Origin of the sequence: Mesorhizobium sp. M2A.F.Ca.ET.043.05.1.1, from assembly GCF_003952445.1 — a bacterium.
Lineage (GTDB): Bacteria > Pseudomonadota > Alphaproteobacteria > Rhizobiales > Rhizobiaceae > Mesorhizobium.
The window spans coordinates 114759-171837 of sequence record NZ_CP034446.1 but is presented as its reverse complement, the minus strand read 5'-3'; the positions used below and the strand labels follow the sequence as shown (position 1 = coordinate 171837).

Below are 57079 nucleotides of genomic sequence, written 5' to 3'. Positions count from 1 at the left end.
GTGCCGAGCCGCGACTGCCGTGCTTCCTCGTAGATCGCCGTGGTGGTGGCCACGCATTCCTGCCAGTTGCCGGCCGGGTGGATGTTCACCTCGATGACGCCGGGATCCGGCGCCACGCGGATGACGTTGAGGCGCGGATCGTGCGGCGGGGCGTAGCCTTCGATATGGACCGGCAGGCCGATGGCCTTGGCCGCGTTCTCCGCCGCCGCCACCAGTTCGAGATAGTCCTCCAACGCCTCGACCGGCGGCATGAACACGCAGAGCCGGCCGTCGCGCGGCTCGACGGTGAGCGCGGTGCGCACCGCGCCGCCGATCTCGGTCAGTTGCTGCTCGACGCGGTCCTGCTGCGCGCTCGCAGCGGTGAAAGACACGGTCTGCTGGCGGCGTGCCATTTCGTCCGCGCCTTCCAGTTCAGCTGGCGACGGCTGGGGCAAGATGGCCTCGCGCGCCGGCAGCGCGCCGCGCGGCACGGAGGGATCGACCGGCACGATATAAGGGAACTGCGCCGGCGGCACATAAGGCAGTGTGCCCAGCGGCAGGCGATAGCCGACCGGGGAATCGCCCGGCACCAGGAACAGGCGGCCGCGCCTTGTCTTCCATTTCTCCGAGCGCCAGCGCTGCCCGGCAGCCTGGCTGTTCCAGCGCTGCACCGGCAGCACATAGCCCGATGGCTTGGTCAACCCGCGCTCGAAAACGCGCGCCATGCGGCTGCGCTCTTCCGGGTCTTCCAGCTTCGAATTGGACGGATCGACATTATCCGGCAGCTTGCCTTCCTTGAGCAGCCATTCGGCCGGATCCTCATAGGCCTCGCTGACCATCGCCTTGTCGATGCCGAGCTCGCCGGCGATCGCCGTGAGCAGGCTTTCGGCCTGTTCGGGACCGATCGCGGCATTACCATTCTCGCGCGCGATCAGCGACGGGTCGCGCCACACCGGCTCGCCATCGGTGCGCCAGTAGAGCGAGAAGGTCCAGCGCGGCAGGCTTTCGCCCGGATACCACTTGCCCTGGCCATAATGCAGAAAACCGCCAGGAGCGAAGCGTTCGCGCAGCCGGCGAATGAGCTGGTCCGCCTTGTCGCGCTTGGTCGGACCGACGGCGGCCGTGTTCCATTCGGCGGACTCGAAATCGTCGATCGACACGAAGGTCGGCTCGCCGCCCATGGTGAGCCGCACATCGCCGTCTCTCAGTGCCGCGTCGACCTTTTCGCCCAGCGAATCGAGCGCCTCCCAGCTTTCATCCGAGAACGGCTTGGTGATGCGCGGATGCTCGGCGATGCGGTCGACCCGCATGTCGAAACCGAAATCGACATTGGCGAAGCTCGCCATGCCGGAGATGGGTGCTGCATTGCGATAATGCGGCGTCGCCGCCAGCGGCACATGGCTCTCGCCGGTGAGCAGGCCGGAAGTGGGGTCGAAGCCGATCCAGCCGGCGCCTGGAATATAGACCTCGCACCACGCGTGCAGATCGGTGAAATCGACCGACGTTCCGGGCGGCCCGTCCAAAGACACCAGATCGGGCTTGAGCTGGATCAGATAGCCGGAGACGAAGCGCGCGGCGATACCGAGATTGCGCAGGATCTGCACCAGCAGCCAGCTTGAATCCCGGCACGAGCCCTTGGCCGCGGCAAGCGTCTCCTCCGGCGAGAAGACGCCTGTCTCCATGCGCACGATATAGGCGATCTCGCGCTGCAGCCTGGCATTGAGGTCGACCAGGAAATTGACGGTGTTCGTCGGGCTGCGGTCGATGCTGTCAAGGAATTTGGACAACAGCGGCCCGGCCGGCTCCGGTTTCCGGTAGATGGCGAGGTCTTCCCTGATCTCTTCCGGGTAATTGAACGGAAAGGTCTCGGCCGATTCTTCAACGAAGAAATCGAACGGATTGTAGACCGTCATGTCGGCGACGAGGTCGACTTCGATCTTGAGCTCGGTCACCGGCTCCGGGAAGACAAAGCGGGCGAGGAAATTGCCGTAGGGGTCCTGCTGCAGGTTGACGAAATGGTTCTTCGGCTCGACCTTCAGCGAATGGCTGAGCACCTTGGTGCGCGAATGCGGCGCCGGCTGCAGCCTGATCACCTGGGGACCAAGCACCACCGGCCGGTCGTATTTGTAGTGGGTCAGGTGATGGACGGCTGCCAGAATTGCCATGGTACCCCGGAGTTCGGCGTTTCACTCCGCCGAACCCTGACATAGATGCTGGCCATTCTCCAAGCAGAGATGTTGCGCTGCACCTAATTTAAGCAGCCTTGCCGGCTTAGAAAAACGCCTGAATGCCCGTCTGCGCCCTTCCGAGGATCAGCGCATGCACGTCATGCGTGCCTTCATAGGTGTTCACCGTCTCCAGGTTCTGCGCGTGGCGCATCACGTGGTAGCCGATCTGGATGCCGTTGCCGCCATGCATGTCGCGGGCCTGGCGGGCGATGTCGAGCGCCTTACCGCAATTGTTGCGCTTGACGATCGAGATCATCTCCGGCGCCATCCTGCCCTCGTCCATCAGCCGGCCGACGCGCAATGAGCCCTGCAGGCCAAGCGCAATCTCGGTCTGCATGTCGGCGAGCTTCTTCTGGAAGAGCTGCGTGCCGGCAAGCGGCTTGCCGAACTGTTTGCGGTCGAGGCCGTATTGCCGCGCCCGGTGCCAGCAATCCTCTGCCGCGCCCATCGCGCCCCAGGAAATGCCGTAGCGCGCGCGGTTGAGGCAGCCGAACGGGCCGCCAAGACCCCTGGCGTTGGGCAGCAGCGCTTCCTCGCCGACATCGACACCTTCCAGCACCACCTCGCCAGTGATCGACGCGCGCAGCGACAGCTTGCCGCCGATCTTCGGCGCCGAAAGCCCCTTCATGCCCTTTTCCAGCACGAAGCCGCGGATTTCGTCCTTGCCGTTCTCACCCTTCAGCTTCGCCCAGACGACGAACACATCGGCGATCGGCGCGTTGGAGATCCACATCTTGGAGCCGGAGAGCTTGTAGCCGTTCGCGGTCTTCTCGGCGCGCGTCTTCATGCCGCCCGGATCGGAGCCGGCATCCGGCTCGGTGAGGCCGAAACAGCCGATCCATTCGCCTGAGGCGAGCTTCGGCAGGTATTTCTTGCGCTGCGCTTCCGAGCCATAGGCATGGATCGGATACATGACCAGCGACGACTGCACGCTCATCATCGAGCGGTAGCCCGAGTCGATACGTTCAACTTCCCGCGCGACTAGCCCGTAGGTCACGTATCCGGCGCCGAGCCCGCCATATTCTTCCGGAATGGTGATGCCGAGCAGACCTGCCTCGCCCATCTCGCGGAAGATCGACGGGTCGGTCTTCTCCTCGGCATAGGCTTCCTCGATGCGCGGCGCCAGCTTGTCGGCAGCGAAGGCGGCCGCGCCGTCACGCACCATGCGCTCGTCCTCGGAAAGCTGGTCCTCGATCAGGAAGGGGTCGTTCCACACGAAAGCGTTCTTATCGGCGGCCATGGCCTCGGGCTCCCAGTATTTTGATGTGCCCGGCTTATCCGCCTGCGCACGCGAAAAATCAAACGAAATTGCATCGCGGATCAATGAGCGTTAGTAATGGATCATGAACGTTCAGCGCCGCCTCTTGCCGAACACCGCCGCGCTTGCCGCCTTCGAGGCAGTGGCGCGGCTTGGCTCCTTCACTGCAGCGGCTCGTGAGCTCGATTTGACCCAAGGCGCCGTCAGCCGCCAGATCAATCTGCTGGAAGAACAGTTCGGCCGGCGGCTGTTCGAGCGCGACAGCCGCAATGTCCGGCTGTCGGCGGCCGGCGAGACCTACGCCGAGGCGGTGCGCTCCGCGCTTGGCCAGTTGCGCGACGCGGCCCTCGGATTGATGAGCAATCGGCATAGCGGGGTTCTCAACCTTGCCATCCTGCCGACCTTCGGCACGCGCTGGCTGATGCCGCTGATCCCGGATTTCGTCGCCCGCCACCCGGACATCACCATCAACTTCGCCACCCGTATCGGACGGTTCGACTTCGCCCGCGAGCGGCTGGACGCCGCGATTCACCACGGCATGCCCGACTGGCCGGACGCCGATTGCACGCTTCTAATGCGCGAAACCGTGCTGCCGGTGGTTTCACCGGAATTCCTCGCCGCCCGCGACATCGCCACGCCGGCCGATATCAGCCGCCTGCCACTGCTGCACATGGCAACCCGCCCCGGCGCCTGGAGCGAGTGGTTCGAGCTTCAGGGGCTGGAGGCGCCGACCGGGCCCGGCATGCAGTTCGAGCAGTTCGGAACGGTCGCCCAGGCCTGCATGGCGGGGCTCGGCGTGGCGCTGCTGCCGGAAATCCTGATCTCAGGCGAATTGCAGCGCCGCCAGTTGGTGCCGGCGCCCGGCCAACCGATGCAGAGCCGCAGCGCCTATTATTTCGTCGTGCCGAATGACAAGCGCGGCCACCCGCCGGTCGCCAGCTTTCGCGACTGGCTGCTGGGCCAGATCGGCAAGGAGCCGGCTGTCCTCGCCTGGTAGCTACTTCCGCTTCATCGCCTCGGCTTCCGGCTGTAAGCGTGGTGTCATTGCGGCTCGCGTTTCGGCAATTTTTGCATCGAGCTTGCTTTTGATCCGGGCGAAAGCCTGGTTTGCATCGACCGACCTGCCACTCGCCATGCCCTCGTCCCAAAGACGCGCCAGCTCACGGACACTCACTTCACCGAAACTTGCCATATCGCGCGTCTCTCCACACACGGACGGTATAGAACGCTCTACTGATTGCAAGGAACGCAGTCGATCCTAGTAGCTACTTCCGCTTCATCGCCTCGGCGAGCGCCGCGCCGAACGCGCCCTGCGAAGGCTTTTCCGGCTGGCGCTGCGGCGCCGGCGAGCGCGGCGCCGGCTTGCCGCCGCCGTGATCGCGCTGGCCGCCACGCGGCGCGCTACCTTCGCCGCCATCCTTGCGCATCGACAGGCCGATGCGCTTGCGCTTGATGTCAACATCGACGACCCGCACCTTCACCACGTCGCCGGCCTTCACCACCTCATGCGCGTCCTTGATGAAGCGGTCGGCAAGCTGCGAGACATGCACCAGCCCATCCTGGTGCACGCCGATGTCGACGAAGGCGCCGAAGGCCGCGACATTGGTGACGGTGCCTTCGAGCAGCATGCCTGGCTTCAAATCCTTGATGTCGTCGACGCCCTCGGCAAAGGTCGCGGTCTTGAAGCCGGGGCGCGGATCGCGTCCGGGCTTTTCCAATTCGGCGATGATGTCGCGCACCGTCGGCAGACCGAAACGCTCGTCGACGAAGACGCGTGGATCCAGCGCCTTGAGCGCGGCGCTGTCACCCATCAGCGCGCGCACGTCGCGGCCGCAAGCGGCAACGATCTTCTTTGCCACGCCATAGGCTTCCGGGTGCACCGAGGACGCATCGAGCGGCTCCACGCCATTCGGGATGCGCAGGAAGCCGGCGCTTTGCTCGAAGGCGCGCGGCCCGAGCCGCGCCACCTTGAGCAGGTCCTTGCGACTGGCAAACGGCCCGGCCGCATCGCGATGCGCAACGATCGACTCGGCGAGCGACGGCCCCAGTCCCGACACGCGCGCCAAAAGCGGCGCCGACGCCGTGTTGAGGTCGACGCCGACGGCATTGACCGCATCCTCGACCACCGCTTCCAGCGAACGGCCGAGCCGGTACTGGTCGACATCGTGCTGGTATTGGCCGACGCCGATCGACTTCGGCTCGATCTTGACCAGCTCGGCCAGCGGATCCTGCAGACGCCTGGCGATCGACACCGCGCCGCGCAGCGAGACATCCAGGCCGGGGAACTCCGCAGCAGCCGTCGCTGAAGCCGAATACACGGAAGCGCCGGCCTCGCTGACGATAACCTTGAGCGGCTTCGGCCCGGCGCCGGCCGGCAGGTCCGACAGCATGTCCGCCACCAGCTTCTCGGTCTCGCGGCTGCCGGTGCCGTTGCCGATCGAGATCAACTCGACCTTATGCTGGCGAATGAGCGCCGCAAGCTCGGCCTGCGTGCCGCGAATGTCATTCCTCGGCGGGAAGGGATAGACCGTCGTGGTCGCCACCAGCTTGCCGGTGCCGTCGACCACCGCCACCTTGACGCCGGTGCGGATGCCGGGGTCGAGACCCATCGTCGGCCGCGAGCCGGCGGGAGCGGCGAGCAGCAGGTCCTTGAGATTGCGGGCGAAGACGTGGATCGCCTCTTCCTCGGCCCGTTCACGCAAGTCGCGCATCAGGTCGAGCGTCAGATGCAGCGACAGTTTGATCCGCCACGTCCAGCCGGCCACCTCCATCAGCCATTTGTCGCCGGGCAGCGTGCCGCCGATGGCATAGGCATTGGCGATCATGCGCTCGACCGGTTTCACCGGCGAGGCGTCGTCGGCATCGACCTCGATGTCGAGCGACAGCACCTCTTCGTTGCGGCCACGCAGCATGGCGAGCGCACGGTGGCTGGGCACGCCCGACCAGCGCTCGACATGGTCGAAATAGTCGGAAAATTTCGCGCCAGCCTCCTGCTTTCCGTCGACGACTTTTGCGCGCAGGAAGGCGCGTTCCTTCATATAGGCGCGCAGCTTGCCGACCAGGTCGGCATTCTCGGCGAACTGCTCCGACAGGATGTCGCGCGCGCCTTCAAGCGCCGCCTTGGCGTCAGCCACCTCGTCGGTGACATAGGCGAGCGCGAGCTCGGCCGGAATTTTGGAGCGGTCGGCCAGGATCGCTTCGGCGAGCGGCCCCAGGCCGCGCTCCCTGGCAATCTCGGCCTTGGTGCGGCGCTTCGGCTTGTAGGGCAGGTAGATGTCTTCCAGTTCCGCCTTGGTGGCTGCCGCGACGATCTTGGCTTCCAACTCCTCGGTCAGCTTGCCCTGCTCGCGGATGGAGCTGACGATCGTCTCGCGCCGCGCATCGAGCTCGCGCAGATAGGCGAGCCGCTCGGAAAGGTCGCGCAACTGCGTGTCGTCGAGCCCGCCGGTGACTTCCTTGCGGTAACGCGCCACGAAAGGCACCGTGGCGCCCTCGTCGAGCAGTCCGATCGCCGCCGCGGCCTGTTCCGGCCGTGCGCCGATCTCGGCCGCGATGATTGCTGCGATGCGCTTGATGTCCGATGCCATGCCGATCCCTGTCGAAAAGAGCGGCGACCATAGGCCGGGACGCCGGCCGCGCCAACCACGCCGTTTTCAACTGACCCTGGAGGTCCACAGGAAACAGCTGTGAATGCGACCCGCCGAACGGCTCAGACCATCGTGCTCAGCGCCTCGAAGAAGCTGACGAGGTCGAGGTCGAGCCGATCATCGACAGGTTCCGGCTGCGACGACATCTTGGCGATGACCACTTCCGCCTTCGGATTGACGTAGAGCCACTGGCCGTGGATGCCGATGCCGCAGAAGGCGCCGCTGTCATAGCCGGTCTGGTACCATTTGTTGCGGTAGCGCCCCTTTGGGAACAGGAACGCCATCGTGCCGCGCTGCCAGGCCTCAAAGCTGCCGCCGGTGGCGACCGTGTCGTGCACCCAGGCTTCCGGCACGATGCGGCGGCCGTTGGCGGTGCCGCCCTGCCGCATCATCTCGCCGATCCGGGCAAGATCGCGCGGGGTCATCGACATGCCGCCGGCGGTGCGCGCCGTGCCTTCCATGTCGACCGTCACCGACATTTCGCTTGCGGCGCCCAGCGGCAGCCACAGCTTTTCACTGAGCAATTGGCTGACACGCTTGCCCGATGCCCGCTCCACCAGGATGCCCAGCATGTCCGAATTGGGCGAGCGGTAGCGATAGGTCTGCCCGTGCGGCTCAGCGAGACGCTGCAGCGTCAGCAGGAATGCCGCGAGGCTTTCCGACCCGCCGCCCGGATTCCACAAGGTCGAACGGCGGTAACGGGCAAACGCGCTTTCCGGATCGAGATAGGCTTCCTCGAAATCGAGGCTGACCGTCATGTCGAGCACGTTGCGCACGCTGGCATCGCCATAGGCCGAGTCCTTGGCCTCGGGAATGTACTCAACAACCGGCGCATTGGGATCGAACACCCCCTCGCCTTCCAATATGCCGGCAAGAATGGCGGTCACCGACTTGCTGATCGAAAAGATGATGTGGCGGGAGCCGAACGGCATATGAGGTGCCGACCAGTCGCCGACCAGCTTGCCGCGCTTCAGGATCGTCAGCCCGTCCGTGTCGGAGCGTTTCAAGAAGCTCTCGACGGTTTTGCTGCCGCCGGCGAACGAGATGTTCTCCTCGAGCAGCGCCCCGAGCGATTTTGCCTGCTCCTCGCCGCCGGGCGCCGCCGCGACATGCACGCTCGGCACCAGTTCGCCGACATTCTGGAACGACCATCGGTTGAACGGCGAAAGCCGCCAGGTCTCAAGCCGCACATCGTTGCGGGCAAAGCCATACTGGGTCTCGAACGCGGTCTTGCCGGTCATGAGGTTCTCGCGATTGCTATGTTTGGGGGTGTTCAGGCCAGCGCCGCGGCTATGGCATGGACGGCCTTCAGCGTCGCCACGGAATAGGCTTTGTTGGTGAAATCCGGATAAGTCGAAAGCTTCACCACGACCATTCTGTTGTCCCAGTCGATATGGATCAGCTGGCCGAACACGCCCCGGCACATCAGCGCGCGCGAGCGAGGATCTTCGATCCAGAACTGGTTGTGGTAGCCGCCCTCCGGCAGGCTGGGATTGAAATCCGGTCCGTGCTTGCCGCTGCGCGTCGCCTCGATCCAGTCGGCCGGGATGACACTACCGCCATTGTCGAGGATCAATTGCCCGAAGCGGCCATAGTCGCGCAGCGTCGCGTTGAAGCCGCCATCCGCCAGCGCATAGCCGGCGCTGTCGACGGTGAAGCAGGCGCTCTCGTCGGCGCCGAGCTTTTGCCAGAGTTCTTCGGAGACGAGCTGCGCCAGGCGCTTGCCGCTCACCCGCTCCATGATGAAGGCGAGCACGTCGGTCTCGATCGAGCGGTACTCGAACGCCTCGCCATGCGGGCGCACTCGGTCCTTCAGCCGCAGGATCAGCTCGTACATGTGCGAGGGCCACGAAAAGTCCGGATCGCTGCCCGGTGGGATCGGCTTCCAGCCGGTTGCGACATCGACCTGGCCGATCTCGGAATAGCGATCGGTGTATTCCTCGGAAAAGCGGACGCCCGTCGTCATGTCGAGCACATGCTGCACGGTGGCGCCGGCCCAGCCGGTCTCACCGAGTTCCGGAAGATAGTCGGTGACGAGCTTCGCCGGATCGATCAGGCCGCGCCCGACCAGTATCCCGCACACCGACCCGGTGACCGACTTCGCCATCGACTGCGACAGGTGCAGCGTGCGCTCGTCCATGCCGTTGAAATAGCGCTCATAGGCGACCTTGCCGTCCTTCAGCACCAGGAAGCCGTCGGCATAGGTCTCGTCGAGCAAGCCGGCGAGCGTCGTCGGCGCTCCGCTGCTATCGACCACCGGCAATTCGTCGAGGTCGACTTCGGCGCGCTCCAGGCGACGGCGGTGGCCGCTGCCGCGCCACACCTCGACCGTCGGCAGAAATTCGCGGATGTGCTGGAAGGCCCAGCGGTTCCATGGCGGCCTGTCCCAGTCGAGCTTCGGCGGCACCAGCCTGGGCGGCGAGCCCTGCATGATCGGCGGCCGCGGGTCGGAGTTGCGATAGGAATCCATGACCAACTACCCTGACAACGTGAAAACGGACCCGTCGGCGCGTGCCGACGGGTCCGTTCAAGCAAAGTGGCTACTTCTGCAGTTCGGTCCAGATCTTGGTGTAGATATCCTGGACCTCGGGAGCGCACATCCGCTGGAATTCGCCGCGCGGCTTGGCGTCAGCCGGAATGACCACTTCCGGAGCGTCCTTCATGTCGGCCGGCATGTATTTCTCCGAGCCGGTGATGGCATTGGCGTAGCGGTGGAAGGCCGAAAGACCGGCAGCGTTTTCCGGATCCATGATGAAGTTCTGGAACAGCTTGGCGTTCTCGACGTTCTTGGCTTCCTTGAGGACAACCACATTGTCGCTCCACAGGCCGAAGCCTTCCTTCGGATAATTGTAATGGATGGCCGGGTTGGCCAGCCGCTGGCGCAGCGCAGAGCCGTTCCAGTCGCTGGTGGCCTTGAAGTCGCCGGCGCCCATCTTTTCGATGGTGTTGTATTCCATGGAGATCCAGTTCGGCTTGGCGGCAACGAGCGTGTCACGCACCTTCTTCAAAAGCGCCTTGTCGTCGGTGCATTGCTGGCCGCCGAGATATTTGATGGCGGCGAAGATGACATCGTTCATTTCTGGAACGACGTTGACCTTGCCCTTCAACTCGTCAGGCGTGTTGAAGATGATGCCCCATGAATCGGCCGGCCCCTTGTAGGCGTCGGTGTTCACGACCACGCCGATGGTGCCCCAGGCCCACGGCACCGAATATTTGCGGCCCGGGTCGAACTCGGGATTGGCCCATTCCGGCGCGACGTTCTTGAAGTTTTCCATCTTGCCGGGATCCGTCTCGAGCAGGAGGCCCTCCTTGATCCAGATCGGAACGAAGGTCTGGGACGGCACCGCTATATCGAACCCGGTGCCGCCCTGGCGGACCTTGGCCAGCGCCGTGTCGTTGGAATCGTAGTCGGTGATGGTCACCTTGACGTTGTATTTCTGCTCGAACTTCTTGATCACGTCCGGGCTGGTGTAGTTGCCCCAATTGTAGATATTCAGGACACCGTCAGCGCGAACGACGCTTGTCGAAGCGAGCAATGTCAGCGCCATGGCGGTCGCTGTTGTCTTCCAGTTCATGCTTTGACTCCCATTGTCTGTTCAGTCTTGTTTCCTGCTGACGAAGAAAAACAACGTGACGATCGCGACCGAAAGCAGCAGGAAGGCGGTCGATATCGCGTTGATCTCGGGCGTTATTCCTCGGCGAATCTGGCCGAGCATGTAGGTGGGCAGCGTATCCTGGCCGCCGGACTTGACGAATTCGGTGATGACGACGTCGTCGAGCGAGATGACGAAAGCCAGCATCAGCCCTGCCAGAATGCCGGGCCACAGCAGCGGCAGCGTGACGCGGCGAAAGGTCTGCCAGGGCGTCGCATAGAGATCTGCCGCGGCGCGTTCCAGGGTCAGGTCCATGTTTTCCAGCCTGGCCCGGATGGGCAGATAGGCGAAGGGAATGCAGAACGCCGTATGCGCCGCGATGAGGTAGCCGAGGCCAGAGTAGCCGGTGAATATCTTGATGCGCGAGAAGAAGATCAGCAGCGCCACGCCGGTAACGATCTCCGGCACCATCAGAGGCTGGTTGATCGCCGCATATTTGAAGGTCAGGCCACGATACGGGGCCGTCCGCGTCGTCGCCAGCGCAGCCATCGTTGCGGCGATGGTTGCAAGCACGGCCGCGACAGAGCCGATCTGGAAGGACAGCAAGGTGGCATCGATGACCTGCGTGTTCTGCCACGCCGACTGAAACCATTTCAGCGAGAAGCCGCCCCATTCGGAGGTCGATGTCGCGGCGTTGAACGCGTAGACGACCAGCACCACGATCGGCATGTAGAGAACCACGAAACAGGTCATGGCGATGGCCGTGAAGCCGGGCTGGTGCTTGATGGAGAAATTAGCCATGGCGCACCTCGGTCCGTCCGGCGTTTCGAACGTAGGCAAGCAGCGCCACCATGACGATGATCATGACGGCAATCGACAGCGCCGAGCCAAGCGGCCAGTTGCGGCCCTGCCCGAACTGCAGCTCGATCAGGTTTGAAAGCATCATGTTCTTGCCGCCGCCCAGCACGACTGGCGTGACATAGGCGCCGATCGCCGGGATGAAGACGAGAATGGATCCGGCGATCACGCCAGGCTTGACCAGCGGAAAGATGATGCGCCGCAGCACCTGGAAACGATTGGCGTAAAGATCGTAGCCCGCCTCGACCAGCCGGAAGTCGAGCTTTTCCATGCTGGCATAGATGGGCAGCACCATCAGCGGCAGGTAGACATAGGCCATGCCGACCAGGATCGCGGTATCGGTGAACAGGATCTGGATCGGCGCCGAGACGATCCCCGCCTTGATCAGGAGGGTGTTGATGATGCCCTCATTGCGGATGATCTGCAGCACCGCGAACGTGCGGATGAGCAGGTTGGTCCAGAACGGTATGGTGATCAGGAAAAGCCAGATGTCGCGCGTTTTCTCGCTGCGTGTGGCCATGAAATAGGCCGTGGGAAATCCAAGCGCCAAAGTGGCGATCGTCGTCACCACCGCAAGCTTGATGGAGCGCCAGAAGATGGTGACGTGGGCAGCCGCCAGCGAGAGCGTGTCGTCGAAGATGTCGCGTTCCATGAACACCGACACCCAGGCCTCCGGCGAAAACTGCCATTTCACATCGCCATAAGGACCAGGCGTCAGGAACGAATAGACGAGCACGATCAGCAGCGGCCCGGTCGCCGCCACGAGGATGATCAGCAGCGCTGGCGCCGACAACAGCCAACGCGTGCGCACGTCGCGTCGCTCCGCTTCCTTCGCGATCTGTTCCGCGGTGGCCATCAGTCCCTCAGCACTTGCGCCGCGTCGTTGCCGATCGAGATGCCGACCGCGTCGCCGACCTCGAAGCCACAGCCGGCGGTTCGGGTGTTCTGCTGGCGCACGGTGAACGCCTCGCCGCTGTCCAACTGCACATGGATATGCGTGTCGGTGCCGAAATAGACGACGTTCGCGACGGTGCCCGACAGATCGCCCTTGCCCTTGACCAGCTTGGCGTGTTCCGGCCTGACCACCACGGTGGCGCTGTCTTTCGGCTGGAAGCCGTCGGCTACGGTTGCCTCGATGACGGCGCCGGATTTGAGCGTCGCTCGCGCCTTGCCGTTGCCGATGTCGGTGACGGCCGCGGTGAGGAAGTTGGTCTCGCCGATGAAATCGGCGACGAAGCGTTCCGCGGGCTTGTCGTAGATATCCCAGGGCGTGCCGACCTGCAGGATCTTGCCAGCCGACATCACCGCGATGCGGTCGGACATGGTCAGCGCTTCTTCCTGGTCGTGGGTGACGAAGATGAAGGTGATGCCGGTCTCGTGCTGCAGCCGCTTCAGCTCGATCTGCATTTCCTTGCGCAGCTTGTAGTCGAGCGCCGACAACGGCTCGTCGAGCAGCAGCACCTTCGGCTGCGGCGCCAGCGCGCGGGCGAGCGCGACGCGCTGCTGCTGGCCGCCGGAGATCTGGCTGGTGCGGCGCGCCTTCAGCGCCTCCATCTTGACCAGCTTCAGCATCTGGGCGACGCGGGCCTCGATCTCCGCTTTCGGCTTGCCGAGCATCTCCAGCCCGAAGCCGATATTCTGCGCCACCGTCATGTGCGGGAAGAGCGCGTAGCTCTGGAAGACTGTATTGACCGGGCGTTTGAACGGCGGCAGCGGCGCGATGTCCTGGCCGTGCAGCAGGATCTCGCCGGCGCTCGGGAAATCGAAGCCGGCAATCAATCTCAGCAGCGTCGTCTTTCCGCATCCAGACGGACCGAGCAGCGTGAAAAACTCATTTTCGCGGATCGACACTGAAACCGTGTCGAGGGCGGCTACCTGGTTTTCGCCGGTTCCGAAAACCTTGCGAACACCGCGAACGTCGATCGCGTTCTTACCCGGTTGTTCCGGCACGATTACCCCATTGAGAGAGCCTGCTCTTTCCGGCGGGTGTGTTCCTGTTTGATTGTCACCATAAGCCGTGCGGCTTGGCAACTGCGGAGCTGCTACCTGATTTTCAAACGCAATTCCCATGCCGCACCTCAGGCCTGATAGGTGACCTTGCCGCCACAGATGGTGGTGACCGGGCGCACCGTGTGCAGCGCTTCCGGCGCCGTCGCCTCGATATCGGCCGACAAGACGACGATGTCGGCGAGATAGCCGGTCTTCAGGCGGCCCTTGCGATCTTCCATGAACTCCGCATAGGCGCCCTCGACCGTGTAGCCCTGGATCGCTTCCCGCAACGAGAAGCTCTGGTCCGGCATGCCTTCCGCCCAAGGCTTGCGCATGACTGCCGCCTGGATGGACAGGATCGGATCGACCGGAGAAACCGGCCAGTCGGAGGCGAACACGACCCGCGCGCCGGCATTTTTCAGCGTGCGCCAGGCATAGCTCAACGGCCACTTGTCGCGGCCGATGCGCGAGATCGTCGGCTCCAGCGGGAAGTTCATCGCCCCCGGCGGATGCGCCGGCTGCATCGAAGCCAGAACGCCAAGTTCGGCGAAGCGCGGCACGTCGGGCGCCGTGATCACCTCGATATGCTCGACGCGGTGGCGGCTGTCGCGCCTGCCGTTCTTCTTCGCCGCTGCCTGATAGCCGTCGAGCACCGCGCGAACCGCGCCGTCGCCGATCGAATGCACGGCGATCTGCAGGCCGCGCCTGTCGGCCTCGACCGCCACTTCGGCGAAATGCTTAGGCGAAAACAGCGGCTCGCCGCGCCATCCGGGACGGTCGGCATAGTCGTCGACCATCACCGCCGTCCAGGAATCCAGCACGCCGTCATAGAAGACCTTGACCATGCCCGACGACAGCCACTCGGACTTGTAGGCCGCGGCCATCCGCGAGGCTTTTTCCAGCATGTCCAGCTTCATGAAGTTCTTGAAGTGGAACGGGATTTTGGTGCGGCAAAGCAACCGTCCCTCTTTTTCCAGGCCGGCCAGCAGCTCCAGCTGGTAGAGGTTGCCGTCCATGTTCTGGATCGAGGTGATGCCGTGCTTGGCGCACCATTCAAGGCCGCGATGCATCAGATCGCGATCGGCCGCCAGCTCGTTTGCCGAAGGATGGGGATCCGGCTCGACTCCCTCCAGGCCAAGCCGCGCGCGGTTCGCCCCGTAGTGGTCGAGGACCGGCCCGAAAGCCTCGCTCTCGCGCAGTTCGCCTGCGGAAAGCCCGTCCGCGCCCATGACGATCTCGTTGCCTTGGCCGACCTCCTTGCCATGCAGCAGGCCGGCCTCTTCCAGCGCCTTGGTGTTCGCCCACATCGTATGGTGGTCGGATGCCGACATGATGAAAGGCCGGTCGGGAATGATGCGATCGAGGTCGTGACGCGTCACCGGCTCCGGCAGGATCGCGTAGTCGACGCCGGCGCCGACCAGCAGCCTGGCGTCTGGATGTTTGGCGGCGAAATCCTGGATCGCGTCGCGCAGCGCGTCGAAGCCATGCACGCCCGCCAGATGCAGATTGTCGAGCTCGGCCGCGCCGCCGAAGAGATGCATATGCGCCTCGATGAAACCCGGCAGCACCGAGCCGCCCTGGGCGTCGACAATCTTTGTCGCCGGTCCTTTGAGTTCTTCGATGGAAGCGCGGTCGCCGATGGCGATGATAGCGCCGTCCTTGACGGCAACAGCCTCGGCGGAGGGATTGTCATCGTCCATGGTCAGCACTCGACCGTTGACGATCACCAGATCCGCAGCACCATTCGCAACCGACATCGCGACTCCACATTTCGCTGAGGGACCGACAACGCCACGCCCGACGAGCCGCCGCTCCACCGGGGCGACGCCATGGATGAAAAGTCGATGCCGATGCGCCGTCTTCGAAATTCCCCTTGTTATCGTGGAAGACAGCGTGGATAAAGAATGCGACTGTTTATTCGCGTTTGTCAACAGCTGGAATTTGGCATGTATAGTGGACTGCACCGCGCGCCGATGGTGGGGCCGAGCGGGGAACGGGGACAACGAGCAGTGAAGCGCAGTCTCGACCGCAAGACCAAAATAGCGCTCGAACCGCGCAAGCAGCCGCGGCAGCAACGGTCGAGCAAGGTGGTCGACAGGATTCTCGACGCGGCGCTCATCCTAACGCGCGAGCAAGGAACCAGGACGCCGACGACGCTCGCCATCGCGCAGCGGGCGGGCCTGTCGGTCGGTTCGGTTTATCAGTACTTCCCCAACAAGGAGGCCATTCTTCTGGACCTGGCCCGACGCTGGCTGTCGTCTTTTCCAAAAGTCATCCAGAAGCGCATCGATGTCCCCCGGCCGACCAACCGTGATGAGTTTCAGCGCGAGGTGCGCAAGCTCTTCATCGACACATCCAGGCTCTATCTCGACAACGTCACGCTGATGCCGGTGATCGAGGCGATCTCCGGCAACGCCGACCTGAGGCCGATCCAGGACGGATACGACAAGGAGATCATCGCCCTCTACGCAGCCTGGCTGCAGCATGTGAACCCGGCGCTCGAGGAAAAGACCGCCAAGCGGCTGGGCCTGGTGATGATGGAGGTCGGGCACGCCTGCAGGCTTGTCGGACTGAAGCGGGATCGCAAGACATTCGACCTTATCGAGGACGATGTGGAAGCCATGTGGCTGGCTCTCGTGACCCCCTATCTCAACCTCGACTGATTTCGCGCCTCCAACCGATTTCGTACTTCCAGGGGAATTCCATGAAGACTGTCTTTTCGCCGCTTCACGCCGGTCATTCAGGCCAGATGGAACTGGTCACATCGGCCATCGTGCCCGGCTTCGAGAAACCGTCGCGAGCCGAATTCATCAAGGCGCGGGTGGAGAGCGAGAAGCTCGGGCCGATCATCGGACCGGTCGAGCACGACCTCGCCGCCGCCAAGCGCGTGCATGATGCCCACTACATCGATTTCCTGCCGACGGTCTGGCCGGAATGGGTCGCCGCCGGTTTCACAGGCTCGGCCATGGGCTTCACCTGGCCGACGCGCGGCCTGCGCGGCGACGTTCCGCCGAAGCGCGTCGACGCCCTGCTCGGCTATTATTCCTTCGATGCCGGCGCCACCTTCGTCGAAGGCACCTGGGCGGCGATCAAGTCATCCTATGACGTCGCGCTGACCGCCGCCGCCCTCGTCAAGGGCGGCGAGCGCACCGCCTTCGCGCTTTGCCGCCCTCCCGGCCATCATGCCGGTGCCGCCTTCATGGGCGGCTATTGCTTCATCAACAACGCCGCCGTCGTCGCGCAGTGGTTCCGCGACCAGGGCGCCAGGCGCGTTTCGATCCTCGATGTCGACTACCACCACGGCAACGGCACGCAGGAGATCTTCTATCGCCGCGGCGATATCCAGGTCCTCAACCTGCATGGCGACCCGATGGTCGAGTATCCCTTCTTCCTCGGCCACGCCGACGAGCGCGGCGAAGGCGAAGGCGAAGGTTTCAACGTCAACTACCCGATGCCCTTCGGCACCGACTGGGACGGCTGGAGCGCGTCGCTGGAGGATGCCTGCGGCAAGCTCACCGCCTACGCCCCCGATGTCGTCATCGTCTCGCTCGGCGTCGACACCTTCGAGAAGGACCCGATCAGCCAGTTCAAGCTGAAGAGCGTCGACTACCCCAAGATCGGCCGCCGCATCGCCAGGCTCGGCCTGCCCACGCTGTTCGTCATGGAAGGCGGCTACGCCGTGGAAGAGATCGGCATCAATGCCGTCGGCGTGCTGACCGGCTTCGAGGATCGCTGATCTCCACGCGAATGGGCCTACGCCCCCGGATCCAAACGGGGGCGTTTTTTTGCGACCCGGCCGGGAAATCATCCGATCAATTCGACTTAGAGATCACCGCCAAGCAACGCGAAAACCGGCTGCTGAGTCGCAACGCGAGTCCATCGGATTCGATTTTGTCAAATCGCATTTGATGTCGGATTCATCTGCGGGTAGATTAGACCCGAATCAGCCGGTCCACGGGGGGCGCGGCGACCACCCAAAGTCTCAAGTTCCGGCGCCAGGCCGGCACCAGACGCGGACGGTTTCGCGTTCCCTGGAGGGATTCGGCGCGGTTGGGCGCCGTTCGCGTCCGTGAGTGTGTCTTCGTAAACGTGATGTGTTTCGGGTCCGGCTGCCGGCTTCGCCAGCACCGGGCACAAGGATCGATTCCGGCAAGAATCCAAGAATTGGAAATGAGCAGTCCCGCCGCGCTTCTCCAACCCGATGCTTCAGGCCCGCACCTGACGTCCCGCGGCGATCTCACCGGTTTTTTCATGCAACTTGCAGCCGACATCGGCGCAGACAGCTACATGCTGGTCGCCATTGTGCATGACCAGGACCGCAACGATGCGCGCATCGTCTCCTCGAACTGGATCTTCGATGCCATCGAACTGATCGGCAAAAGGCTGATCGCCAACCTGGCGCTCGGGCCTCTGACCGTGGCGCCCGGGGTGCGCCCGAAGCCATTGGTGGCGGCGCACGCGCCCGACGCCGGCGCATTGCTGACCGGCGAAGAGGCCCGCCTGCTCGACGTGCTCGGCCATGCCGAAATCTACTCGTTGCGGCTCAATGTCGGCCGCCAGCGCCTGTTCGTGCTGTTCTCGGCCGCCGAGGCAGGCAAGATCGACCTGACCGCCCTGATGAAGGCGCAGCTCAAATGCTGCTATGCGCTTTCCAGCATTCCGCAGCTGATCGCGGCGGCATCCATGCAGGACCCGTTGTCGGACCGCGAGCGCGAATGCCTGTTCTGGGTTTCGGAAGGCAAGACCACCGACGAGGTGGCCGTCATCCTCGGCGTCTCGTCCAACACCGTCAACAGCTACATCACGCACGCCATCCAGAAATTCGCGGCCTCGAACCGCGCGATGGCGATCGCAACGGCGATCAGGAGCGGCATCATTTGAAGCACGCACAGGTCAAAGAGGCGGCCGCCGCCCTTTTCAACGATCAGCGCAATCCCTTCGGCGCCTTCTCGCTGGGCTCGGAGACGCATCATGCGGCCACCATTCCGGATGCCGTGCGCCGCTGCCGCTGGATCGCGGTCGACATCAACGCCTCGGCCTTCGGCCTTTATTTCGTCAGCCCCTCGCCTGAGCGCGCGCGTCTCGTCGCGTGCTTCGATTCCGACTATCCGAGCACTGCGGTCGCGACCAAATTCATCTCCGGCGCCAATGGCGAGGATGTGGTGCGCCACAGCCGCATCTCGACCACGCCGCGCTGGTGGGCCGATGACGGCATCGCCGGATCGCGGCAGGTCTTCCAGTCGCTCGCCTGGGCCGAGCCGACAGCGCCGCTGGCGCCCGGCACCAACGGCATCGCCCTTCCCGTGCATGCCGACCGCGGTCAATGCGGCCTGGTCGTCTTCCTGGGCTCTGAGATGGCGTTGTCCGACGACACGTTGTGCGAGATCCACGCCCGCTCCTTCGCGCTTTTCGCGGCGGTCGCCCGCATCCGCCCCAGCGACAGCGGCCGGATGCGCTCGATCTCCAAGCGCGAGCTCGAATGCCTGAAACTGACCGCCAACGGCAACACCAGCGAGGAGATCGCCAAGCTTCTCAAGCTCTCGGTGCACACCGCCAACCAGTACCTCACCCAGTCGACGCAGAAGCTCAACGCGGTCAACCGCAACCAGGCGGTCGCCAAGGCGTTGCGGCTCGGCCTGATCGAGTAGCGACACCGAGCCTGCGGCGTTGTAAACGTGCCGCTGCGAGACTTGCTCGGCTGCAATCAGATCGTTACGGAAATGCCAGAGGCTCGGTCCTGCGGATGCGGGCCTCCTCCACGGCGTCCTCGAGCAAGGCAGTGTTGTGCTCGGGCGTCTCGCCGGGCTTCTCGAACGACACATAGTTGACCACCACGGAAGGCCCGCGCTCGGTCAGCGTCAATTGGAAATAGACCGTCACGCCGCGCGGCCGCAGCTCGAGATCGAGCACGATGCGCGGACTGCCGCTCCAGTCGACATGCGCCTCACCGCCATGGCCGAGCCGCAGCGTGCCCGGCCGGAAGTAGAGCTCGGCGGCCGAATCCACCAGGTCCGACAGGCAGGCGAAATGCTCGAGCCGGATGAAGGCGATATAGTCGGCAACGTCGATCAGCCTCAACTCGCCCACAACAGGCTCGATGGCGCTGGCGACGATCAGCTCGCGGGAATTGGCGTGTGGTTGCCGGTCCATGGATTAGCGGCGTCCGTTCATTGGGTTGCTTTGCGCGAGGCCTTCTTCGAGTAGACGATCCGCACCAATTCGGCGACCGCCTGGTAGAATTGCGACGGGATCACGCTATCAACCGAAACTTGCTTGTACATGGAGCGCGCAAGCGCCACGTCCTCGAAGATCGGGATGTTGTTCTCCCTGGCGATCTCGCGGATCTTGAGCGCCACCAGATCCTGCCCCTTAGCGAGCACGATGGGAGCGGAATCCTCCCGCGCACATATTTCAGCGCGATCGAATAGTGCGTCGGGTTGGCGATCACCAGCGTCGCGCGCGGCACCGCCGTCATCATGCGTTTGCGCGCCCGGTCGCGCGCCAGCGAGCGCAACCGCGACTTGACGATCGGATCGCCTTCCGACTGCTTCAGCTCGTCCTTCACTTCCTGCTTGGTCATGCGCAGGTCGCGCCGCCAGTGGAAACGCGACCAGACGATGTCGACCACCGCGATCAGGCCCATGACGAAAACGATCGCCACCAATATGTCGACGAAGATGCCGCGTATCACCAGGCCGAACGAGACCGGGTTGGTGATCATGCCGGCGAGCAGCTTGCGATGATCTTGCGAGAGCGTGAAGCTCAGCACCGCGATCGCGAAGCCAAGCTTGGCCAGCGATTTCAGGAATTCGACCCAGCCCTGCATGCCGAACATCCGGCTCCAGCCCTTGGCGATCGAGATGCGCGACAGCTGCGGCCTGATCCGTTCACCGACGATCTGCGGCAGGTTCTGGAAAACCGAAGCGCCGATGCCGGCAACCGTCAGGAGCACCAGCAGGCTGACGACGGCGCGACCGATTTCGCTCATCACCTGCCTGTAGAGCGAGATGACGTCGGTCTCGGTGTCCATCGGCCAGGCTTCCGGCTTTTCCAGGAAGGTCGACAGGAACATGCCGAGGTCGACGATCGCGTCCTTGGCGTAGAAGACCGCGAAAACCAGGATGGCGAGGAAGGACGCAAAGATCGCGGTCTCGCGCGAATGGGGCAGCTTGCCCTGTTCGATCGTGTCGCGGATCTTCTTTTCTGTGGCTTCCTCGGTTTTGGAATCCTTGTCGACCGCTTCAGCCATGACGCTCTGACCGTGTGGCTATCGTCAGGCGGCTTCGGCGGTGGCTGCCTGCGTCGAAGGCAGCTCGAAGGCTCCTTCGCGCGACAGCCGGATGGCGGCGCTCGATATGCTCTTGCGGGCCGCCATGATGTCGGCAAGCGCAATGCCTTCCGATCCCTGTCCAAGCTCGGATTCGATCATGCGGCGAGAGCGCGCGCCGATCGCCGACAGGGCCGATTCGGCAAGTTCCGGCGACGCGCCGCGAAGCGCCAGCGTGACAAGCTCGGTCGACAGCCCGTCGAAGAGCAGAACCCGGGCCTTCTGTGGAAGCAGCGGCAGATCGTCGAAGGCGAACAGCCGCGACTTGACGCCGGCGAGATCGGGCGTGCCGGCTTCCTCCAGATCCTGCATCAGGTCGTCCAGTTCCGGCTTCGCCATCTCGTTGAGCATGCTGGCGACGCGTTCCTGCCCGGCCGTGGTGTCCCTGCTGGCCTTCTGCGACAGCACGCTCACGCGCAGCTGGTTCTCGACGATCCTGGAGGCCGCGTCCGGGATGTTGGCCATCGTCACCATGCGCTTGATGATCTGGCTGCGCATCGGCTTTTCCATGGTGAGCAGAACATTGGCGGCGGCCTGCGGCGCCAGCTTCGAAAGCACCATCGCGGACGTCTGCGGATGCTCGCCTGCAAGGAAGGCGCCGAGCCTTGCCGGTTCGAGCTTCTCGAGGTCCGGCCAGATCGGCGCGGGCCCTTCCTCGACCGGCTCGAACTTCTTCTCGCCCATGATGGCGCTCATCTCTTCGGGCGACAGCGATTCGTTGAGGATCGTGTCCATCCGGTCGGCCGAATCGAGCAGGCCCGCACCCTCGGTGAACTCGGCCTCGAACTCGGCGACGATGCGCTCCAGATCGGCCTGCGGGATGGTGCGCAAGAGACGCGCGCCCTCGATCAGCGCCTTCAGCTCATCCTGCTTGAAGAATTTGAGCAGCCGGCTGGCCGCGGGCTTGCCCATGGCCACCAGTATGGCTGCCGCCTTTTGCGGACGTGTCAGCGCCAATGCCGTCGTCATGCGTGTTGCCCTCGCTGCCGATTGGTCCGCCCGCCAACCATTCTCAGGCGCTCTTCGTCGCGGCGATGATCTCGGTGAGCCTGATGCCGAAGCGCGTCGGATCGCTTTCCAGCACCGTGATCTCGCCGCGCGCTATTTTGCGGCCGTTGACGACCACGTCGACCGGCTCGCCGATACGGCGGTTGAGCGCGACCGTGGAGCCCTTCTGCAGCGCCATCAGCTCCGAGACCGGCATCTCCGTGCTGCCGAGGATGATCTGCACGTCGACCGGAATGGTCATGATGATCGAGGAATTGGCGCCCGACTGAAAGGCGTCGTCCGGGCGCTTTTCCTCTTCCCGCAGCACGCCGCGCAGTTCCTCGATGGCGCGGTCGAGCTGTTCGTCGGGCTGATCGGTCTCGGCTTCTACCTTGGTTTGTGCCATCTGTCGTCTCCATGAATCCCGGGCCTGGCGTCAGCCCGGCATCAGTCCGTCGATGAAATCCTGCCCGGCATCGTGCGGATGGCTGATGCGGACGGTGTAGTTCTGTCCGAGCTTGCCGAACTCGCAGACAAACAATGTCTTGTCGCGGGCGCTGAGCCTGGCGTTGAGCTGCGCTTTCTCCTCGAATTCTATCACCTGGCCGGGCGCGAACGCCGCAAGGTCGCCGAGCGTCAGCCTGGCGAGCGGCATGGTCGCCTCGAGCCGGACGGTCGAGCGCATCACTTCTTCCGAGAAGCGGGCTCGCCAGTCGAACTCCGTGGCATCGCCGTCCTTGCCCGCGGCGGCCTCACCGTCGCGCGAGATAAGCAGCAGGCGCTGCGGGATCATCACCGTGAGCATGCCGCTGTCGGACGGCGTGGAAAGGCCAAGGACGATGCGCACCGCGGCGCCGTCGCGCAGCACGCGCCGCCTCGCCTCGTTGCCGGCCATGGCCCTCGGCACCGGCAGGCGCAGGTCCAGCGAACGCTTGCCGGATCCGTTGAGCGCCACGGCGACCTCCTGGAACACGGCGGTGGCGACATCGGCCTCGATCTGCGACAGGTCGCGCTCGATCGGCGCGACCGGCTGGTCGGGATCGCCGCCAAACAGAGCGCTCACCATTATGGCAACCGCCTGCGCGTCCATCACCAGCGTCATGGCATCGGCCGAGGAGGGCGAGGAAACCACGCTCAGCGCGAAGGCATCGCCGGCGCGCGAACGCGCTTCGGGAACGCGACCGACCTCCACCGCCTGCAGGTCGACGGTCACCGGCGCGCCGAGCTCGCCGGTAAGCGCCTTTTGCAGCACCGGCAGCGCCCGCTCCGCCATGCCGCGGCCGGCGCCGATCACCTGCGCCGCCTCGCCGCTGTCGCCGACGAGACGCTCGATGATCAAGGCCCGCGTTTCTGACGGACTGCCCGGACTTGTCATGACGGCAAGCGGTCCTGTCTCGGATCGAGCATGCTCAGGCCGCCTTCTTCTCGGCGGCGCCGGCGTTCATGGTGCTCTGCTCGACCGCGTCGATCGTCGGGCGCTCGTAGGACGATATGGTCTTGCGGCCGAATTCGATCGCTACCTGCGGCAGCGCGCCGTTCATATAGGCAAGCAGCGTCTGCTTGACGATGATGTAGAGGCGGTTCTTCTTCTCGCGCACCGTCTTGATCTTGGTGGCGACCGGACCGACCACCGCATAAGACAGGAAGATGCCGAGGAAGGTTCCGACGAGCGCGGCGCCGATCAGGCCGCCGAGGATCTCCGGCGACTGGTCCAACGCGCCCATCGCCTTCACCACGCCGAGCACGGCGGCCACGATGCCCAGCGCCGGCAGGCCGTCGCCGACCGCCACCATCGCGTGATAGGCCTTCAGCTTGTCGCTGCGGATCGTCTGGATCTCTTCATCCATCAGCGCCTCGATCTCGTGCGAGCGGGCATTGCCGATGATGATGATGCGGCAATAGTCGCAGATGAAATTCGTCAGGTCATGGTTCTTGAGCACGGTCGGGAAGGCCTGGAAGATGGCGGACTCCTCCGGATTGTCGATATGCGCCTCGACCTCGCTGCGCGATTTCGAGCGCAGTTCGCGCATCAGGCTGTGCAGGACGCCCAGCGTCTCGAGATAGTCGCGCTCCTTCGGCACCGCCTGCTTGAAGGCTTCCAGAATGCCCTTGCCGGTGTCCTTGACCGTCTTCATCGGATTGGCGACCAGGAAGGTGCCGAGTGCGGCGCCGCAGATGACCACCGCTTCCCAGGGCTGCAGCAGCACGTGCAGATGGCCGCCCATGGCCATGAAGCCGCCGAGAACGCAGCCGAGCGTCACCACAAGTCCGATCAGAATGCCCACGGCAGGTCCTTCCGCATGTCACGTCGTGGATCAGGGATAGTCCCCGTGCCTTGTGTGAGGCTTGAATCGAAGGCGGCGGACGCGATTCAGCTTCGCGCAAGGAAGTGACGTTATTGTCCGGGATAGCTTCGGCCGGAGGCGTGTCCTTGCTCAATACCTACACCAGCTATCAGTTGATTGCCAAAGACATCGGCAAGTCGATCGACCGGATTGAACAACAGCCGACGGTCGATCGCGACACCCAGTATTATCTGGCCAACATCACCAAGGTGAAATCGATCGACGATTTCGTCAACAATGATCGCCTGTTCAAATACGCCATGAAGGCCTATGGGCTGGAGGATATGGACTACGCCAAGGCCTTCATGGTCAAGGCGCTCAAGGAAGGTGTCTCCGACCCCAACAGTTTCGCCAACAAGCTGACCGACAAGCGCTACGCCCAGTTCGTCAAAGCTTTCAATTTCGCGGCGGACGGCGCCAATGCGACCGTCTACAACCCGGCGCAGCAGCTGGTGACGAAAAACTACGCCATCCAGGCCCAGATCGCCGGCCTCGACCCGAATTCGGACTATGTGAAGGGCGAGACGACCTACTATCTCGCCAACATCACCAAGGTGAAATCTGTCGACGATCTGATGTCGAACAACCGGCTCTATACCTATGCGCTGGCGGCGTACGGCCTGGATTCGGCAACCGAGGACAAGGACCTGATCAGGTCGGTCCTGCAAGGCGGCGTGCGCGATCCCGACAGCGTCGCCAACCAGCAGACCAACAAGGCCTATGCCGGGCTGGCCTCTGCCTTCAACTTCGAGCAATACGGCGAAAACACCACCACCTACGTTCAGGCGCAGCAGCCGACCGTCGACATGTACATGCGCCAGACGCTAGAGGAGGATGCCGGCAAGACCAACGAGGGCGTGCGGCTGGCGCTTTATTTCCAGCGCAAGGCCCCCGACATCACCAGCTGGTACGACGTGCTTGCCGATACCGCTTTGGCCAGCGTGGTGCGCACCGCGCTCGGCCTGCCCGATTCCTTTGCCACGGCCGACATCGACAAGCAGGCGCAGCTGTTCGGGCAGAAGCTCGACATCAAGGATTTCACCGACCCCGAAAAGCTCAGCAAGTTCCTGACCCGCTTCACCAGCATGTACGAGATCGCCCACCCGACCTCGACGGCCGTGACATCGGTCAGCGTGCTTTTTGCGCAGCCGACCACTGTCGGCATCTCCACCGATCTGATGATGGCCATGCAGCAATTGAAGTTCTGAGATCATGCAGGACAGCCTTTACGTCGCCCTATCCTCCCAGATCGCTCTAGAGCGTCGTCTCGACACCATCGCCGACAACGTCGCCAATGCCTCGACCATCGGCTTTCGCGCCACCGGCGTGAAGTTCGAGGACGTGGTCTCGGGCACCGGGCCGAAGTCGGTCTCCTTCGCCTCTTCCGGCAATACCTATCTTTCCGGCGCACATGGCGCGCTGACTGAAACCGGCAACGCGTTCGACTTCGCCGTCCAGGGCGACGCCTGGTTCGCCATCGATACGCCCGCGGGCACGGTGATGACGCGCGACGGCCGCTTCTCCATGAACGAGAACGGCGAATTGATGTCGATCGAAGGCTATCCAGTGCTGGACGGCGGCGGCGCTCCGATCCAGCTCGATCCGCGCAACGGCCCGCCCAAGGCAGGCGCCGACGGCTCGCTCAGGCAGAACGACCAGCTGGTCGGCGCCATCGGCCTCTACAATTTCGACCCTGGCGAGAATTTCGTCCGCTACGGCAATTCGGGCGTCGTTCCGGCGCGCACGCCCGAACCCGTCACCGATCGCTCGGACGTCGGTATCGCGCAAGGATTTCTGGAAGAGTCAAACGTCAACCCGGTGCTGGAGATGACCCGGCTGATCCAGGTGCAGCGCGCTTTCGAGAACACGGCGGCGCTGATGCGGCAGACCGATTCCTCCACCGAGGACGCCATCAAGACGCTTGGCTCGAAGTGACGGCATGACGACCGGCTCGTCCCTGTTGCGCGCTTCCGAGAGCCCGGCCGATTCCGGAAGGACGGACCGGCTGGCCACGCTCGAACGCGTCTGGCGCCGGTTCGACGATCCGCAGGCGCTGCTGTTGCGCGGCGGCCGCATCGTCGAGATATCGCCGACGCATTACAAGGTCCGCGGCCTGTCCGGAATTGCCAGGCTGGGCGACATCGTCGAGCAGCGCGGCAAGGCCGGCGCGCGACGCGGCGAGATCGTCAAGATCAGCAGCGACGAGGTGGTGATTGCGCCCTTCGAGCGCAGCGCCGATGCCGGTATCGGCGACGCGGTCTTTCGCCGCGGACCGCTCACGGTCACGCCACATGTCTCCTGGCGCGGGCGTGCCATCGATGCCTTGACCCGCCCCATTGACGGCGGTCCCGCGCTGATACGGCCGAATGCCGCCGATGTCACGCATGGCGCGACGCCCGGCGCCTTGGCGCGCCAGCGCGTCGGCACCGGCTTTCTCACCGGCGTCAGGGTGATCGACATCTTCACCCCGCTCTGCTTCGGCCAGCGGCTGGGCATCTTCGCCGGTTCCGGCGTCGGCAAGTCGACGCTGCTTGCCATGCTCGCCGGCGCCGAGGCCTTCGATACCGTGGTTGTGGCCCTGATCGGCGAGCGCGGCCGCGAGGTGCGCGAGTTCCTCGAGGATACGATCGGCGCCGAGAGCATGGCCAAGACCGTCGCCATCGTCGCCACCAGCGACGAAAGCGCCATGATGCGGCGCCGCGCGCCCGACACCGCCATGTGCGTGGCCGAGCATTTCCGCGACCAGGGCCATCGCGTGCTCCTGGTGCTGGATTCCATCACCCGCTTCGCGCATGCGCTGCGTGAGGTCGCGACGGGAACCGGCGAGCCGCCGGTCGCGCGCGGCTATCCGGCCTCGGTCTTCACCGACCTGCCGAAGCTGCTCGAACGCGCCGGCCCGGGCGCCGAGGGAAAAGGCTCGATCACCGCCATCATTTCCGTGCTGGTCGACGGCGACGACCACAACGACCCGGTCGCCGACTCGGTGCGCGGCATCCTCGACGGCCATGTCGTGCTCGATCGCGCCCTTGCCGAGCAGGGCCGCTATCCGCCGGTCAACCCGCTGTCGTCCATCTCGCGCCTTGCCGACAAGGCCTGGAGCCCGGAACAGCGGGTGCTGGTGACCAGGCTGAAATCGATGATCGCGCGCTTCGAGGATACGCGCGACATCCGTCTTTTGGGTGCCTACCAAAGCGGCGCCGATGCCGAGCTCGACAACGCCGTGCGCCAGGTGCCGCTGATCTATGAGGCGCTCACGCAATCGCCGAGGGACCGCGCGTCGGCCGATCCGTTCGCCGACCTCGCCCGCCATCTCAAGGGGAAGCTGAATGGCGATCAAGGAGACTGAGCTCCAATATACCGAACGCATGTTGCGCGACATGCTTGCCGAGGCCGAGGCGGCGGAAAGGGCCGAGGCCGACGCGGCAAGATCCGCCAAGGACAAGGTCGCGCATGCCAAGACACAGAAGACAGCGGCTCTCCTGACCAGAGCCGACAGGCCGCATCCGCCGCGGACATCCGCCGCCGGGACCGCCGATGCCGCGCAGGCCAGCCGCGATTCCGTGCTCGACGGGCTTTTTCCCCGCACCGAGTGGCCGGAGCCGCCGAAAGCCCAGTTCCCGCGCCTGGCCGACAGGAGCGCCGACCGCCGCAGCGATTTCGTCATCGCCGCGCTCGGCATCACGCTCGGCCTCATCTGCGCGTTGTTCCCCTGGTACATCTTCTTCAACCAGGAGCAGTTCGGCGTCCAGACCATCAAGTTCGGCGGCAGCGGCAGCAATTCCGGACGCGAGGGCGGTGGCGTTGCGGCTCAACGCAGCGGACCGCTGACGGCCAAGGACATTCCCAATTCCGATATCGACCTGTTTGCGACCGGAACGGTGCAGGATGAGCCCGCCCCGCCGCCCGCCGACCAGCCCTTCCCGGCCGCCGCTTCCGAATTCAAGATTGTGCATGTCGCCAACGGCCGCGCCATGATCGAGGACGATACGGGTCTGTGGGTCGTTCAGCGCGGCTCCGTCCTGCCGGATTCGAGCCGCGTCGCCTCGATCGAGCAGCGCGGCGGCAAGTGGGTGATCGTCACCAACACAGACAAGGTGATCCAGCTCTCGAAGTAACGTAGCCCGGCCGTACAGCCCCGCTCCCCGCGCAAGGTCCGCGCAAGACTGGCCGCCTAGTCTTGTGCGTACTTGTCCGGGAGATTCCCATGGAACCCGTAAATCTTTTCGACCTTGCCACGCGGCAGTCGCAATGGCTGGCCGTGCGCCAGTCGGCGATTGCCTCCAACATCGCCAATGCCAATACGCCGGGCTATACGGCCAATGATGTCGAGCCGTTCGAAAAGGTCCTCGACCGCACCGCGGTGACGCTGGCTGCCACGCAGACAGGCCATCTTGGCGCCGAAACCACCAATGCCGGCTTCAACGTCAAGCCGGAGGATCCTGACGGCGCGATCATGCCGTCGAAGAACACCGTCGTTCTCGAGCAGGAGCTGATGAAAGCCGGTGAGGTTCGCCGCTCCTTCGAGCTCAACACGGCGATCGTCAAGGCCTTCCATTCGATGATGACGATGGTGGTGAAGAGCTGACCATGGACGCCCTCACCGCAGCCCTCAAAGTCGCGGCATCCGGCCTCGGCGCTCAGTCGGAGCGCCTGCGCGTGGTTTCGGAAAACCTCGCCAACGCGCAGTCGACCGGCAGCACGCCCGGCGCCGACCCCTATCGCCGCAAGACGATCACCTTTCAGTCCGAGGTCGACCGCGCAACCGGCGGCTCACTGGTGGAAGTGAGCGGCATCAATCGCGATCCTTCGGATTTCCCGATCGAATTCCAGCCCGGCAACGAAGCCGCCGACGCCAAAGGGTACGTCAAGATGCCCAACGTCAACACATTGGTCGAAATGGCCGACATGAGCGAGGCGAACCGCTCCTATGAAGCCAACCTGCAGGTCATCAAGCAGGCTCGCGATCTGATTTCCATGACCATCGACCTGATGAGGAACCAGTAATGATCGGCGGTATCGGGGCAATACAATTCAAGACGGCGGTTGACGGCGCCGACTCCGCCGCGCCGGGCCTGCTTAAAGGCGGTGTCGGGACGCAGGCCAGCGAAAGCATCGGCAGCAGCTTCGCCGACGTCCTCAGCCAGGCCGCGACGAAGACTGTCAACACGCTGCAGGGTGCCGAGCAGATGTCGATACAGGCGCTCAAGGGTGACGCCGATACCCGTCAGGTTGTCGATGCGGTGTTGAGCGCCCAGCAGGCGCTGCAGACGACCATCGCCATCCGCGACAAGGTCGTCTCGGCTTACCTCGAGATCAGTCGCATGAGTATCTAGGAACCGCGTCATGAAAGCACTCGCCATCGCCGCCACCGGCATGAACGCCCAGCAGACCAACCTGGAAGTCATCGCCAACAACATCGCCAACATCAACACCACCGGCTACAAGCGGGCGCGGGCCGAATTCTCCGACCTGCTCTACCAGGTCGACCGCACGCAAGGCGTGCCCAACCGTTCCAACACCTCGCTGGTGCCGGAAGGCGTTTCGATCGGTCTTGGCGTCAAGACGACCGCCGTGCGCAACGTCCACACCCAGGGGGAACTCGCCAGCACCGGCAACAGCTTCGACCTGGCGTTGACCGGCAGGGGCTGGTTCCAGATCGAGGGCGCCGACGGCGGCACGCTCTACAGCCGCGCCGGCGCCTTCAACACCAACGCCACCGGCCAGCTTGTGACGGTGGACGGCGCCAACGTCATCCCGGCCATCACCGTGCCGACCGATGCCATCGAGGTTATCGTCAACAAGACCGGCCAGGTCTTTGCCCGCCTCGACGGTCAGACCAACCTCCAGCTTCTCGGACAGCTCCAGATCGCCAACTTCGCCAACGAGGCGGGCCTCGCGCCGCTCGGCGACAACCTCTTCCAGGAAACGGCTGCCTCGGGCCCGGCCAATGTCGGCGTTCCGGGGGATCCCGGCTTCGCCACGATCCAGCAGGGTTATCTGGAATCATCGAACGTCGATCCGGTCAAGGAAATCACCGAGCTGATCTCGGCGCAGCGCGCCTATGAAATGAACTCCAAGGTCATCCAGGCCGCCGACGACATGGCCTCGGTTGTCTCCAAGAACATCAGGTAACGGATGATGGCCGGGCCGATCTCCTCCGCACTCCGCCGCGCCATGCTCGCCACCGTCCTGGTGGCCGCCGGCACGCCGGCTATCGCGCAGGACGCGACCGGCCAGTCGGCGAACCAGATCGCCGCCGGCCAGGCGATCGGCGAGGCAGTGCTGATCCCCAACCGGGTCATCTATCCCGGTGAGACAATCGAATCCGCCTCGCTCAAGCAGGTGACGCTGATACCCGGCAAGCACAAGCCGGACGGCATGGCGACGCGATCCGAGGAGCTTCAGGGCAAGGTCGCCAAGCGTACGCTACTGCCCGGCCGCTACATCCCGGTCACCGCTATCCGAGACGCCTGGCTGGTCGAACAGGGCGCTTCCGTGCAGGTCTATTTCACCGCCGGCGCGCTGACCATTTCGGCGGCCTGCGTCACGCTGCAGCCAGGCGCTGCCGGCGACCAGATCAAGATCCGCAACATCGACAGCGGCAAGATCATCTCCGGCACGGTGATGGCCGACGGCACCATCAAGGTCGGCGCTTCGTGATGCGCGCCTTTGTCCTTCTGCTCGCGGCGGCCATCGGCATTCAGCCGGCCTTGGCGGATGGGCTGACGCCCAAGGCCAAACGCGAGCTCGCGCAGAAAAACGGCGGCGTCTACGACGATCCGGAATATGATCCGGCGACGACCCAGCGCATGTTCCGCGTTTCCACCGGACCAAGCACGCTGCCGCCCGGCCAGGTGGCCGCGCGCATCAAGGACATTGCTCAGTTGCAGAGCGCGCGCGACAACCAGCTCGTCGGCTACGGCCTGGTCATCGGCCTTGCCGGCACCGGGGACAGCCTGCGCAACTCGCCCTTCACCGAGCAGTCGATCCGCGCCATGCTGGAGAATCTCGGCATTGCCACCGAAGGCGGCAGCGCGCGCGCCAAGAACGTGGCCGCCGTCATCGTCACCGCCAACATGCCGCCCTTCGTTCAGTCGGGCGCCCGCATCGACATCGACGTCTCCTCGATGGGCGATGCCACCTCGCTCGCCGGCGGCACGCTGGTGATGACGCCGCTGAAGGCGGCCGATGGCGAGATCTATGCCGTCGGGCAAGGCTCGGTGATTGTCGGCGGCTTCACCGCCAAGGGTCAGGCCGAGGAACTCACGCAAGGCGTGCCGACCGCCGGCCGCGTGCCCAACGGCGCCATCGTCGAGCGCGCCGTTCCGGCCGAGTTCGACGACCAGGGCGTGTTGACACTGCAATTGCGCAATCCCGATTTCTCGACCGCCATCCGCATCGCCGATGCCGTCAACGACTACACCTCGCAGCGCTTCGGCATGCGGGTCGCCGCCGAGCGCGATGCCCGCACCGTGCAGATCAGGCGGCCGAAGAACGTCTCCGCCGCGCGCTTCTATGCCGAGATCGAGAACCTCGTCGTCGAGTCGGATTCCCCTGCCCGCGTCGTCATCGACGAGCGCACCGGAACCATCGTCATCGGCAACAATGTCAGGATCTCGCGCGTGGCGATCAGCCACGGCACGCTTACCGTACGCATCACCGAAGCGCCTCGGGTCGTCCAGCCTGAACCCTTCTCCAGGGGTGAGACCGCGGTGGAACCGTCCACGGCCATCGATGCGAGCCGGCCCAACGCCCGCGTCGCCGTGCTCGATGGCCCCGATCTCGAAACGCTTGTCTCCGGCCTCAATCGCCTCGGCGTGAAGCCGGACGGCATCATCGCCATCCTGCAAGGCATCAAATCTGCCGGCGCCCTGCAGGCCGACCTGGTTCTCCAATAGGCACGCCGATGATCGCGCTCTTCTCCCCAACACTGCATCGCCGCCCAAGACTTCACCCCGTGACCGGCCTCCTCGCCATTGGCGCGATCGTCGCGTTGGCGGGCGGCGCGGTCCGCGCGGATGAAGTGCGCCAGGTATTGCCCGGCGGTCAGGCGCCAGCTCAGGCGGCCCAACTCACGCGCGAGACGGCATCGGCCCAGCCGGTTGGACTTGCGGTTGGGAAAGCGCCTGACGAAAGCGAGGTCCAGCGCTTCTGCTCCAACATCGCGGATGCCGCGCGCGACCGCCGCTACGCCCTGCAGGCGGAGGAGCTGAAGCAGCTGCAGGCCGGCATCGACGAGCGCATGAAAGCGCTGGAGGCGAAGAAAGCCGAATATGAAGAGTGGCTGAAGCGCCGCGAGGTGTTCCTGGCGCGCGCCGAGGACGGCGTCGTCAAGATCTATGCCGGCATGAAGCCGGACGCCGCCGCCGAGCGGCTGGCGATGGTCAATGCCGAGCTCGCGGCGGCCATCCTGATGAAGCTCGATTCGCGCAAGGCCGGCGTCATCCTGAATGAAATGGACCAGAAGGCGGCGGCGACGCTCACAGGCATCATGGCCAGCGCGGCGCGAAGGGTTGATCCGTCATGAAGTTGAAGTTCTTTGTCCTCGTCGCGGTTGCGGGCTTGTCCGGCTGCGGCACCAATTTCAAGGAGATCGGCCGGGAGCCTGCTATGTCACCCGTCGGTTCCGGCATCGGTGCCTCCGGCCCTTACACCTATCCCGAGCCGCCTGCCTCGCGGCCGAAGAAATTTTCGCTATGGGACGACCGCCAGAGCCGGCTCTTCACCGATCCGCGCGCCTTACGCGCCGGCGACATCCTGACCGTCAACATCAAGCTCAACGACAGGGCCAATTTCAAGAACCAGAACGATCGCAGCCGCACCGCCGCGCGCAAGCTCGGCTATGACGTCACGCTCGGATGGGACGGCAAGAGCACCAGCGGCAAGGGCGACGCCGGTTTGAGCTCCAGCACGGAGACCAATGCCGATGGCGAGATCAAGCGCTCGGAAGACATCGAGCTCAACGTCGCCGCCGTCGTGACGGAGGTGCTGCCCAACGGCAATCTGATGATCAGGGGCTCGCAGGAGGTCCGCGTCAACTACGAGCTGCGGGTCCTCACCATCGCCGGCATGGTTCGTCCATCCGACATCGGCGCGGAGAACACCATCCCCTACGAGCGCATCGCGGAAGCGCGCATCTCCTATGGCGGCCGCGGCCGTGTGAGCGAGGTCCAGCAGCCGGCCTATGGCCAGCAGGTCCTCGACCAGGTTCTTCCTTTCTAGGGCCGGGAGAACGCTGCCATGGCCAATGTCGAGCAGGTCCAGCCCAAGAAGGGGCCTTCCCTGGTGATCCAGCTCGCCATCCTGCTGGTCATGACGGGCGCGGCCATCGGCATGGGCTGGGTTTCCGGCGGCTATCTCAAGCAAGGCGAAACGCCGGCGCCGGTACCCGTGGCGCCGGAAAACGCCGGCGCCGCGGAAAAACCCGCCGAGGGCGGCAAGGCGGCTGCCGGGCCAACGCTGGCTCAGTTGGCGCCGATCACCACCAATCTCGCCTCGCCGTCGGACGTCTGGATCCGGCTGGAGGCATCGGTGCTCTATGATGCCCCGCAGCCGCCGGAAGTGACCGAGCAGATCCACCAGGATCTGCTCGCCTTCGTGCGCACGATCAAGCTGCATCAGATCGAAGGCGCCAGCGGCTACCAGCATCTCAAGGCCGATCTCGATGAGCGCGCCGCGCTGCGCAGCGGCGGCCACGTCAAACAGGTTCTCGTCAGGACGATGCTGCTCGAATGAGAAAGTTCCTCATAGCCACGGCGCTCATCGTCGTCACCACATCCATCGCCACGGCCCAGCAGCTCGATCTCGGCGGCATCGGCAAGGCCGACGGCACGACCGTCGGCTACCTGATCCAGATGTTCGGCCTGCTGACGGTGCTTTCGGTGGCGCCGGGCCTGCTCATCATGGTGACGAGCTTCACCCGCTTCGTCATCGCCTTCTCGATCCTGCGCGCCGGCATCGGCCTGCAGTCGACGCCGGCAAACCTGATCCTGATCTCGCTGTCGCTGTTCATGACGTTTTATGTCATGGCGCCGACCTTCGACCAGGCCTGGAACACCGGCGTGAAGCCGCTGATGGACAACCAGATCACGCAAGGCGAGGCGTTCGAGAAGATTTCCGGTCCGTTCCGCGACTTCATGCTGCACAATGTACGCGAGAAGGACTTCGACCTTTTCGCCGATCTCGCGCGCGAGCGTGGCCAGACTGTCTCGCGCGAGACGGTCGATCTGCGCATCCTGGTGCCGGCCTTCATGATCTCGGAAATCCGCCGCGGCTTCGAGATCGGCTTTCTCATTGTGCTGCCCTTCCTCGTCATCGACCTCATCGTCGCCACCGTGACCATGGCCATGGGCATGATGATGCTGCCGCCGACGGTGGTGTCGCTGCCGTTCAAGATCCTGTTCTTCGTTTTGATCGACGGCTGGAACCTTCTCGTCGGCAGCCTGGTGCGGTCCTTCACCTGACGACGCCGGGACGGGTGTTGAAATGCCGTCTCCGTTCCGCACAAATTTTGCGCAATATATTTTCGATTAACCGTCCGATTTAGGTCTTTGGTAGGGACTGGCCCGCATATTGCTCGCAGATGGCGGGTGATCGGGTTTTAGAGATCATTGGCATGATGCCGCACCGTCATACCGGACATGCCGGTATGTCAAAAAAATCCGTGTAAAAATAGGGTACGAGTACCATGGCCAGTATCATGACCAACGCCTCGGCGTTGACCGCTCTGCAGAGCTTGAACGCCACCCAGAAGAACCTCGACACCACCCAGGCCCGCATCTCGACGGGCTATCGCGTTTCTCAGGCTTCCGACAACGCCGCCTACTGGTCGATCGCCACCACGATGCGCTCCGACAACCAGGCCATGTCCACCGTTTCGGACGCTCTCGGCCTCGGCGCCTCGAAGGTCGACACCGCCTACACCGGCATGAGCAGTGCGATCGACACCATCAACAAGATCCAGCAGAAGCTGACTGCTTCCTTCGGTCAGACGGACGCTTCGAAAGAGAAGACCCAGACCGAAATCAAAGCGCTTCAGGACCAGTTGAAGGCCTACGCCGATGGCGCCACCTTCTCCGGCACCAACATGCTGTCCGTGAACAGCGGCACCGCCACCGCCGCTGCCGACGTCAAGATCGTCTCGGCATTCAACCGCAGCGCCACCGGTGCGGTTTCGATCTCGACGATCGACGTCAACGTGGAAAGCATCAAGCTTTATGAAGCCGGCACCACGGCGGGAACGCAGAAGGGTATCCTCGACGCCAACTACGTCGGCGCGACCGGCGCCATCGTCGCCACGGCACAGAACCCGACCTTGGGTGCGGCTGCGGCTGCCGGCGACACCTACTCGGTCGCCGGCCTGAAGATCTTCGACTCGGCAACTGGCAAGGGGGCCAGCGACACCCAGATCGCGGAGATGATGAACGTCGTCGATACCGCGCTCAAGGCCATGACAACCGCCGCCACCAAGCTCGGCGCCGCCAAGAGCTCGATCGACCTGCAGAAGACCTTCACCTCGAGCCTGATGGACTCCATCGATCGCGGCGTCGGCCAGCTCGTCGATGCCGACATGAACAAGGAATCGACCCGCCTCCAGGCTCTGCAGGTTCAGCAGCAGCTCGGCGTCCAGGCGCTGTCGATCGCCAACGGCTCGTCGCAATCGATCCTGTCGCTCTTCCGCGGCTGATCGTTCTATACTGACCACGCCAAAGCATCGGGCCGCGCCAAAAGCGCGGCCCGATTTGCGTTTGCTCAAGGCTCGCGCAACTTTCGCTTCTTAACGTCTCCAAAGCCTACTTTTAACAGGCCATTAACCATATCGCGCTAGGTATGGTTAACCAATTGATACAGGTTGTCGACTCGGCCCGACCGGCGCGATCGCAACCGACGAGCAGGTCGAGGCCTGCGTGGCATGCCGGCTTTTGAGAAGGAGCGAGTTTCTTGGCGAGCATCATGACGAACGCTGCGGCGCTGACCGCACTTCAAAGCCTCAACGCCACCAACAAATCGCTCGAGCAGACGCAGGCGCGGATCTCGACCGGCTACAGGGTCTCCGAGGCCTCCGACAACGCCGCCTACTGGTCGATCGCTACCACCATGCGCTCCGACAACTCGGCGCTGTCGACCGTGCAGGACGCGCTCGGCCTCGGCGCCTCGAAGGTCGACACCGCCTATACCGGCATGAACAACGTGCTGGACACCATCGGCAAGATCAAGACCAAGCTCTTGTCGGCCGTCGGCCAGTCGGATGCCAACAAGGCCAAGACGCAGACCGAAATCACCGCGCTGCAGGCGCAGATGAAATCCTTCGCCGACGCCGCCACTTTCTCCGGCTCGAACTACCTTTCGGTCACGTCCACGCAGGTGGCAGCCGCCAATGACGGCGTCCAGCAGGACGCCAAGATCGTCTCTTCGTTCAACCGCTCTTCGTCCGGCGCCATCTCGCTCGGCACCATCGACATCAATGTCGAGAGCACAAAGCTGTTCGATTCCGGCCTCGCCACCGCCGTCAAGAACCAGGGCATCCTCGATCGCAAGACCTCGATCTATTCCACGGCAGCGGACCAGTCGGCGTATGACGCCGCCTATGCGACCGCGATCGCAGGCGGCGCCACCGACATCGCCGCCAACACCGCCGCCCAGGCCGCGGTGACGGGCACGCCCGTCAAGATCGACAACGTCTCCGCCTTCAATCTCGACATCACGGCAACGGGCGTGACCGACGATATCATCACGCAGATGGTCACCAAGATCGACAACGTCATGAGCCAGCTTACTGACGCCGCCACCGTGCTCGGCGCCGCCAAGAGCTCGATCGACCTGCAGAAGACCTTCACGCAGAGCCTGATGGACTCCATCGACCGTGGCGTCGGCCAGCTCGTCGATGCCGACATGAACAAGGAATCGACCCGCCTCCAGGCGCTGCAGGTTCAGCAGCAGCTCGGCATCCAGTCGCTGTCGATCGCCAACAGCTCCTCGCAGTCGATCCTGCAGCTGTTCAAGAACGGCTAAGCCGCCTGATCACCTTCGACCGACGAAAAGGCCGTGTCTGAAACGCGGCCTTTTTCGTTTCTCGAGAGGAAGTTGCGCGTTCGGCATCTTGCTGGCTCTTTGCCGGCGCGCGCTATCATCTTCGCACAAGCTTCGCGGTCTAGTCTTCCAGCGGACAGTCGTGCTGGGAGCCGTTGAATCGTGCCGGAACAGATCCAGAGCATCATCGCGAATTTCAAGAGCTTCGGCGTGCGGCGTCTGGCGCTGATGGGCGGCATCGCGGCCCTGGTCATGGCCGTCATCGGCATCGCCTCCGTCTATCTCAATCGCCCGGCCTATGAAACGCTCTATGTCGGCCTCGAGCGTTCCGACGTGAACCAGATCGGCCTTGTGCTGGCCGATGCCGGCATCGGCTTCGATGTCGGCTCCGACGGAACCTCGGTGCTGGTGCCTGCCGGCACCACCGCGCAGGCGCGCATGCTGCTCGCCGAGAAGGGCCTGCCGACGAGCGCCAATGCCGGCTACGAGCTGTTCGACAATGTCGGCTCGCTCGGCCTCACCTCCTTCATGCAGCAGATCACCCGTGTGCGCGCGCTGGAAGGCGAGATCGCGCGCACCATCCAATCGATCTCCGGCGTCAAGGCGGCGCGCGTCCATATCGTCATGTCCGAGCGCGCCAATTTCCGCCGCGACGAGCAACAGCCCTCCGCCTCGGTCGTCATCCGCTATACCGGCAACGATGCCGAGAAGAGCGCCATGTCGATCCGCCACCTGGTCGCCGCGGCGGTTCCGGGCCTCTCGGCCGACAAGGTCACGGTGCTCGATTCCAACGGCAATCTGCTGGCCGCCGGCGACGATCCTTCCAACACGAGCGCCGCGCGCACGCTGGGCGTCGAGCAGACGGTCGAGGCGCAGATCGGCGACAACATCCGCCGCGCGCTCACCCCCTATCTCGGCCCCGACAATTTCCGCGCCAGCGTCAAGGCCGACGTCAACACCGACAGCCGCCAGACCGAGGAGACGATCTTCGATCCGAACTCGCGCGTCGAACGTTCGGTGCAATCGGTGAAGACCAACGAGGCGAGCAATCAGAAGCAGGCCTCGACCCCGACCAGCGTCGAGCAGAACCTGCCCGAGACGCAGACCACCAGCACCGAGGGGCCGCAGTCCTCCTCGCAGAACGACCGCAAGGAAGAGATCACCAACTACGAGATCAACTCCAAGAAGATCGCCACCGTCTCCAACGGCTACACGGTCAACAAGATGTCGATCGCGGTCGTCGTCAACCAGGATCGGCTGAAGACCATCCTCGGCAAGGATGCCACGCCGGAGCAGATCGCCAAGCGCGTCGCCGATATCCAGAAGATGGTGGCCTCGGCGACCGGCTTCGACGACAAGCGCGGCGACGTCATCGACGTGTCGGCGGTCGAGTTCATCAACGGCCTCGACGGCGAGCCGATCGAACAGCCGGGCATCCTGGCCTCGATCGGCACCTATACCGGCACGCTGATCAATGCCGGCGCTTTCATCGTCGTCGTTTTCTTGGTTGCCTTCTTCGGCCTGAAGCCTATGGCCACCGCGCTGACGGCGTCGGCAAAGCCCGCGGCCATTGCCGGCCCAAGCTTCGATGACGTGCAACGCTCGCTGCCGACGCCCGACGCGCCGGTCGCCGCGATCACCGCCGAGACCCCGCCCCTACCCGGCGCGCGCGCCGGCGCAACCCCGCTCGATGATCTGCGCCAGAAGATCCGGCCGGCGCCGCAGGAGCGGCTTGCCCGCATGGTCGACCTCAATGAGGAGCGCACCGCGCAGATTCTGCGCAAATGGGCAGCCGCCCCGGAAGCCGTGGGTTAGGCCATGGTCTCGGCGGCCCTCTTCGATCTCCTGCCCGATTTCGGCTCGCGCACCCCGCATGCCAGCCAGGCGGCGACCTCGCGCGAAGCCGCGCATATGCCGGCCGCGCCGGCACCGCACGCGCCACAGGCCGACATCGGCGCGCTGATCGCCGAGGCGGTGGCCGACGCGGAGGCCACGCTCGAGGCACGGCTTGCGCTCGCCCATCAGGCCGCGCTCGAAGCCGAGCGCCAGGCCAGCGACGATGCCGCGAGAGCCTTTCTTGAAAGCTTCGGCGGCGACCTCGGCGCCGCTGTCGCCACGCGCATCGAGGCCATGGAGCAGCGCGTTGCCGAGCTTACCGGCGCGACTGTTGCCCGCATCATCGGCGGCCTTCTCAGCGACGACCTGCAGGAACGTTCGCTTCAGGCCCTTTCACGCGCCATCGCCGCCGCGGTCGCCGACAACGAGGCCGTCCGCATCGGTGTTCGGGGACCGCTCTCGCTGTTCGAGCCGCTGAAGGCGGCGCTTGGATCCCGCGCGGCCAATCTCGACTTCGCCGAGGCGCCGGGCTTCGACCTGACCGTCAGCATCGACGAAACGGTGTTCGAGACGCGTATCGCCGAGTGGTCCGCGTCCCTGTCCGAGGTTCTGTCATGAGCGCCATCGACCATGCCGAGCCCCGGCACGAGATCATCATCGTCAAGCGCAATCACGACGGTCATGACGACGATCACCATGGTGGCGTGTGGAAGATCGCCTTCGCCGATTTCATGACGGCGATGATGTGCTTCTTCCTCGTCATGTGGCTGATCAACGCCGCCAACGAGCAGACCAAGGCAGCCGTCGCCAGCTATTTCAATCCGGTCGAGCTGATCGATCGCAATTCCAGCCGCAAGGGCCTCGAGGATCTCGGCGACGGCCCGAGCAAGGTCGGTTTGACCGCGGACAATCCGCAGCAGGGCGCGACCAAGGCGGGCGAGGACGGCAAGGGCGGCGCCGGCTCGTCCGAACGCCGGCAGACCAAGGACGGCGCGCAGGATGCCCAGCTGTCCGATGAAAAGCTGTTTGCCGATCCCTATGCGGTGCTGGCGGAGATCGCCGCCGATACGGGGGTGCTGCAGAATGTCAGCGCCAAGGGCGAAGGCGGCGCCCAGGCGGCCGGCCCGGCGACCGGCGCTTCCGGCGGCGAATCCTATCGCGACCCCTTCGCGCCTGATTTCTGGTCGCAGCAGGTGGCGGCCCCTGGCGCCGAGGCCACAGCCGAGCGCGCCAAGATCGAAGGCGATCCCGCCAAGCCTGACGAGAAGATCGCAACGGTCGCGGTGCCGAAGGCAAAGGCTGCTCCGGCGGCTCCCCCGCTGACGGCCGGGCCGCTGGAGCCGCTGGCAACCTCGGAAAAGACCGAAGCCAAGGCCGGTCAGAAGGCCGCGCAGGGCGAGGCCGAGAAGCCGTTGGGTGAAGGTAACAAGACTGACAAGGCTCAGGGCAAGAAAGCCGACGCCGACAAGCGCGAGGCCGCGGCCGGCGACACCAAAGCCGAAGCGGCGAAAGTGGAAAAGACCGAACAAGAGCAAGGCGCCAACAAGGGCGACAAGGCGCCGAGCAAAGCCGCCCTCCAGCAGGCCGCGGAAATCAAGAAGGAACTCGCCAAGGCATTCCTGCCGGGCGAAAAGCTCGCCGACGGCGTCTCCGTCGAGGCCACCGACAAGGGGGTCGTCATTTCGATCACCGATCAGCTCGATTTCGGCATGTTCGAGATCGGTTCGGCCATGCCGCGCCGCGAGCTGGTGCTGGCGATGGAAAAGATCGGCCACATCATCAACGAAAAGAAGGGCACCATCACCATCAGCGGCCACACGGACGCGCGGCCGTTCCGCAGCGACACCTACGACAACTGGCGGCTGTCGACCGCGCGTGCCCATGCGGCCTACTACATGCTGGTTCGCGGCGGCGTCGACGAAAGCCGCATCACCGAGGTCGCGGGCTTCGCCGACCGGCAGCCCAAGATCGCCTCCGATCCGATGGCGGCCGCGAACCGCCGCATCGAAATCCTGATGACGGCCGGCGGATGAAGGGCAGGAGCGTCATCGGCGGCGCGATCGCGCTGCTATTGCTTGCGGCGGGGTCGCCATCGGCGGCCTTCGCGCGGGACGCGCTGCAGCCTTATCAGCTGGTGCGTTCGCTGCAGCTGATCCAGGACCGCATTGCCGGTGGTGATCATGCCGCGCTGCCGATGCAGGCGAAGCTCCTCGAAATGATCGACGCCCGGATGCGCGATGCCAATGCCGAGGACTTCAAGGAGCCGAAGAATTTCCGCGCCTTGCTGGTCTACGGCATGAGCGGCGGCAATCCGGTGACGGTCGCGGCGGCGGCTTCGCGCGCGATGACCGACCCGCAAAGCCTCGCCATCGCCAAGGGCGTCGTCGCCTATCTGAATGGGCGGCCGGCCAACGCGATCGAAATGCTGAAGCCGATCGATCCGATGAGCGTGCCTCCGGACATCGGCGCCTTTCTGGCGCTGGTCAAGGGTTCACTGCTTGCGGCCGATGACCCTGCCCAGGCGCTCGCCCTGCTGGACGAGGCGCGCCTGCTCAGCCCCGGCACGCTGGTCGAGGAGGCGGCGCTTCGCCGCTCCGTGGGCATCGCGGCCGCGCAGGGCGACGCCGCCCGTTTCGCGCTGGCGTCGACCCAATATGTCGCGTCCTATCTCTACTCGCCCTACGCCAGCCAGTTCGCCGATGCCTTTGTCTCCGGCGTCATCACGCTGCATATGGCGATCAGCCAGGACAAGATCGCCGATATCACCTCGATGATGGATCCCGAGCGCGAGAAGGTAATCTACCTGCGCATCGCGCGCCACGCCGCGATCGACGGGATGACGGAGCTCTCGGCTTTTGCCGCGGCAAAGGCGGAACTGGGCCGCAACGGCGGCGGCAGCCAGGACGACCCGCGCAGCCAACTCTATTCCAGCCTTTCCACCATGACATCGGCCAGCGTCGATGAGGTGCGTGCCAGTCTCGGCAAGATCGACCGCGGCAAGCTCTCGCAAAACGACCGTGACCTGCTTGACGCCGCGCAGGCCGTGGCGGGCGAAGTGGTGGCGCCGGTAAAGGCGCCGGCCAAGGCGGAAGCCGCGCCGGCCGCAGCGAAGGGAAATGAGGCGAAGGCGGCGGCCGAGGCCTCGGCCGATCCGGCCAATGCGGATCTGCCTCCAGTGGAAGGAGCGATGCCCGACCAGCCAGCGGTCGCGTCAAGCGATCCGCCGGTACCGGCAAGCAATCCGCCGGTCGCGTCGGGCGATCCGGCGAAGGACACTCCACCCGCGGCTTCGCCGCCTTCTGCCCAGCCACTGGCGCGAACAACGGCTGAAACGCCGGCCGACGCTCCGATGCAAGCCGATGCCGCGCCGGTGGTCCAGGCCTCCGCGCCGACGGCCCCAAAGGTACAAGACCCCATCGACGCCGCCGTGGCCAGCACGCGCCGCCAGCTCGACCAGATCGACCAACTTCTCGGAGCAGCCCCCAAGTGACCAGCGTCAACCAGACCTTGCCGGGCTTCGCTTCGACCCAGCCCCGGCCGCACGCCGCCGGCGACAAGGACAAGGATCAGAGTTTCGGCGAGATGGTGCGCGAGACGGAAAAGCCGCAGGACAAGCACACGACCGTATTGCCGGGCGCCCATCTGGCAAAGCGCTCGGCGGCCGACAACGGCAAGCAGGAGCCTGACCAGGATCCGCAAGGGAAAACCGGCTCGCAGAAGGCCGCGGGAAAGTCCCCGAGGAACGCGGCCGCCCGGGCCGACGAGGCGACGCCGACGACCGACAAGGATGCCACGGCGCAAGCCAGCGATTCCGTGCCGCTGCAGGACCGCTTGCCATTGCTGATGGCGTTGAGCGACATGAAGCACTTCGCGCAATCGTCGGGCGCGGACGGGAAGGATTCGGTTGCCGATGGAGAAGGCGCCGGCGAGGACGAGGCACTGAAGCTGCAACTGCGCATTGGCAAGCGCGCGCCGGTCGGCAGTTCCGCCGAGCCGCAGTCGCGATCCGCCCGTTCGACGGCCGCTGAAGCGTCCGGGCCCGACTTCGGGCAGAAGCCGGTGAAGGCGGACATGGCTCTCGACATGCCCGGTCGCAGCGAAACCAGAATCTTGCCGATGCAAGGGAATGAGCCGCAGGCCGACAGCCCTGTGCTGCCGCAGGGCTGGCGACCGGCTTCCGCCTCCAAGGCATCACAACAATCGCAGCCGGCTGCTTCGCAGACACCGGTCAAGCCGTCTTCTTCCGCCACACGCATGGAAGTCGTCAGCCAGCAGAGCTTCCCGGCGCCGGCGCAAAACCCAATCGGCCAGACGGCGTCGGCGCTGGTTGAGGCGCTTGCCACCGACAACGGCGTTCAGCAGGCTTTCGCAAGCGCCTCGGCAGGCTCCCAGACGACCAATTCTGTTGCCGTTCCGACACACGTGCTCAAGATCGAGCTCCACCCTGCGGAGCTCGGGGCGGTCACCGCCAGCCTGCGGCTATCGGGCGAGCAACTTTCGATTGAGATGAAGCCCGAGACGCACGAGGCATATCGCCGTCTCACCACCGACAGCGATGCCATCGTCAAGTCGATGCGCAGCCTCGGCTTCGACGTCGACAAGGTCACCATCCTGCAACCTTCGATAGCAGCGCATGCGGCGAGCCGCACCGACGCCAACAGCGCCATGCCGATGTCGACAGGTCGCGACCAGCCTTCATTCCAGCCCGGGAACTCGGGCGGCAACGGCGCAGGCGGCGGCCGGCAACCGGGAAGGAACGACAGCAATGGCGCACAGGAATTTGCCCGCCCGGCTTCGCCTCTTCGCGAGCGTGCTGGCGACGATATGTACATCTAGCTTAGCGGCCGGTGGCGCGAGCGCAGCTACAAATCCCTGCGAGCCGGAGATCCTGCGCGCCGCGGATCGCTACGGCGTGCCGGCCGGCATTCTCTATGCGGTCGGCCTGACAGAAACCGGAAAGAAAGGCAGCCTTCAGCCTAATGCCTTGAATATAGAGGGAAAAGCTGTGTTCCCGCGCAGCCGCGATGAAGCTCTCGCCACCTTCGAGAATGCCCGCCGCGAAGGCAAGACATTGATCGACCTCGGCTGCATGCAGATCAACCAGCACTATCACGGCGACCATTTCCGCAGCGTCGAGGACATGCTCGACCCGCATCAGAATGTCGACTATGCCGCACGCTTCCTGGCCGCCCTGCACGCCCGGCACATGACCTGGTCGATGGCCGTCGCTCGCTACCATGCCGGCCCCGACAACGACCCGGCGCAGAAGGTCTATGTCTGCCGCGTCATCGCCAACATGGTCGCCACCGGCTTCGGCAAATGGACGCCGAATGCCAGCAAGTTTTGCAACCAATAGTTGCTTTCTCCTGAATGCCGATGGCTGTCGCCGGCCTGTCCGCTGGCGCTAATATTCATCCGCCAACAGCTGGCGCGAATACACCTGCACGATCGCTTTTATTACGGCTCCCAAAAAAACTCCCAAGAAAATAGCTACAAGAAATGATGGTTTTTCAGGATTCGCCGACCCGGGTACCCCTTTCCGCACGGGGCAAATGAATTGATTCGGAGGGCGGGCCGATGATCGTGATAGTTGACGAGCGGGAGCTCGTGACAGAGGGCTACTCCTCACTTTTCGATCGCGAGGGCGTGGCCACGGCCGGTTTCGCGCCAGGCGAATTCGGCGAGTGGGTGAGTTCCGCCGCCGACACCGATCTCAGATCCGTCAGGGCCTTTCTCATCGGCGACTGCCGCGAGGGCGCGGTGTCGCCGCGCCAGATCCGCGACCGGACCGGCGCACCGGTGATCGCGCTCAGCGAACATCACTCGCTCGAACATACGCTGCGCCTGTTCGAAAGCGGCGTCGACGATGTCGTCCGCAAGCCTGTCCATATCCGCGAGATTCTCGCCCGCATCACCGCCATTCGCCGCCGCGGCTCCGAAGAGGCCGCCTACACCGAAGTCGGCTCGATGCGCATCTTCATGGATGGCCGCGATCCGGAGATCGACGGCGAGCCGCTGCCGCTGCCGCGGCGCGAGCGGCGCATCCTGGAATATCTGGCCAGCAACCGCGGCCGGCGCGTGACCAAGACGCAGGTCTTCAACGCCATCTACGGCATCTTCGACGAAGAGGTTGAGGAGAACGTGGTGGAGAGCCACATCTCGAAGCTGCGCAAGAAGCTGCGTGAGAAGCTCGGCCACGACCCGATCGATTCCAAGCGGTTCCTCGGCTATCGGCTGGTGTTTTGATGGCCGTCCAAGGCACATCCCGCGCCAGCCTCGCGCAAGACACGAGGCATAGTTTTGTGGCCTCCTACCCAGGCACTGCGGAGATCCATCGATGAGCCTCTACGGAATGATGCGGACCGGCGTTTCCGGTATGAACGCGCAGGCCAACCGCTTGTCCACGGTGGCCGACAACATCGCCAACTCCGACACCACCGGCTACAAGCGCTCTTCGGCCGAGTTCTCGTCCCTGATCATGCCCGGCACCGGCGGCGCCTATAATTCGGGCGGCGTGACGACGACGATCCGCTCCGCCGTCAGCACCCAAGGCGTCATGACCTACACCACTTCGGTGTCCGACCTTGCCGTCAACGGCGACGGCTTCTTCGTCGTGCAGGACGCCGGCGGCACGCCCTATCTCACCCGCGCCGGCTCCTTCGTCCCGGATGCGCAAGGCCGGCTGGTCAATGCCGCGGGCTACCAGCTCATGGCTTACGATTACGCCAATGGCGATCCGGCCGCGACCGCCAACGGCTTCGAAGGCCTCGTGCCGGTGCAGATCTCCGACCAGGAAATGACGGCGACGCCGAGCACGAGCGGAATATTCAGCGGCAACCTGCCGGCAGGCGCCACTCCGGTCGCGGCCGGCAGTCTGCCCTCCACCAACAGCGCGACCGCCCAGTACACGTCGAAAACCTCGCTGGTCGCCTACGACAATCTCGGCAACAAGAAGTTGCTCGACGTCTACTTCACCAACACCGGCGCCGGCACCTGGCAGGTCGCGGTCTTCGACCAGTCGAAGGCGACCCCGGGCACCTCGTTCCCCTATACGGGGGGCATGCTGGGATCGGCCAACCTCACCTTCGACACCACCACCGGCAAGCTCACCGGCGCGACCACGGGCGTCTCCTTCACCGTTCCGGGCGGCCAGACCCTCAACCTCGATCTCTCCAAGCTGACCCAGCTCGGCACCGGCTTCACCGTCGCCGACGCCAAGGTCAACGGCAACGCGCCTAGCTCTATCCAGAAGGTGCAGATCGGCCAGGACGGCGTCATCTACGCGCAGTTCGCGGACGGCTCGACCAAGGCGCTTTACAAGATCCCGCTGGCCGACGTTCAGAGCCCCGACAACCTCACCGCCATGCCCGGCAACGTCTATGTGCAGAGCACCGATTCCGGCGCCGTCCATATCGGCTTTGCCAATGAGGGCAAGCTCGGCTCCATCGTCTCCGGAGCGCTTGAAAACTCCAACGTCGATATCGCCGAGGAACTGACCAACATGATTGCGGCGCAGCGCAGCTACACCGCCAATTCCAAGGTCTTCCAGACCGGCTCGGACCTGATGGACGTCCTCGTCAACCTGAAGAGATAACCGACGGGCGCCGCCCGTGAAAGATCAGCATGTCGCTTTCCTCCGCACTAAGCATTGCCCAGTCGGCGCTTCTGGCCACCTCCAAGCAGACCAGCGTCGTATCGCGCAATGTGGCCGATGCCTCGAACCCGGACTATACCCGCCGCATCGCCGTGGTGACCAGCACGGCGCCCGGCGCCAGAATGGTGGAAATCCAGCGCACCGCCAATGATCTGCTGTTTCGGCAGAACCTCCAGGCGCTGTCGGCGTGGAGCGGCCAGAGCGCGCTTTACGACGGCATGGACCAGCTCGATCTGTCGGTCAACGGGGTCGACAACGCGTCGTCGCCCTCGACGGCGATCGCCAACCTGCAGAAAGCCCTGCAGCTCTACGCCACCACGCCGTCGAACCAGAACCTTGGCACCAGCGTCGTCGACGCCGCCAAGCAGGTGGTGAATTCGCTGAACAGCGGCACCAAGGCGATCCAGGATTTTCGAACCCAGGCGGACAGCCAGATCGCCACCGCCGTCAACGATCTAAACTCGCTGCTCAGCCAGTTCCAGGACGCCAACAAGGCCGTCATCTCGGGCACACGCTCGGGCACGGACGTATCCGACGCGCTCGACCAGCGCGACGCGCTTTTGAAGAAGATATCGGAATATGTCCCGGTCTCGACCTTCACGCGCGGCGACAACGACATGGTCATCACCACCAAGGACGGCACGACGCTGTTCGAGACCGTGCCGCGCTCGGTGACCTTCACGCCATCGTCCGGCTATTCGGCCGGCACGCCCGGCAACACGATCTATATCGACAACGTGCCGGTTTCCGCCGGCACCGGCGACAACACCACCGCCGACGGCAAGCTGGCGGGCCTGTTGAAGCTGCGTGACGGCGTCGCCTCGACCATGCAGAGCCAGCTCGACGAAATCGCGCGCGGCCTGATCACGGCATTTGCCGAGACCGCGCCGTCGCAGCCCAATGCGACCGGCCTGTTCACATGGTCCGGCGCGCCGGCAATTCCGCCCGCCGGCACCCTGGTCGACGGCCTCGCCGGGTCGATCAGCGTCAACGCCGCCTTTGATCCGAGCGCCGGCGGCAATCCCGCGCTGCTGCGCGACGGCGGCGCCAACGGCGTCGCCTATGTCGCCAACACCGGCGGCGGCGCGTCCTATGCGGACCTGCTGATCGGTTACGGCAACAAGCTGGATCAGCCGATGGCCTTCGATACGTCCACCGGCATTGCCGTCAGCTCCGGCGTCTCCGACTATGCGGCTAACGCCATCGGCTGGTTCGAAGGCGTGCGCCAGCAGGCTTCGACCAATGCCGACAACAAGCAGGCGCTGGCCGCACGCACGGCCGAGGCGCTGTCCAACGACACCGGGGTCAATATCGACCAGGAAATGTCCCTGCTTCTCGACCTCGAGCACACCTATCAGGCATCGGCGCATATGATGAAGACGGTAGGCGACATGCTGGATTCCCTGTTGGCGGCGGTGGGATAATTCATGAAAGCGACAGGCGTTTCCTCGGCTGCCATATCCAACGCGCTGCGCTACCAGCAGGCGAAGATGCAGGCCGACCTCATCAAGGCGACGAAGGAATCACAGACCGGCACGGTCGCCGATATCGGACTGGCGCTCGGCAGCCGCACGACCCAGGCCGTCACCTTCCAGCGCGACCTCGACCGATTGAACGGCATTGTAGATTCCAACGCGCTCGTCTCGGCGCGCCTGAAATCGACCCAGGATTCGCTCGGCCAGATCGCCAACAGCGCGCAGAGCTTCCTGTCCGCGCTGACCAGCGGCGTGTCGGGCGACTCCTCGACCAGCATCCTGCGGACCGCCGGCGCCTCGGCGCTGCAGCAGATGACCGGCATCCTCAACACCAGCGTCAACGGCGAATATCTGTTTGCCGGCACCAACACCGACGTCAAGCCGATCGACGATTTCAACGCCGCCGGCTCGCCGGCCAAGGCGGCGTTCGACGCCGCTTTCACCAGCTATTTCGGCTTTACCCAGACCGACCCGGCTGCGGCCAACATCACCGCCGCGCAGATGGATAACTTCATCACCACGCAGGTCGAGCCGCAATTCCTGGGCTCCGGCTGGCAGGCCAACTGGTCGAGCGCCACCGACGAGCAGATCACCAGCCGCATTTCGCTCAACGAGACCACCCAGACCTCGATCAGCGCCAACGACCAAGGCATCCGCAAGCTCGCCATGGCGGCCGCCATGGTCAGCAGCCTGATGACGGGCAGCATCAGCGAGGCGGCGCAGAACGCGGTGGTCAGCCGCGCCCAGGCGCTGGTCGGCGAGGCGATCGGCGGCATCACCCAGATACGGGCCGAAACCGGCATTGCCCAGCAGCGGGTGTCCGATGCCAGCGACCGCATGAAGACCCAGGTCGACCTCTTCGAGAAGCATATCCTTGATCTCGAAGGTGTCGATCCCACGGAAGCGGCGACCCGCGTGGCCGACCTGACACAGCATATCGAGACATCCTTTGCCTTGACCGCGCGTTTGCAGCAGCTCAGCCTGCTCAACTATCTGACTTGAACACGTAAACCGGAACGCCAGAGCGCCGACGATGTATCAATTCTCCTACGCCGACATCCAGACCGACTCCGTCGCCGATGCCAAGGACCGGGAGCGGCAGCTGCTCACCCGCTCGATCGACATGCTGGCCGCGGCGGCCGCGGTCGGCACCGACTCCATGGAGGCGGTCGAGGCGCTGCATTTCACCAACCGCATCTGGACCACCTTCGTCGAGGATCTCGGCTCCAGCGACAACGCGCTCCCCAAGGAACTGCGCGCCAACCTGATCTCCATCGGCCTGTGGCTGCTGCGCGAGACAGAGGACATCCGCCAGGGCCGCACCAACAATTTCGAAGGACTGATCGAGGTCTCTCAGATCATCCGAGACGGCATCCAATGACCAACACGCTGAAGATCTCGCTGAAGCCCAACGAGAAGATCTACATCAATGGCGCGGTCATCCGCGTCGACCGCAAGGTCACCATCGAGCTGATGAACGATGTGCAGTTCCTGCTCGAAAGCCATGTCATCCAGGCCGAACAGGCCTCGACGCCGCTCAGGCAGCTCTATTTCATCGTGCAGATCATGCTGATCAATCCGGCGGGCGCCGCGGAGGCGCGCGACATGTTCCGCCGTTCGCTGCCGATGCTGATCGCGAGCTTCGACAACCAGGACATCTGCAACAGGCTGAAGCAGATCGACCGCATGGTCGGCGAGGACGAGATCTACGAGGCGCTGAAGGCGATCCGCGCGCTCTATCCGCTCGAGCGCAAGGCGCTCGAAGACACTGACGAGATTCCCGAAGCGCCCCGCGCACTGGCTGTAGGAGCATAAGATGGCTGTCGACATGACGACAACGATCCCGGTTGGCGCCAACCAGGCCAGCCAGCAGACCTCGAAGACGGCGGTGGACTACCAGTCGTTCCTGAAGCTCCTCATCGCCGAGATGAAAAACCAGGATCCGACCAAGCCGATGGATTCCACGCAATATGTCGCACAGCTCGCCACCTTCTCCCAGGTCGAGCAGTCGGTACAGACCAACACCAAGCTCGACCAGATCATGCAGTCATCGGCGCTCTCGCAGGCCGACGCGCTGATCGGCCGCTCGATCACCTCGGCCGACGGCAAGACCACCGGCACGGTGGCTTCGGTGACGCTTTCCAGCAACGGCCTCATCGCCGTGCTGCAGGACGGCACCAAAGTCCCGGTCGGCGCGGGCGTCTCGATCAAGCCGGCCAGCTAAAGCATGTCTCCCGAAAGTGGGAACCGGTTTCGGGATAAAGACATGCGTAAAACCAGAGACCTAAAGCGCATGGAGCGAATCCGAAGGATCGCGACGCGCTTTAGTCTGACCGCTGGGGGTGTGCCCGCATGAATGAGGCCGATGCCCTCGATGTCGTCCAGTACGCGGTGTGGACGGTTCTCACCGCCTCCGCCCCCGTGGTGCTGGTGGCGATGGTGGTCGGCATCGGCATCGCGCTCATCCAGGCGCTGACCCAGATCCAGGAAATCACGCTGACCTTCGTGCCGAAGATCGTCGCCATCATGCTCGTGGTGGCGCTGACCGGCCCATTCATCGGCAGCCAGATATCGGCCTTCACCAACGTTATCTTCGAGCGCATCGAGCACGGCTTCTGACGCAAGTCCGCGACAGGCGGATAGCGGCCTGTTCGCAAGGCGCGAGATCGCTTGCGGCGACGTTTGTTGCGGCTAGACTGTAGCCGTGCCGGCATCGGCCGGCGTCTTTGCCGCAAACGGCGATTCAGGAAGCGATGCATCAGGCAAGAACGGCCGGCGGGCCATGTGCGGAATAGCCGGCGTCTGGCGAAAGCGCGATCCGATCGGGAGCGGCGATCTTTCCGATGTCGCGCGCATGATGCAGGCATTGGCGCATCGCGGTCCCGACGACCACGGCAACTGGAACAACGCCCGCTTGGCGCTCGGGCACCGGCGGCTGACCATCATCGACCCCTCACCCGCCGCGCGCGAGCCGATGCTGACCGCATCCGGCAACGGCGTGCTGTGCTACAATGGCGAGGTCTATAATTTTCGCGCGCTGCGCAAGACGCTGGAGTCGGAGGGCCTGACCTTCCGCACGGTGTCCGACACCGAAGTGGTGCTTCAGGCCCTGCATCACTGGGGCCCACAGAAAGCGGTGCCGCTGTTCGACGGCATGTTCTCCTTCGCCTATTTCGATGCTCGCGACGAGGCCTTGTGGCTTGCCCGTGACAGGCTCGGCATCAAGCCATTGTCGGTCGCCGACACCGGCGAGCGCTTGCTGTTTGCCTCCGAGGACAAGGCGATTCTCGCCTGCCATGACTTTGCGCGCCGGATCGACACGCGCGAGCTGACATTGCGGCTGGCCTGGCAGAGCCGCGATTCCAGCTACAGCGTCTTTGACGGCATAGACCGGCTGCCGCCCGCCGGTCTCTGGAAGATTACCGGCGATGGCATCGAGAAGCGCCGCTTCTGGCATGTCCTCGATGTGATCGAGACGGCGCGCATCGCCGAAGACAGGACATCCGACGCCGAGCACATGGCGACGCTCGAGAGGCTGCTGGAGGAGAGTGTCGAGCTGCATTGCATCGCCGATGCCAACTTGGCCACCGCCTGCAGCGGCGGCGTCGATTCCGGCCTTATCACCGCGCTCGCCAAGCGCTTCAGGCCGGAGCTGCACGGCTATGTCATCGACCAGAAGCTCGGCCGTAGCGAGGCGCCGGACGCCGAACGCACCGGCAGCCATATCGGTATCGGCCTGCGCCGGGTTCCTTTCGACAGGAAGCGGTTCCTCGAGTTCTGGCCGCGTGCGGTCTGGCATCTCGAGACCGACGGCTGGCATGCCAGCCACGCGGCGCTGCTGGCGCTTGCCGAGCAGTGCCGCGCCGACGGCGTCAAGGTGCTGCTCACCGGCGAGGGCTCCGACGAGCTTTTCGGCGGCTACAAATGGCAGACGTCGACGATGCGGCTCTGGCGCCGCTCCTGGCTGCAGCGCCTGTTCCGCTCGAAGACCAGACGCGCACGCAAATTCGCCGAACTACGTCGCGCGCCGTTCCGCAACTCGATCGGCCGCGGCTCGCCCTCCGACCGCAGCATGGCGCTCAGAGCCCTGTCGCCCGAGTTGAATTTCCTGCAGACGAAGCTGTTCGACAGGCTGGACGGCGTCACGCCGCTCGATGATCGCGCCTTCCTGGCAAGTTGCTTTTACGACCTCTACTCGCATCTGCAGGACCTGCTGCACAGGCATGACCGGCTAAGCATGGCGGCGTCCGTCGAGCTCAGGGTGCCGTTCCTCGAGAACCGGCTCATCGACTTCGCCCTTCACCTGCCGCGCCGGCAGAAATACCGCGACGGAACCGGCAAGTGGCTGCTGAAGAAAGTCGCCGAACACCATCTGCCACGCGAAAACATTCGTGCGGCAAAGATCGGCTTCGACATGGCCGATGCTTTTTCGGCCGGCACGCAAGGGCTGCTGCGCGGCGGTCTGCTTCGCGACGCGATGAAATGGTCGTCCTCCGAATTGGACGACCTGATCGACATGGCAAGAAGCCAGGAAACGTCGCGCCTGCGGCTCGTCGGCATGGAAATGCTGCTCAGGCTCTACATGCGCGGCGACACCACAGGCGACCTGACCGAGGCCCTGCACGTCGAGACGAGAGGCGAAAAATAGCCTGGGTTGGTCCAGACCGGCGAGATGCTTGGTTTAAAGCTTCGCCGACGCATTTTCGCCTTTGCCATCCTGTTGTTGGGTCTCACTCTTTGGCGAGTCGCCGGCCTCTTCGGGCGCGGCGAGCCTTAATAGCGGACGAAGGCCCAACCATGATCGACGACGAGCCGGAAAGCGAACGCGTCTCCGCGCTGGCGCCGTTCCGGCACGGCATATTCCGAGCCGTCTGGGCGGCCAGCCTGGTGTCGAATTTCGGCGGCCTGATCCAGGGCGTGGGCGCCGCCTGGATGATGACCACGATCGCCACCTCGTCCTATCAGGTGGCGCTGGTCCAGGCCTCGACCACCTTGCCGATCATGCTGTTCGCGCTCGTCGCCGGGGCCATTGCCGACAGCTTCAACCGCCGCAAGGTGATGCTGGTCGCGCAGACCTTCATGCTGGTCGTCTCGGCGCTGCTCACCTTGTTCACCTGGCAAGGCTGGATGACGCCCTGGACGCTGCTGGCCTTCACCTTCCTGATCGACAGCGGCACGGCGCTGAACAGCCCGTCATGGCAGGCTTCGGTCGGCGACATGGTGCCGCGCGCCAAGGTGCCGGCGGCGGTCGCGCTCAATTCGCTGGGCTTCAATATCACCCGCAGCGTCGGCCCGGCCATCGGCGGCGTCATCGTCGCCGCCGCGGGTGCCGCGGCCGCCTTCGCCGCCAACGCCGTCAGCTATATCGGCCTGATCGCCGTGCTCGCCCGCTGGAAGCCGGCGCTGCCCGAGCAGACCCTGCCGCGCGAGTCTCTGGGCGCGGCGATGGGCGCCGGCCTGCGCTATGTCGCCATGTCGCCCAACATCGCCAAGGTGCTGGTCCGCGGCTCTGCCTTCGGCTTCAGCGCCGGCGCGGTGCTCGCGCTTCTTCCGCTGGTGGCGCGCGACGTCGTCAAGGGCGATGCGCTGACCTATGGCATCATGCTCGGCGCCTTCGGCATCGGCGCGGTCGGCGGCGCGCTGATCAGTGTGCGGCTCAGACAGTTGCTGTCGAGCGAGGTGATGGTGCGCATGGCGTTTGCCGGCTTCGCGCTCTGCGCCCTCAACGCAGCGGTCAGCCACAATGGCTGGCAGACATCGGCGGGCCTGCTCATCGGCGGCGCCTGCTGGGTGATCGCGCTCTCGCACTTCAACGTCACCGTGCAGATGTCGACGCCGCGCTGGGTGGTCGGCCGCGTGCTGTCGATCTACCAGACGGCGACCTTCGGCGGCATCGCGCTGGGCAGCTGGATCTGGGGCGTCGTCGCCGATGCTCATAGCGCCGAAACCGCGCTGATCGCGGCGGCGGTCGCCATGCTGGCTGGCGCGGCCATCGGCTTTGTCCTGCCGTTGCCGAAGCAGACGGTTCTCAACCTCGATCCGCTCAACCGCTTCAAGGAGCCGACGCTATCGCTCGATCTCAAGCCGCGCAGCGGCCCGATCGCCGTCATGATCGAGTACATCATCCGCGAGGACGACGTGCCGGAATTCCTGGCGACCATGGCAGAGCGCGGCCGCATCCGCCGCCGCGACGGCGCCCGCAACTGGACGCTCGCCCGGGATCTCGAAAATCCGTCGGTCTGGATCGAGCACTACCACACGCCGACCTGGGTCGAGTATATCCGCCACAACCGCCGCGCCACCCATGCCGATGCCGTGGTCGGCGAACGCATCCGCGCGCTGCACAGCGGCGAGAACCCGCCGCGCGTGCGCCGCATGATCGAGCGCCCGACCACCGCGGGCACGACGCTTGTCTCGCCCAAGGGCCCGATCGATCACTGATTTTCTGACCGATCAATGGCCAGTGATGCTGTCGGCCAGGGCGGCAAGCTTTGAGGTATGCGCGAGCCCCGCCGCCTCGCGCTGGTCGGCGATGCGGTAGAGCTGATACATCGAATGCACGCCCAGCCAGCGGAACGGCTCCGGCTCCCAGGGCCGCACCCTGCGGTTGACCCAGGGCAGCCGCGTGAGTTCGGTATCCTGGCCGAGCACCAGATCGGTCAGCGTGCGCCCCGATAGATTTGAGCTCGACACGCCGAGCCCGACATAGCCGCCGGCCCAGCCGATGCGCGTCGCCGGGTCGAGCCCCACCGTCGTGCACCAGTCGCGCGGCACGCCGAGCACGCCGCACCAGGCGTGATCGATGCGGCACCCTGCTGTCTGCGGCAACAGCGTCGTCAGGATCGTGTGCAGTTGGTCGATCGTCGCCTGCTGCGTCTGCCCGTTGACGTCGGTGCGCGAGCCGTAGCGATAAGGCACGCCGCGCCCGCCCATGGTGATACGTCCCTCGCGTGTGCGCTGGGCATAGCAATAGGCATGCGCGGCATTGCCGAACAGTTCGTGCCCCTCCCAACCGATCTTGCGCCAAAGCTCTTCCGACAGCGGTTCGGTGACGATCTGCGCGCTATTGAGCGCCAGCCAGGTCCGCTCTTCCCCCGGGATACCGGCCGTGAACCCTTCCGTGGCGCGGATGATGGTTTCGGCCCGCACCGTGCCGCGGTCCGTGGTCACGACGCCCTGGGCAAGGGCGGTGACCGTTGTCTTCTCATAGATGGAAACGCCGAGACGCTCGACCGCCGCTGCCAGCCCGCGCACCAGCTTGGCCGGCTGCACGCGCGCCTGGCCGCGGATGACGAAGCCGCCCATGACATTGCGGATGTTGATGCGCGTCCGCGTCGCGTCGGCGTCAAGCAGCTCGATGCGTTCGGGATCGGCATCCCAGGAGCGGGTCGTCTCGCATTCCTCGCGCACGCGCTCCAGCTGCGCCGCATTGGTGGCGACCGTCAGATTGTCGACGCGGCGGAGATCGGCATCGATGCCCTCTTCCGCTGCCACCCGGATCACCTCGTCGACGCAGCCGGCCATCGCCTGCTGCATGGCCGTGACGCCTTGGCGTGTCGAGGTCTTCAGATACTTCTCGCGCGACCAGCCGAAACCGCCCGACAGCCAACCGCCATTGCGCCCCGAGGCGCCGAAGCCGGCGAACTCGCGCTCGACGAGCACGATGCGCAGCGATGGCTTCGCCTTCTTCAGGTAATAGGCCGTCCACAGCCCGGTATAGCCGGCGCCGACGATCGCGACATCCGCCTCGATGTCGCCCGGCAAGGGCGGGCGCGGCGCGGGGATAGCGCCCAGATCCGCATACCAGAACGAGATATCGCCGTTGCGCTTGACTTGCATGGGATGGCTTCCAGGAGTGACGTCTTAGAGACCGTTTCGAAATTCGCTCCGGCGAGTCATATGGTGGTGGTTTCGAGAACCGGAGCGGAGCGGACATTCAGGTCCGTGAGCACCGGAAGCGCACAAAACGCCATCAGATGGCCGGCGGAGTGGATTTTCCAAATGGCCTCTTATTGGCCGGGCTGTCGTTCGGGTCAACCTTCGCCCGACAGATCGCGCCGCGCCTTGTCGAGCTCCTCGGCATAGCGGCGCATCAGATGGCTTTCGGTGAGCAGGCCAAGGACGATGCGCTCATCAAAATCCTCCACCACCGCCAGTTCTTCGGCGCCGGTGCGCTGGAACGTCTCGGCCGCGGTCTGGACATTCATCGAGGGCACCAGAACCGCATCCTTGAACTGGGCCAGCGCGCTCACCGGCGTATCGCCGTCGGAACGATCGCTGTGCAGTTCCGGCACCAACAGCATGCCGACATATTGGTCGGCATGCTCGACGGCGATTACGCGCTGGGCGGAGCCGAGCGGGACCTCCTTGCGGAATTCCGAGAGCGTCGCCGAGGCGGGAATGGTGCGGACGTCCTTGCGCATCATGGAGCCGACGGTGAGGCTGCGCATCCAGCCGACGTCATGAGCGCTGCGGATCGTCTCGCCGCGCAGATGGAAGCGCCAGGTCGAGAAGGAGTAGCCGAAGGTCTCGCGCACCAGGATCGCCGACATGATCGAGGCCGCCAGCACTACGCCGGTAAGCGTCAGGTCGCGGGTCGATTCCAGCGCCAGGAACGTCATGGTGAGCGGACCGCCGACGACGCCGACCGCAAGCGAGGTCATGCCGACAACGGCGGCGACCGCGGGGTCGATGCCCGCGGACGGCGCGGTCATCGCCATGACGCCCGCGAAGACCTTGCCGAGCAGCGCGCCCAGGAACAGCGAGGCGAAGAACAGGCCGCCGCGGAAGCCCGAGCCGAGCGAGACGGCCGAGGCCGCCAGCTTCATCACGAAGACGCTCGCCACGACCGGCAGCGCGTAATTCATGGCGAAC

Annotated in this window: 54 protein-coding genes and 2 pseudogenes (2 of these 56 only partly in view); 37 read left to right on the top strand and 19 right to left on the bottom strand. The window is 64.6% G+C overall.

Annotated elements, in window-relative coordinates; all coding sequences use genetic code 11:
• Both EJ069_RS00800 and EJ069_RS00795 read right to left on the bottom strand, forming a co-directional pair.
• Nucleotides 1-2144 (bottom strand): annotated as a pseudogene (locus EJ069_RS00800) (transglutaminase family protein); it reaches 1215 nt to the left of the window's first position.
• Nucleotides 2145-2250: 106 nt separating this feature from the next.
• The gene (locus EJ069_RS00795) at nt 2251-3447 is read right to left on the bottom strand and encodes an acyl-CoA dehydrogenase (protein ID WP_126059648.1); all 1197 of its coding nucleotides are present in this window, start codon (nt 3445-3447) and stop codon (nt 2251-2253) included.
• A gap of 103 nt (nt 3448-3550) precedes the next feature.
• Between EJ069_RS00795 and EJ069_RS00790 the strand changes: the two genes are divergently transcribed.
• Complete coding sequence (locus EJ069_RS00790) at nt 3551-4462, top strand: LysR family transcriptional regulator (RefSeq protein WP_126059647.1); 912 nt, start codon at nt 3551-3553, stop codon at nt 4460-4462.
• On the opposite strand, the gene EJ069_RS00785 is transcribed toward EJ069_RS00790, so the two are convergent.
• From EJ069_RS00785 to EJ069_RS00745, 9 genes are all read right to left on the bottom strand, one after another.
• Nucleotides 4463-4657, bottom strand: coding sequence for a hypothetical protein (locus EJ069_RS00785; RefSeq protein ID WP_042640428.1), 195 nt, complete (start codon nt 4655-4657; stop codon nt 4463-4465).
• Nucleotides 4658-4730: 73 nt separating this feature from the next.
• The gene (locus tag EJ069_RS00780; protein ID WP_126059646.1) at nt 4731-7052 is read right to left on the bottom strand and encodes a Tex family protein; all 2322 of its coding nucleotides are present in this window, start codon (nt 7050-7052) and stop codon (nt 4731-4733) included.
• Between the two features lie 122 nt (nt 7053-7174).
• Complete coding sequence (locus EJ069_RS00775; protein ID WP_126059645.1) at nt 7175-8353, bottom strand: serine hydrolase; 1179 nt, start codon at nt 8351-8353, stop codon at nt 7175-7177.
• Nucleotides 8354-8385: 32 nt separating this feature from the next.
• Nucleotides 8386-9582: a serine hydrolase gene (locus EJ069_RS00770; protein WP_126059644.1), complete on the bottom strand. Its 1197-nt coding sequence runs from the start codon at nt 9580-9582 to the stop codon at nt 8386-8388.
• 70 nt (nt 9583-9652) lie between these two features.
• On the bottom strand, nt 9653-10687 hold the full coding sequence (locus EJ069_RS00765) for an extracellular solute-binding protein (RefSeq protein WP_126059643.1): 1035 nt from the start codon (nt 10685-10687) through the stop codon (nt 9653-9655).
• Nucleotides 10688-10708: 21 nt separating this feature from the next.
• On the bottom strand, nt 10709-11506 hold the full coding sequence (locus tag EJ069_RS00760; protein WP_126059642.1) for an ABC transporter permease: 798 nt from the start codon (nt 11504-11506) through the stop codon (nt 10709-10711).
• Complete coding sequence (locus EJ069_RS00755; protein ID WP_126059641.1) at nt 11499-12419, bottom strand: ABC transporter permease; 921 nt, start codon at nt 12417-12419, stop codon at nt 11499-11501. The genes EJ069_RS00760 and EJ069_RS00755 overlap by 8 nt, the downstream gene beginning before the upstream one ends.
• Nucleotides 12419-13513 carry an ABC transporter ATP-binding protein gene (locus EJ069_RS00750; protein ID WP_126059640.1) on the bottom strand — a complete coding sequence of 365 codons (1095 nt, stop codon included), beginning with the start codon at nt 13511-13513 and terminating at the stop codon, nt 12419-12421. The genes EJ069_RS00755 and EJ069_RS00750 overlap by 1 nt, the downstream gene beginning before the upstream one ends.
• A gap of 128 nt (nt 13514-13641) precedes the next feature.
• A complete protein-coding gene (locus tag EJ069_RS00745; protein WP_126059639.1) occupies nt 13642-15309 on the bottom strand; it encodes an amidohydrolase in 1668 nt (555 codons plus the stop codon).
• A gap of 252 nt (nt 15310-15561) precedes the next feature.
• Between EJ069_RS00745 and EJ069_RS00740 the strand changes: the two genes are divergently transcribed.
• From EJ069_RS00740 to EJ069_RS00725, 4 genes are all read left to right on the top strand, one after another.
• Entirely contained in the window at nt 15562-16215 is a 654-nt protein-coding gene (locus tag EJ069_RS00740; RefSeq protein WP_126059638.1) for a TetR/AcrR family transcriptional regulator, read from the top strand.
• A gap of 41 nt (nt 16216-16256) precedes the next feature.
• A complete protein-coding gene (locus EJ069_RS00735; protein ID WP_126059637.1) occupies nt 16257-17288 on the top strand; it encodes a histone deacetylase family protein in 1032 nt (343 codons plus the stop codon).
• Nucleotides 17289-17722: 434 nt separating this feature from the next.
• Nucleotides 17723-18433 (top strand): helix-turn-helix transcriptional regulator, encoded by a 711-nt coding sequence (locus EJ069_RS00730; RefSeq protein WP_126059636.1) that lies wholly within the window; start codon nt 17723-17725, stop codon nt 18431-18433.
• On the top strand, nt 18430-19200 hold the full coding sequence (locus EJ069_RS00725) for a helix-turn-helix transcriptional regulator (RefSeq protein ID WP_126059635.1): 771 nt from the start codon (nt 18430-18432) through the stop codon (nt 19198-19200). Before EJ069_RS00730 ends, EJ069_RS00725 begins: the two co-directional genes overlap by 4 nt.
• A gap of 64 nt (nt 19201-19264) precedes the next feature.
• Here EJ069_RS00725 and EJ069_RS00720 read toward each other — a convergent pair whose 3' ends face one another.
• From EJ069_RS00720 to motA, 6 genes and pseudogenes are all read right to left on the bottom strand, one after another.
• Entirely contained in the window at nt 19265-19702 is a 438-nt protein-coding gene (locus EJ069_RS00720) for a hypothetical protein (RefSeq protein WP_042640450.1), read from the bottom strand.
• Between the two features lie 17 nt (nt 19703-19719).
• A pseudogene (gene flhB, locus EJ069_RS00715) lies at nt 19720-20801 on the bottom strand (flagellar biosynthesis protein FlhB).
• A gap of 24 nt (nt 20802-20825) precedes the next feature.
• The gene (locus EJ069_RS00710; RefSeq protein WP_042640453.1) at nt 20826-21848 is read right to left on the bottom strand and encodes a flagellar motor switch protein FliG; all 1023 of its coding nucleotides are present in this window, start codon (nt 21846-21848) and stop codon (nt 20826-20828) included.
• Between the two features lie 43 nt (nt 21849-21891).
• The gene (gene fliN, locus EJ069_RS00705) at nt 21892-22272 is read right to left on the bottom strand and encodes a flagellar motor switch protein FliN (protein ID WP_126059634.1); all 381 of its coding nucleotides are present in this window, start codon (nt 22270-22272) and stop codon (nt 21892-21894) included.
• Nucleotides 22273-22302: 30 nt separating this feature from the next.
• A complete protein-coding gene (locus EJ069_RS00700; protein WP_126059633.1) occupies nt 22303-23241 on the bottom strand; it encodes a FliM/FliN family flagellar motor switch protein in 939 nt (312 codons plus the stop codon).
• Nucleotides 23242-23275: 34 nt separating this feature from the next.
• Nucleotides 23276-24151, bottom strand: coding sequence for a flagellar motor stator protein MotA (motA, locus tag EJ069_RS00695; protein WP_126059632.1), 876 nt, complete (start codon nt 24149-24151; stop codon nt 23276-23278).
• A 146-nt stretch (nt 24152-24297) separates the two neighbouring features.
• On the opposite strand from motA, the gene EJ069_RS00690 reads away from it, so the two are divergent.
• The 32 genes from EJ069_RS00690 (at nt 24298) to EJ069_RS00535 (ending at nt 54646) form a co-directional block, all read left to right on the top strand.
• Nucleotides 24298-25419 carry a DUF1217 domain-containing protein gene (locus EJ069_RS00690; protein ID WP_126059631.1) on the top strand — a complete coding sequence of 374 codons (1122 nt, stop codon included), beginning with the start codon at nt 24298-24300 and terminating at the stop codon, nt 25417-25419.
• Between the two features lie 4 nt (nt 25420-25423).
• Nucleotides 25424-26146, top strand: coding sequence for a flagellar basal-body rod protein FlgF (gene flgF / locus EJ069_RS00685; RefSeq protein WP_126059630.1), 723 nt, complete (start codon nt 25424-25426; stop codon nt 26144-26146).
• 4 nt (nt 26147-26150) lie between these two features.
• A complete protein-coding gene (gene fliI, locus EJ069_RS00680) occupies nt 26151-27557 on the top strand; it encodes a flagellar protein export ATPase FliI (RefSeq protein ID WP_126059629.1) in 1407 nt (468 codons plus the stop codon).
• Complete coding sequence (locus EJ069_RS00675) at nt 27538-28326, top strand: hypothetical protein (protein WP_126059628.1); 789 nt, start codon at nt 27538-27540, stop codon at nt 28324-28326. The genes fliI and EJ069_RS00675 overlap by 20 nt, the downstream gene beginning before the upstream one ends.
• Before the next feature lie 89 nt (nt 28327-28415).
• Nucleotides 28416-28796 (top strand): flagellar basal body rod protein FlgB, encoded by a 381-nt coding sequence (flgB, locus tag EJ069_RS00670; RefSeq protein ID WP_126059627.1) that lies wholly within the window; start codon nt 28416-28418, stop codon nt 28794-28796.
• Between the two features lie 2 nt (nt 28797-28798).
• On the top strand, nt 28799-29215 hold the full coding sequence (gene flgC, locus EJ069_RS00665) for a flagellar basal body rod protein FlgC (protein ID WP_042640471.1): 417 nt from the start codon (nt 28799-28801) through the stop codon (nt 29213-29215).
• Nucleotides 29215-29544 carry a flagellar hook-basal body complex protein FliE gene (locus tag EJ069_RS00660; protein ID WP_126059626.1) on the top strand — a complete coding sequence of 110 codons (330 nt, stop codon included), beginning with the start codon at nt 29215-29217 and terminating at the stop codon, nt 29542-29544. Before flgC ends, EJ069_RS00660 begins: the two co-directional genes overlap by 1 nt.
• Before the next feature lie 10 nt (nt 29545-29554).
• Nucleotides 29555-30343, top strand: a complete 789-nt coding sequence (gene flgG / locus EJ069_RS00655) for a flagellar basal-body rod protein FlgG (RefSeq protein WP_126059625.1) — start codon at nt 29555-29557, stop codon at nt 30341-30343.
• Between the two features lie 6 nt (nt 30344-30349).
• Nucleotides 30350-30871 (top strand): flagellar basal body P-ring formation chaperone FlgA, encoded by a 522-nt coding sequence (gene flgA / locus EJ069_RS00650; protein ID WP_189341751.1) that lies wholly within the window; start codon nt 30350-30352, stop codon nt 30869-30871.
• 149 nt (nt 30872-31020) lie between these two features.
• Nucleotides 31021-32109, top strand: a complete 1089-nt coding sequence (locus EJ069_RS00645; RefSeq protein WP_245456739.1) for a flagellar basal body P-ring protein FlgI — start codon at nt 31021-31023, stop codon at nt 32107-32109.
• 59 nt (nt 32110-32168) lie between these two features.
• A complete protein-coding gene (locus EJ069_RS00640) occupies nt 32169-32738 on the top strand; it encodes a MotE family protein (protein WP_245456408.1) in 570 nt (189 codons plus the stop codon).
• Entirely contained in the window at nt 32735-33433 is a 699-nt protein-coding gene (gene flgH, locus EJ069_RS00635) for a flagellar basal body L-ring protein FlgH (protein ID WP_126059621.1), read from the top strand. Before EJ069_RS00640 ends, flgH begins: the two co-directional genes overlap by 4 nt.
• Before the next feature lie 18 nt (nt 33434-33451).
• Nucleotides 33452-33946 (top strand): flagellar basal body-associated FliL family protein, encoded by a 495-nt coding sequence (locus tag EJ069_RS00630; protein WP_126059620.1) that lies wholly within the window; start codon nt 33452-33454, stop codon nt 33944-33946.
• Entirely contained in the window at nt 33943-34674 is a 732-nt protein-coding gene (fliP, locus tag EJ069_RS00625; RefSeq protein WP_126059619.1) for a flagellar type III secretion system pore protein FliP, read from the top strand. The genes EJ069_RS00630 and fliP overlap by 4 nt, the downstream gene beginning before the upstream one ends.
• Before the next feature lie 224 nt (nt 34675-34898).
• Nucleotides 34899-35897: a flagellin gene (locus EJ069_RS00620; RefSeq protein ID WP_126059618.1), complete on the top strand. Its 999-nt coding sequence runs from the start codon at nt 34899-34901 to the stop codon at nt 35895-35897.
• A gap of 254 nt (nt 35898-36151) precedes the next feature.
• A complete protein-coding gene (locus tag EJ069_RS00615; RefSeq protein ID WP_126059617.1) occupies nt 36152-37222 on the top strand; it encodes a flagellin in 1071 nt (356 codons plus the stop codon).
• A 180-nt stretch (nt 37223-37402) separates the two neighbouring features.
• Nucleotides 37403-39055, top strand: a complete 1653-nt coding sequence (gene fliF / locus EJ069_RS00610; protein WP_126059616.1) for a flagellar basal-body MS-ring/collar protein FliF — start codon at nt 37403-37405, stop codon at nt 39053-39055.
• A gap of 3 nt (nt 39056-39058) precedes the next feature.
• Entirely contained in the window at nt 39059-39694 is a 636-nt protein-coding gene (locus EJ069_RS00605) for a hypothetical protein (protein ID WP_126059615.1), read from the top strand.
• Nucleotides 39691-41109, top strand: coding sequence for a MotB family protein (locus tag EJ069_RS00600; protein ID WP_126059614.1), 1419 nt, complete (start codon nt 39691-39693; stop codon nt 41107-41109). The genes EJ069_RS00605 and EJ069_RS00600 overlap by 4 nt, the downstream gene beginning before the upstream one ends.
• A complete protein-coding gene (locus EJ069_RS00595; RefSeq protein WP_126059613.1) occupies nt 41106-42566 on the top strand; it encodes a chemotaxis protein MotC in 1461 nt (486 codons plus the stop codon). Before EJ069_RS00600 ends, EJ069_RS00595 begins: the two co-directional genes overlap by 4 nt.
• A complete protein-coding gene (locus EJ069_RS00590; protein WP_126059612.1) occupies nt 42563-43912 on the top strand; it encodes a flagellar hook-length control protein FliK in 1350 nt (449 codons plus the stop codon). Before EJ069_RS00595 ends, EJ069_RS00590 begins: the two co-directional genes overlap by 4 nt.
• Nucleotides 43842-44432, top strand: coding sequence for a transglycosylase SLT domain-containing protein (locus EJ069_RS00585; RefSeq protein WP_245456407.1), 591 nt, complete (start codon nt 43842-43844; stop codon nt 44430-44432). Before EJ069_RS00590 ends, EJ069_RS00585 begins: the two co-directional genes overlap by 71 nt.
• Nucleotides 44433-44653: 221 nt before the next feature.
• Nucleotides 44654-45322, top strand: coding sequence for a response regulator transcription factor (locus EJ069_RS00580; protein WP_042640505.1), 669 nt, complete (start codon nt 44654-44656; stop codon nt 45320-45322).
• A 91-nt stretch (nt 45323-45413) separates the two neighbouring features.
• A complete protein-coding gene (locus EJ069_RS00575) occupies nt 45414-46670 on the top strand; it encodes a flagellar hook protein FlgE (protein WP_126059611.1) in 1257 nt (418 codons plus the stop codon).
• 29 nt (nt 46671-46699) lie between these two features.
• Entirely contained in the window at nt 46700-48154 is a 1455-nt protein-coding gene (gene flgK, locus EJ069_RS00570; protein ID WP_126059610.1) for a flagellar hook-associated protein FlgK, read from the top strand.
• A 3-nt stretch (nt 48155-48157) separates the two neighbouring features.
• Complete coding sequence (locus EJ069_RS00565; protein ID WP_126059609.1) at nt 48158-49207, top strand: flagellar hook-associated family protein; 1050 nt, start codon at nt 48158-48160, stop codon at nt 49205-49207.
• Nucleotides 49208-49238: 31 nt separating this feature from the next.
• Nucleotides 49239-49586, top strand: coding sequence for a flagellar biosynthesis regulator FlaF (gene flaF, locus EJ069_RS00560; RefSeq protein WP_042640513.1), 348 nt, complete (start codon nt 49239-49241; stop codon nt 49584-49586).
• Nucleotides 49583-50020 carry a flagellar biosynthesis repressor FlbT gene (flbT, locus tag EJ069_RS00555; protein ID WP_126059608.1) on the top strand — a complete coding sequence of 146 codons (438 nt, stop codon included), beginning with the start codon at nt 49583-49585 and terminating at the stop codon, nt 50018-50020. The genes flaF and flbT overlap by 4 nt, the downstream gene beginning before the upstream one ends.
• Before the next feature lies 1 nt (nt 50021).
• Nucleotides 50022-50429, top strand: a complete 408-nt coding sequence (gene flgD, locus EJ069_RS00550) for a flagellar hook assembly protein FlgD (protein ID WP_126059607.1) — start codon at nt 50022-50024, stop codon at nt 50427-50429.
• A gap of 128 nt (nt 50430-50557) precedes the next feature.
• The gene (fliQ, locus tag EJ069_RS00545) at nt 50558-50824 is read left to right on the top strand and encodes a flagellar biosynthesis protein FliQ (protein ID WP_126059606.1); all 267 of its coding nucleotides are present in this window, start codon (nt 50558-50560) and stop codon (nt 50822-50824) included.
• A gap of 163 nt (nt 50825-50987) precedes the next feature.
• The gene (asnB, locus tag EJ069_RS00540; RefSeq protein ID WP_126059605.1) at nt 50988-52853 is read left to right on the top strand and encodes an asparagine synthase (glutamine-hydrolyzing); all 1866 of its coding nucleotides are present in this window, start codon (nt 50988-50990) and stop codon (nt 52851-52853) included.
• A 149-nt stretch (nt 52854-53002) separates the two neighbouring features.
• Entirely contained in the window at nt 53003-54646 is a 1644-nt protein-coding gene (locus EJ069_RS00535; protein ID WP_126059604.1) for an MFS transporter, read from the top strand.
• Between the two features lie 12 nt (nt 54647-54658).
• Here the strand turns inward: EJ069_RS00535 and EJ069_RS00530 are convergent, their stop codons facing one another.
• Nucleotides 54659-56044: an FAD-binding oxidoreductase gene (locus EJ069_RS00530; RefSeq protein ID WP_126059603.1), complete on the bottom strand. Its 1386-nt coding sequence runs from the start codon at nt 56042-56044 to the stop codon at nt 54659-54661.
• Between the two features lie 194 nt (nt 56045-56238).
• Nucleotides 56239-57079: the 3' end of a chloride channel protein gene (locus EJ069_RS00525; RefSeq protein ID WP_126059602.1), read on the bottom strand. It continues 941 nt past the right edge of the window; only the last 841 of its 1782 coding nucleotides appear in the window; the start codon falls outside the window, past its right edge; its stop codon occupies nt 56239-56241.

Excerpts from the sequence above, each read along its gene's own strand:
- EJ069_RS00580 (WP_042640505.1), top strand. The coding sequence starts at position 44,654 with ATGATCGTGATAGTTGACGAGCGGGAGCTCGTGACAGAGGGCTACTCC.
- EJ069_RS00735 (WP_126059637.1), top strand. The coding sequence starts at position 16,257 with ATGAAGACTGTCTTTTCGCCGCTTCACGCCGGTCATTCAGGCCAGATG.
- EJ069_RS00535 (WP_126059604.1), top strand. The coding sequence starts at position 53,003 with ATGATCGACGACGAGCCGGAAAGCGAACGCGTCTCCGCGCTGGCGCCG.
- EJ069_RS00765 (WP_126059643.1), bottom strand. The coding sequence starts at position 10,687 with ATGAACTGGAAGACAACAGCGACCGCCATGGCGCTGACATTGCTCGCT.
- EJ069_RS00755 (WP_126059641.1), bottom strand. The coding sequence starts at position 12,419 with ATGGCCACCGCGGAACAGATCGCGAAGGAAGCGGAGCGACGCGACGTG.
- EJ069_RS00585 (WP_245456407.1), top strand. The coding sequence starts at position 43,842 with ATGGCGCACAGGAATTTGCCCGCCCGGCTTCGCCTCTTCGCGAGCGTG.
- flgC (WP_042640471.1), top strand. The coding sequence starts at position 28,799 with ATGGACGCCCTCACCGCAGCCCTCAAAGTCGCGGCATCCGGCCTCGGC.
- EJ069_RS00795 (WP_126059648.1), bottom strand. The coding sequence starts at position 3,447 with ATGGCCGCCGATAAGAACGCTTTCGTGTGGAACGACCCCTTCCTGATC.
- flgH (WP_126059621.1), top strand. The coding sequence starts at position 32,735 with ATGAAGTTGAAGTTCTTTGTCCTCGTCGCGGTTGCGGGCTTGTCCGGC.
- EJ069_RS00720 (WP_042640450.1), bottom strand. The coding sequence starts at position 19,702 with ATGGACCGGCAACCACACGCCAATTCCCGCGAGCTGATCGTCGCCAGC.
- flaF (WP_042640513.1), top strand. The coding sequence starts at position 49,239 with ATGTATCAATTCTCCTACGCCGACATCCAGACCGACTCCGTCGCCGAT.
- EJ069_RS00565 (WP_126059609.1), top strand. The coding sequence starts at position 48,158 with ATGAAAGCGACAGGCGTTTCCTCGGCTGCCATATCCAACGCGCTGCGC.
- EJ069_RS00620 (WP_126059618.1), top strand. The coding sequence starts at position 34,899 with ATGGCCAGTATCATGACCAACGCCTCGGCGTTGACCGCTCTGCAGAGC.
- EJ069_RS00790 (WP_126059647.1), top strand. The coding sequence starts at position 3,551 with ATGAACGTTCAGCGCCGCCTCTTGCCGAACACCGCCGCGCTTGCCGCC.
- EJ069_RS00660 (WP_126059626.1), top strand. The coding sequence starts at position 29,215 with ATGATCGGCGGTATCGGGGCAATACAATTCAAGACGGCGGTTGACGGC.
- EJ069_RS00530 (WP_126059603.1), bottom strand. The coding sequence starts at position 56,044 with ATGCAAGTCAAGCGCAACGGCGATATCTCGTTCTGGTATGCGGATCTG.
- EJ069_RS00780 (WP_126059646.1), bottom strand. The coding sequence starts at position 7,052 with ATGGCATCGGACATCAAGCGCATCGCAGCAATCATCGCGGCCGAGATC.
- fliQ (WP_126059606.1), top strand. The coding sequence starts at position 50,558 with ATGAATGAGGCCGATGCCCTCGATGTCGTCCAGTACGCGGTGTGGACG.
- EJ069_RS00675 (WP_126059628.1), top strand. The coding sequence starts at position 27,538 with ATGGCGATCAAGGAGACTGAGCTCCAATATACCGAACGCATGTTGCGC.
- EJ069_RS00605 (WP_126059615.1), top strand. The coding sequence starts at position 39,059 with ATGGTCTCGGCGGCCCTCTTCGATCTCCTGCCCGATTTCGGCTCGCGC.
- EJ069_RS00760 (WP_126059642.1), bottom strand. The coding sequence starts at position 11,506 with ATGGCTAATTTCTCCATCAAGCACCAGCCCGGCTTCACGGCCATCGCC.
- EJ069_RS00710 (WP_042640453.1), bottom strand. The coding sequence starts at position 21,848 with ATGACGACGGCATTGGCGCTGACACGTCCGCAAAAGGCGGCAGCCATA.
- EJ069_RS00700 (WP_126059633.1), bottom strand. The coding sequence starts at position 23,241 with ATGACAAGTCCGGGCAGTCCGTCAGAAACGCGGGCCTTGATCATCGAG.
- flbT (WP_126059608.1), top strand. The coding sequence starts at position 49,583 with ATGACCAACACGCTGAAGATCTCGCTGAAGCCCAACGAGAAGATCTAC.
- flgA (WP_189341751.1), top strand. The coding sequence starts at position 30,350 with ATGGCCGGGCCGATCTCCTCCGCACTCCGCCGCGCCATGCTCGCCACC.
- fliP (WP_126059619.1), top strand. The coding sequence starts at position 33,943 with ATGAGAAAGTTCCTCATAGCCACGGCGCTCATCGTCGTCACCACATCC.
- flgD (WP_126059607.1), top strand. The coding sequence starts at position 50,022 with ATGGCTGTCGACATGACGACAACGATCCCGGTTGGCGCCAACCAGGCC.
- fliI (WP_126059629.1), top strand. The coding sequence starts at position 26,151 with ATGACGACCGGCTCGTCCCTGTTGCGCGCTTCCGAGAGCCCGGCCGAT.
- flgF (WP_126059630.1), top strand. The coding sequence starts at position 25,424 with ATGCAGGACAGCCTTTACGTCGCCCTATCCTCCCAGATCGCTCTAGAG.
- EJ069_RS00600 (WP_126059614.1), top strand. The coding sequence starts at position 39,691 with ATGAGCGCCATCGACCATGCCGAGCCCCGGCACGAGATCATCATCGTC.
- EJ069_RS00785 (WP_042640428.1), bottom strand. The coding sequence starts at position 4,657 with ATGGCAAGTTTCGGTGAAGTGAGTGTCCGTGAGCTGGCGCGTCTTTGG.
- fliN (WP_126059634.1), bottom strand. The coding sequence starts at position 22,272 with ATGGCACAAACCAAGGTAGAAGCCGAGACCGATCAGCCCGACGAACAG.
- EJ069_RS00730 (WP_126059636.1), top strand. The coding sequence starts at position 17,723 with ATGAGCAGTCCCGCCGCGCTTCTCCAACCCGATGCTTCAGGCCCGCAC.
- flgG (WP_126059625.1), top strand. The coding sequence starts at position 29,555 with ATGAAAGCACTCGCCATCGCCGCCACCGGCATGAACGCCCAGCAGACC.
- flgK (WP_126059610.1), top strand. The coding sequence starts at position 46,700 with ATGTCGCTTTCCTCCGCACTAAGCATTGCCCAGTCGGCGCTTCTGGCC.
- EJ069_RS00645 (WP_245456739.1), top strand. The coding sequence starts at position 31,021 with ATGTTCCGCGTTTCCACCGGACCAAGCACGCTGCCGCCCGGCCAGGTG.
- EJ069_RS00745 (WP_126059639.1), bottom strand. The coding sequence starts at position 15,309 with ATGTCGGTTGCGAATGGTGCTGCGGATCTGGTGATCGTCAACGGTCGA.
- EJ069_RS00775 (WP_126059645.1), bottom strand. The coding sequence starts at position 8,353 with ATGACCGGCAAGACCGCGTTCGAGACCCAGTATGGCTTTGCCCGCAAC.
- EJ069_RS00630 (WP_126059620.1), top strand. The coding sequence starts at position 33,452 with ATGGCCAATGTCGAGCAGGTCCAGCCCAAGAAGGGGCCTTCCCTGGTG.
- asnB (WP_126059605.1), top strand. The coding sequence starts at position 50,988 with ATGTGCGGAATAGCCGGCGTCTGGCGAAAGCGCGATCCGATCGGGAGC.
- EJ069_RS00770 (WP_126059644.1), bottom strand. The coding sequence starts at position 9,582 with ATGGATTCCTATCGCAACTCCGACCCGCGGCCGCCGATCATGCAGGGC.
- EJ069_RS00575 (WP_126059611.1), top strand. The coding sequence starts at position 45,414 with ATGAGCCTCTACGGAATGATGCGGACCGGCGTTTCCGGTATGAACGCG.
- EJ069_RS00595 (WP_126059613.1), top strand. The coding sequence starts at position 41,106 with ATGAAGGGCAGGAGCGTCATCGGCGGCGCGATCGCGCTGCTATTGCTT.
- flgB (WP_126059627.1), top strand. The coding sequence starts at position 28,416 with ATGGAACCCGTAAATCTTTTCGACCTTGCCACGCGGCAGTCGCAATGG.